We start from the raw sequence: 56,987 nt of genomic DNA on the forward strand, positions 1-56,987 counted from the left end.
GTAGCCGTAGCCGGGCAGGTCCACCAGATAGCGCTCGGGCTGGATCTGGAAGAACACCAGCTGCTGGGTGCGGCCGGGCGTCTTGGACACGCGCGCCAGTGCGTTCTGGCGGGTCAACGCATTGAGTGCGCTGGATTTTCCGGCGTTGGAGCGGCCGGCGAAGGCGACCTCGTAACCGCCATCGTCGGGCAATTGCCGGGCGTTGTGGGCGGACAGGTGGTAGCGGGCTTGTTCGATAAGAAGCGACATTACACAAGGATCGCACGTTGGCAGTTATCGGTCGGCGGGGACTTTAGTTTTTTCCCTATTTTTTGGAGAGCGACTCGTCCAACAAAGAGCGAATGGTGTCCAGGCTAAGCTCGTAATTGAGCACCGAAAGGCCCGGCGACACGCCCCGTAACCCATCAAGCTTCTCGCTGGCGGTGAAGTCCCGGCTGTAGGTGACGTGGTGTTCGTCGTCCAACTCGTGGCCGACCAACTGAGCCCGGAGCTCGGACACCACGCCGGCGCCTTGCAACTCCTGGATCAGGGTTTTGCGCAGCGAGTGAAAGCCTCGCTTGGCCGTGGGCCAGTTCTTGCCCACCTCGGCCAGGTGCCGGCTGAAGGCCTTGGAGATCCAGTTCCCTTGGCCGTTCTTGGCGTCGGCCTTGGCCGCCGGGAACAGGCGCTCCTGTCCCTCGGCGCGCGCCTGCTCCACCCAGGTCAGGAAGCCCAGGGCGAGGAGGTCGGGGTGAATCGGCACGGTCCTCAAGCTCTTGTCCGTCTTCACCTTCTGATGCTCGCCCTCGTCCGAAATCTGGAAGCAAGGGATACCGCCCTCTTCCACTACGTCGGCAGTCAGCAGCTGGCCGACCTCCGAAGCGCGGGCGCCGGTATACAAGCCAATGAGGGAAGCCCACCGCGCGGCCAGGGGCAGCGCCTCAAAAGCAGCCGGGGCAAACAGCGCTTGGACTTGGTGGGCGTCGTAAGCCTTGAACCCGAACTTCCGCCGAGCGCGCTTTTCCCGGGTCGAATAGCTCACGTGCCCGGACGCGGGGTTGTCGCCCCGAGGGTAGTGGCCAGAGGCTTGGGCCCACTCGAAGAAGCCGCCCTTTCCACCGATGTAGGACTGCTTGTTGGTGAGCGTGGGTGTAGAGGCGCCTTTGTCGCGCATGTCCTGATACCAACGCGCCAGGTCCGAGCGGGTAATCGTGTGTAGCTTGGTCTTCTCGCCCAAGAAGCTGGTCAGCAGTTCGACAGCGGTCCGCTTGATGGTCCAGGTCTTGGGCAGGGTGCTGCCCTTGAGGCTGTTCAGCCAGGCGTCTCGGGCCTTCCCGAGCGTTATTGATTCGAGGGAGGGTTTGGTTACCAGCCTCGGCGTGGGGAGAGGCGGCACATGCTGTTGAATCAGCTCCCCCAGCGCGCTGGGCTGCGGGGCTGTGAGCGCCATCAGTTGCTGGAAGAGCGTGACGTCCTCTGGGGTGTCGATCTGCCATTGCTCAGTGATCGACCCGTCCGCCGAGCGCGTCCGATTCAAGGTCAGCTCCTGCGGGCGTTGGGTGCCGGTCAGGCGCGCCAGAAGCGCGTCCAGGTCGTCGTCTTGGCTTTGCATGCGTCGGTCCCTCAACACAATGAAGACCTGAGCATAGCGGGCGGCCAGGGTCAGAGCGCGCAGTCTTGCCTCGCGCATGTCGTAAGTGTGCAGGGTGCGTTTGAAGGTCTGCCGACCCACGATGGGCTGCAAATCGACCGGGACACGCTGGCGATAGGACCAAAGTCCGGAGGGGGCTCGAACGAGATGATGAGGAATGCGCATGGGCGTCGTGTGTTCCGACTTGCGCAGCTGCAGCCAGTTTTTACGCTAACAAAAAACCCCTGATCTCTCAGGGGCTTGCGTATTCTGGCGGAGAGAGGGGGATTCGAACCCCCGAAGCGCGGTTTAGACGCTTACACACTTTCCAGGCGTGCTCCTTCAACCACTCGGACACCTCTCCGTGCCTGTCGGGCGGCCTGGCCGTCGACAGAAGCGGAATTCTAGCTGCCGCGCGCGGCTTTAACAAGGTGAGTCTTGGCGCGGCCCGCAGAGGGCGCGACAGAATTGCGGCGCCGCAGAGGAACCGACCCGTGCGGGCGCCTGTCGATTTCGAACACCAGCCGCGCTCGCCTGGCAAATGCACCGCAGGTGAGGCATTGCCTTACTGCGACTCCGGATGCAGCCAGCCGGCATCGCCTTCCAGGTAGTGCTCGTGCTTCCAGATCGGCACGCGCGCCTTGACCTCGTCGATGATGAAGCGGCACGCCTCGAATGCGGCGCCACGGTGCGCCGCGCTGACGCCAACCCACACCGCCATTTCGCCGATGCCCAGCTCGCCCACGCGATGCACGCACTGCGCCTGCAGGATGGAGAACCGCGTCATCGCCTCGTCGAGCACACGCTGCCCTTCGGCCTGTGCGAGCGCGGCATAGGCTTCGTAGCGCAGCCCGGCAACGCTGCGGCCATCGTTATGGTTGCGCACCCAACCCTCGAAGCTCGCAAACGCACCAGCGCGCGGGTGCTCCAGCGCCTGCCGCAACGCTTCCACCTGCAGGGGCGCGTCCGACAGCGCGAAGCTCGGCCTGATCTGCTCATGCATGCTCAACCTCCAGAGACCGGCGGAATGAAGACCACTTCGCTGCCATCGCGCAGCGGGTCGTCCCAGCGCGCGAATGCGCCGTCCACCGCCACGCGTAATTGCGCCGGCGTCCAGCGCAGCCCGTGCCGCGCATCCAGCTCCGCATACACGCCGCGCAAATCGGCTGCATCCGAGTGCACTTGCTCGCTGGCAATGCCGGCAGCCTCGCGCAAGCTGGCGAAATACAACACGGTGATGGTGGCGCTCATCGCGCAGCTCCGATATCGCGCTTGCCGCCGCGTTTGGACAACAATTTGGTTGGGCCGATCCGCATGCTGTGCGAGAGCGCCTTGCACATGTCGTAGACCGTCAACGCCGCCACGCTGGCACCGGTCAGTGATTCCATCTCCACGCCCGTGCGGTGTACGCAGCGCACCGTGCAGACGATCTGCAGCACCTGCGCGCCCGCCCAATCGATCTCGAAGCGGCAGCCATCGATGGGCAGCGGATGGCAGAACGGAATCAGCTCGTGTGTGCGCTTGACCGCCATGGTGCCGGCGATCACCGCCGTCTCCACGATGCCGCCCTTGGCGCTGCGCAAGCCGTTGGCGCGCAGTTGCGCTGCCACGGCAGCAGGAAAGTGCACCCGGCTCTCCGCGGTGGCACTGCGTGCGGTGACCTGCTTGTCCGAGACGTCCACCATGGTGGGCAGCCCGGCGTCGTCCAGGTGGGTGAGACGTGCGGAAGTGGTCTTTGCTGGCATGGGAAACGGCACGGGAACAGAACGTCAGGATGCGGGATTGTCGGTGAACGGGGTGGCTTGATGAAACAGCATCCGCCAGCGCGCACCATCCAGGCGCCATAGCGAACTGCGCAGAGCACACCGCACCACGCCGTCGGCGTGTACGCGGGTGCGATAGCGCAGCTGCGCAAGCTGTGGGGCCAGCAGCACGCAGCTGAAGTCGTCGGTCACGTAATCGGCAACCACCGCACTGGTGGTCAACGCGGCGATGACCTCCTCGCGTGTGTAGCACCGGCCCGACGCACCAAACTCGACGAACGCCGGATCCAGCAACGTCTCCAGTTCGGCCGCCGCGCCACGCACCTGTGGATCGAGCAGACGCAGCTCCAAGTCGCGCAACTGCGTCAGCAGCGCAGCGGTGCTCACCCGCCGATCAGGAACATCTCGACCGGCTTGCGACGCCGGGAGGTGGACGCGCGCACTTCGCTGTAGCGGTCCGCACGCACGCTCCAGCGCTGGCGCAGATGCGTGGCCAGGCCCTGCTCGCCCTCGGCCAGTGCCGGCTTGAGGTCATGCCCCTGGCTGGCAAACAGGCAGGTGTACAGGTGCCCATCGGCAGAGACGCGCGCACGCTGGCAATCGCCGCAAAACGGCACGCTGACCGAACTGACAAAGCCCACCTCGCCCAGCCCGTCGGCAAATGCGTGCCGCTGCGCCACTTCGCCGGTGTAGTTGGCATCCAGCGGCGCCAACGGCCACCGCGCATGGATCCGGTCGCGCAACTGCGCGGAGGTCACCACCGCCTCGGGCCGCCAGCCATTGCAGCTGCCCACATCCATGAATTCAATGAAACGCAACACATGCCCGGTGCCACGGAAGTGCTCGACCAACGGCAGCACCTGGTCTTCGTTGACGTCGCGCTGCACCACGCAATTGATCTTCAGGCGATCAAATCCGGCCTGCTCGGCCGCGGCGATGCCGGCCAGCACCTGGTCGATCTCGCCACGCCCGCCGCTCATCTGGCGGAACAGCGCAGGCTCCAGCGCATCCATGCTCACGGTGATGCGGCGCAGCCCGGCCTGGCGCAGGGCCACGGCCTGGCGCGCCAGCAGCGCCCCATTGGTGGTGAGCGCCAGATCCTCGATGCCCTCGATCGCCGCCAGGCGCTGGATCAGCACCGGCAGGTTCTTGCGCAACAACGGCTCGCCGCCGGTCAGGCGCAGCTTGGTCACGCCCACCGCCACGAAGGCGCGCACCAGGGTTTCCAACTGGTCAAAGCTCAGCCGCTGGTCGGCGTCCAGCCCGTAATCGTCCGGCACGCGGTCGGCGGGCATGCAGTAGCCACAGCGAAAATTGCAGGCCTCGATCACCGACAAGCGCAGGTCGCGCAGCGGCCGGCCGTAGCGGTCCTGCATCGGTGCGGCGCTCAGGTCGCGCAGCATCAGGGCACCCATCAGCGTGGCGCCATGGCGGCAGAGGGTGTTGCCAACTCAAGCACCTGGCCAGGCACAGCCACGCGATGGCCGCGTGCCCGCAGCACGTCGCCGTCGGCGTTGCTGGCGTAGTGATACAGCCACATGCGGCTCAACAGGTCCTGCGGGTATTCCCGCTCCAGGTCATCCACACCAGTATGCGACGGGTTGCCGTGAACGCCGCAGTCATGCGCGATGAGCTCGCTGTCATCGGCATAGCGCGCCAGCATCTCCGGGATCGGCCGGGTGTCGCCGGTCCAGACCAACGCACCCTGCAGGCGCAGCCCGTAGGCGGTCTCCGGCCAGTGGTGGCGCACCGGGAACACTTCCAGGCGCACACCGTCGTGCCAGAACGCCTCGCCCACCGGCACCAGCTGAAATGCATCCCAGAAGTTTGCACCGCCCTCGGCCAGCACGTTCGGGTAGTCGGCCAGCCGTCGCTGCAGCAGCGGCACCACCGGCGCCGGCACGTACAGGCGGGTGCGGCCGCGGCGTTCGGAGAAATAGCTGTCCACGAACAAGCGCTCCAGCCCGCCCACGTGGTCCAGATGCACGTGGGTGATGAAGACCGCCTGTGGCATCTGGCCGTAATGGGCCTGATAGCTGGTGAGCCCTTCGCTGCCGCAGTCGATGGTCAGCCACGGCGCACCGCCACGCTCCAGCGTGGCCATCGGCGACCCCAGCGCCACGGCCGACGCATTGCCGACCCCCTGCACCCGCAATGCCCACTCCATCAGTAGCCCCGGCCCCAGGCCAGCTCGTAGGCGCGGCGCAGGCGCTCGTAGTCCTTGTCCACGTCTTCGCGGGTGCGGTTGCCGCGCAGCTTCAGCAGCGAGCGATGCAGGCGGGCCAGGTTGCGCTCGCGCCAGCGAGTGGCCGGAATACGCAGCACGCCGCGGTCGAAATCGATCAGCCAGCCATGCCCGCCGGCATCGAACAGGATGTTGTGCGCATTGAGATCGGCGTGATCCAGGCCGGCGCGGTGGAAGCGCGCGATCAGCCGCCCGGTGTCTTCCCACGGCGCGCCGCGGCCGGCCACCTGTGCATGGTCGGCCAGCGACCGCACGTTCTCCAGCCGCTCCATCAACAACGCAGCGCGGTAGCCCAGACCTTCGCGCAGATAGCAGGCCGCCAACGGGCGCGGCACCGGCAGCTTGCGCTTGAGCAGCTCACGCATCAGCCGGAATTCGGCAAAGCTGCGCGTGCGCCCGGCGCCTTTCCAGAGATATTGGTCGCGGCTCACGCGTGCGGCCATGCCGCCGCGCCGGTATTGGCGCAGCACGCTGTGGCCAAACGGGGCATCCACGAACCACGCGCCACCGCGCCCGCCCTCGTCCACCGGACGCGCCCTGTCGCCCCAGCGCTGTGGCGAGAACAGCCCGGCATCGGCTTGCCGCAGCCGTTCGCGGTCGAACAGAATGGCGCCGTACCCGCGGCCTTCGCGGTACGGCGTCAGCGCTTCAGTGGCGTCGAAAGAAACCATCCATCGAGTCTAACAACACCATGGCTTCTACGCCTGCTTCGTTATGCCTGCTGCGCCTGTCCGCCCTGGGCGACGTCACCCACGTGGTGCCGCTGGTGCACACCTTGCAGGCGGGCTTTCCGCAGGCGCAGCTGCACTGGATCATCGACAAGGCCGGGCTGAAACTGCTCGACGGCCTGCCCGGTGTGCACTTCCATGCCTACGACAAACGCAGCGGCTTGGCCGGCATGCGCGCGTTGCGCCAGGCGCTGGCCGCGCATGGCCACTTCGATGCCTTGCTGCAGATGCAGGTCGCGTTTCGTGCCAACGCGCTGTCGGCGTTCGTGCCGGCGCGCCGGCGCATCGGCTACGACCGCAGCCGCTCGAAGGACCTGCACGGCCTGTTCGTCAACGAGCGCATCGCCGACCGCCCGGGCATCCATGTGCTGGACGCCATCGGCAGCTTCGCCGAACCACTGGGCCTGCGCCAGACCGAGGTGCGCTGGAACCTGCCGGTGCCCGCCGACGCACACGCGTGGGCACAGGCGCAATGGCAAGACGATGGGCGCCCGGTGTTGATGATCTCGCCATGTTCCAGCCACGTCCGGCGCAACTGGTACCCGGACCGGCACGCTGCGCTGGCCGACCATGCTGCCACGCAGGGCTGGCGGGTGGTGCTGTGCGGCGGCCGTAGCGAGCTGGAGCGCAGCACTGCCGACGCCATCATCGCGGCGGCGCGCACGCCGGTACTGGATCTGGTCGGCAAGGACACACTCAAGCAGCTGCCCGCCCTGCTCGCCCGCGCCGCGCTGGTGGTCACACCGGATTCGGGGCCGATGCATATCGCCAACGCGATGGGTACCAAAGTGCTCGGCCTGCATGCCGCCAGCAACCCGCGACGCAGCGGCCCGTATTCGGATGTGCGCTATTGCGTGGATCGCTACGACGCTGCCGCACGCAAGCACCTGGGCAAGCCGGCCGCGCAGCTCAAGTGGGGCACCAAGATCGAGTTCGACGACGTCATGACCTTGATCAGCGTCGACGATGCCATCGCCGCGTTCGAGCGCTATCGCGCAGATCACCACTGAGCTATTGATCAGCGTCAGCGCACCTGAAACACGCGCCGACGATCAGCCCGCATCAGGCGCCGCTGGCACGGTAGTCCTGGTAGGACTTCTCTTCCACGTACGAAGAACCCAACGCCAGGTTGATCTCCTTCTTGATGCGCGCGCGCTCGTCGTTCTCGATATAGACACTGCGCGCCAGCTGCACGAAGGCATCGTCGAAGGACTGCGCCTGTTCCTTGAGGCGAATGTCGTCCTCGATCACCCACAACCGCTCGTTGACCGCTTTCAGCTCCGCGCGCAGGCGAACGATGTCGTGGCCGGCGGCCGGATGCGCCATCCAGCTGGTTTCCAGCGCCGACAGCTCATTGCGCACGTTGGCCAACTTGGCCGCGTCCTGCATGCGCTCGGACTTGATCTGCAGAATCGCGATCTTGTCGAGCAGCTCACCAAAGGACACCGGCACCAGGATCTCGGACATGACAGACCTCCAACGAAGAATCGGCAATTGTAGGCATCGCGCCGGCGGGCTGCGACCCGAAAACAAAAAGCCCCCTTGCGGGGGCTGATGCAGCGATGACGCGGAATGCGCACGAACCAAAACGGTACTGGCACAACGCGTCACCACAATCTGGCGGAGAGGGGGGGATTCGAACCCCCGAGGCGCTATAAACGCCTGCCTGATTTCGAGTCAGGTACATTCAACCGCTCTGCCACCTCTCCAGATGGTCCCCGGTGTCCCGGGGCCGTGCATCATACGGGCACACGCGGTTTGCCACAAGCGGGCGCGGCTTGCCGCCGAGACCGCAGTGCCGGGGCCGGCGTGAACATCCGCCGCGGCCATTGCGCCCCATCGGTTGCCCGCCGCCTGCGGGGCCGCGATGATGGTGCGGCACCTCTCATCCTGGCGACCCCGCACCATGCTCGAATTCGGACACCTCACCCACGTGGGCCTGCGCCGTGACCTCAACGAGGATACGTACTACGGCGACAGCGAGCTGGGGCTGTGGCTGGTGGCAGACGGCATGGGCGGCCATGCCTGCGGCGAGGTGGCCAGTGCGTTGGCGCGCGAAACCATCGTGCGCGAAGTGCGTGCCGGTACACCGCTGGCCCAGGCAGTGCGCATCGCCGACGAGGAAATCATCAAGACCTCGCGCCGCTGCAACGACACCCTGCCGATGGGCACCACCGTGGTGGCCGCACGCGTGCTCGGGCAGCGTTTCGAAGTGGCCTGGGTGGGCGACAGCCGCGCCTACCTGTGGCGTGACGGCCGGTTGGCGCAACTGAGCCAGGACCACAGTTATGTGCAGGAACTGATCGCCCAGGGCACATTGACCAGCGAGCAGGCGCGCGCGCATCCGCATCGCAATGTCGTCACCCAGGCGCTCGGCGTCACCGACCCGGCCCATCTCAATGTCGCCACCATGCAGGGCGAGCTCAAGTCGGGCATGCAGCTGCTGTTATGCAGCGATGGGTTGACCGAAGAAGTGGACGACACCGCGATCGCCGCAACGCTGTCGCAGGCCGATTGCAGTGCCCAGGAATGCGTGGAATGCCTGGTCGCCGCCGCACTCGATGGCGGCGGCTCGGACAACATCACCGCCATCCTGGTGCGTAGTCACTGACTGCGCGGGCAGCGCGTCCTTCAGCGTCGCCTTAGCTGGCGACCGCGACCTCTTCCAACTCCGGCGCATCCCACAGCGCACGCCCGGCCTTCTTGCGCAGCCGCTCCAGACGCGCCTCGTGTGCCTGCAGCTCGGAGGGCGTTACCACCACGCGTGGGCGCGGCAGCAACAGCGACGGATCAAACGCGATCATGCCCTCACCGCCTTCGGCGTTCTGGCCGGCATCCATCGCGCCGAAGCCGATCTCTTCCTGCCCGGAGGTCAGCGCGATGTAGACATCGGCCAGGATCTGCGCATCGAGCAAGGCGCCATGCAACTGCCGGTGCGAGTTGTCCACGCGCAGCCGTTTGCACAACGCGTCCAGCGAGTTGCGCTGACCGGGATAACGCTCGCGTGCCATCATCAGGGTATCGACCACGGTGGCGCGGTCGACGATGCGGCCAAACTGATCGCCCAGCAGCGACAGTTCGTTGTCCAGGAAACCCAGGTCGAACGCGGCGTTGTGGATGATCAGTTCGGCGCCGTCGATGTAGGCCAGAAACTCCTCCACCACTTCAGCAAACACCGGCTTGTCCGCCAGAAATTCCAGGGTCAGCCCGGTGACTTCCTGCGCGCCGGGCTCGAAATCGCAGTCCGGCCGCAGATAGCGATGGAAGTTGTTGCCGCTCGGGCGGCGCTCCAGCAGTTCCACCGCGCCGATTTCGACGACGCGGTTGCCCTTGCGCCATTCCAGGCCGGTGGTTTCGGTATCGAGAATGATCTGACGCATGCGTCCTCTTACGATGTTGCGAGGCCACCGCGCTGGGCGATGGCCTGATTGCGGGCAAGCACGTCGACGCGCTCGTTGTCCGGGTCGCCATTGTGGCCTTTCACCCAGCGCCATTCGATGCTGTGGCGCTGGGTGGCCGCGTGCAGCCGCTCCCACAGCTCGCGGTTCTTGACCGGGTCGCCGCCGGAGGTCTTCCAGCCGCGCCGCACCCAGCCAGGCATCCACTCAGTGATGCCCTGGCGGACGTATTGCGAATCGGTATGCAGCAGGATCTGGCACGGCTCGGTGAGCGTTTCCAGCGCCATGATCGCCGCCATCAGCTCCATGCGGTTGTTGGTGGAATTGGCTTCGCCGCCCGCCAATTCCTTCTCGCGACCGTTGTAGCGCAGCAAGGCGGCCCAGCCGCCCGGCCCGGGATTGCCGAGGCAGGAGCCGTCGGTATGGACTTCAATGGATTTCATCAGGACCTAATTTGGATTGCGATGTCAGATCGTGGCCACAGGCTGCGGCCAACGCGACGGCAGGGCGATCGGCGTCGGACCGATCGGCGCTGCGGCACGCTTTTCCACTTCGAGGAGATACACCGCACGCCAGGGCGCACGGCTCGGATCGGTGGAGCCGCGGCCGGGGCCCCAGATCGGCCCCAGATACCGCTCTTTGTCCACGCATTGCAGCCCGGCCCGCTGCGCCAGCAGCCGCCACCGATCCGGGCGCAGCGCCACCGGGCCACGACGCGCCCAGCGGAACCGGTACGGGCTCAGCGGATTGAGCGTGAACAACCACAGCCGCCCGCCCGGCATCAGCACCCGCTCGCATTCGGCCAGGAACTCCGCCGCGCCGTTGACCACCGCATGCTGCACCACGATGGCCTGCAGGCTCTCGGCCGGCAGCGGGAACGGCAGCGCACAGCGCGCATCGCCGCCAAAGCGGCTACCGCTGCGATACAGCCGCAAGCCACGCCCCTGCAGGGCGTCGCGCGGTGGCAGATCGGTGGTCGGAGTGACCCACAGCCAAGGCTGCGACGGGCGCGTCTGCAGCGCCGCGAGCGCCAATTGGCGCTCCAGCTGGAGCAGGCTGCGGCCTCCACCCGTTTCAAACCAGGATGAGACACCAGCTTGACGGGAGAACGGCGCGGCAGGCATGGTCCCAATTCTATGCGACTCACCGCCCTGCCCGCATTCGACGACAACTACATCTGGGCGCTGGTCGCCGATGATGGCCGTGCAGTGATCGTCGACCCTGGCCAGGCAGCGCCGGTGCTGGAGGCCGCGCAGCGCGAGGTATTCACTCCGGTGGCCGCCCTGCTGACCCACCACCATGCCGACCATATCGGCGGAGTGGCGGAGCTGCAGCAGCATTTTCCGGCGCTGGAACTGTACGGGCCGGACGACGAACGCATGCCAGCGGCCACCCGCCACGTCGCCCACGGCGACACAGTGACGGCCCTGGGCATCGGCTTTGCGGTGCTGGAAGTCCCCGGCCACACCCGCAGCCATGTCGCCTATGTGGGTGACGGGCACCTGTTCAGTGGTGATACCCTGTTCAGCCTAGGCTGTGGGCGGATGTTCGAAGGTACGCCCCCACAGATGTTCGACGCCCTGCAGCGGCTGGCCTCCCTGCCAGGCGAGACGCTTGTGTGTTGCGGCCACGAGTACACCTTGGCCAATGCGGCCTTCGCGCTGCACGTCGATCCCACCAACGCTGCCTTGCAGCGCCGTCAACAGGAAGCCCAGGCAATGCGTCATGCAGCCCGTCCTACCCTGCCGATTTCGCTCAAGAGTGAACTGGCCACCAATCCGTTCCTGCGTCTGCATACTCCCGAAATTCGCGCCGCGGTCGCCGCGCACGCAAGTATTTCGATAACGAGCGATGTAGACGTATTTGCCGAACTTCGGCGCTGGAAAGACGTATTTCGCGCATGAGGCGCCTGCTTCTGGGTGTGTTGGCCGCGCTGTCGGCCGCCGCACCGGTCGCCGGCTCCGCCAGCGAGTCAAGCACCTCCGCCACCGTCAGTAGCCCAGCACCGGCCGTACGCAATGGCCGGGACATCTTTGCCTCCTTCCTGGAGGGACGCGCCGACCCGGGCTGCGATACCGAGCACAGCGATCGGCGTTGGGAGCAGCACTTCTCCCGTGCTCCGGCCCGCCTGGCCGATGATGGGCAGGACGTCCTCCCGCTGTTCGGCTACGTGGTCGACCAGCTGCGCGAAGCCGACATGCCTACCGAATTCGCGCTGATTCCCTTCGTGGAAAGCGGCTACCGGCCCGGCGCACGCAACGGCAGCGGCCCGGCAGGCCTGTGGCAGTTCATCGCCACTACCGCGCGCAATCACCACGTGCCGGTCAGCGCCCAGTACGACGGCCGCCTGTCGGCGGTGGATTCCACCACCGCGGCAGTGCGCTATCTCAAAACCCTGTACGGCATGTTCGGCGGCGACTGGCGACTGGCGCTCATGGCCTACAACGCTGGCGAATACCGAGTTTTGCAGGCCATGCGCAGCGCTGGCATGAATGCGCAGAACGCCCGGCCGGCCGAGTTGCCGGGCATGTCCAAGGTCACCTACGAATACGTGGAAAAGCTGCACGCGTTGGCGTGCGTGCTTGACCATGCGCAGGAGCAAGGGACCTTGATGACGTCGCTGGATCGCCCGGTACCGGTGCTGACCGAGCATGCATTGCCGGCCGGCACCAGCCTCACAACCTGGGCTGGGCAGCGCGCCCTGGAACCGCAACTGCTTGCCCGCCTCAATCCGGCAGTGGCCAGCGCCCGTGCAGCGCCCCGCGGCGTGCATGTGCTGGCGCCCATCGCGCCGGCACAACCGGGGTCCGCTGGCGCCGTTGTCGCCCTGGCCGATCGCGCCGCCCTTGCAGATACGGATGACGGCAGTGCCACCACTGCGGTGGCCAGCGTCCAGACCTCCAAGCGCAACAGCGCACGCACGCACACCGTGCGTAATGGCGAGTCCGCGTGGGCCATCGCCAAGCGCTACGGAATCACGGTCACCACGCTGCTTGCCAGCAATGGCCTGGACAAGCGCGCGGTGTTGAAGCCGGGCATGGTGCTGTCGTTCGAAGATTCGCCCTGAGCCATCAGCCGCGCTTGCGGTGACTCGTCGTCATTGCTCGGCGTGCACCGCGCGGCTGCATAGCTGCAGCACTTCGGGCATCGCATTTCAGAGCCTGCGTCGATAAAGTCGCTTTGCGCGGCCCTGCTGTCCTTGAACAACTCATTGCCTGCGGCCGAGCTTTCCTGAGCAGTGATCGGTCGTCGGGAGAACGCGGCCGAAGGGCCGATGCGTGCAAAGTTGCTCACCCTGGCTGGGGCGTGACGCTCGGCCTGGGTCGCCCACCCCAGCACATGGGGAACAAAGCACGGAGCACACCAAGTGCTAGGTTTTCGCTCATGCGTCGCGAAGCTCTTTGTCTAGGTAGCAGCCACCAAAGCTGCTTTCGCCGACGCACGTCGACACAGTGACGCTACGCTGGCGCGCTGTACGCGGCGTGCGCGTCTAACTCGCTCCGCTCATGCACGCATCCAGCTCCTTCCCGGGAGAGGCACAGGAGGCGGACGAGATTTCGGCGTCTGTACTTTTGAGTGGTGACGAGCGGTTGGGCACCCTCCACTGCAGCAGGAGTGCGAAGCGTGAAGCAGGCAAGTGCAGAGCTTTCGCGCCTGCGCCGCGAGTTCCTTTTGTCTTCGCAAAAGGAACCAAAACCGCTGTCGCCGACGCAATCCGGTGCAATGAAGCTGCACCGGTACCCTGTGCTCCTCGCCACACGCGGCACGGCGCCCAAACTCGCTACGCTCAGACAGGGCGCCTCTTCGGCCGCGCATGGCTGCGGTGCTCGGCTTGCTTTAAGGCGACTGGGTGAAGCAGGAGCAAGAGCGAACGGCAAGGCCGGAGCAGAGCCTGTGGTGTAGCGGCGGCAGATCGGCGTCGATTAGCAGAGCAAATGCATGCAAAACCAGATCTACAGCGACAGCAACAGCAACAGCAACAGCAACAGCAACAGCAACAGCAACAGCGAGAATCACACACGTCATGTGAGCCTTTGCAGATATATCCGATCAGCCGGTTTGTTTGAGCACGAGCATCTGTCGCCCGGAGTCAGCAATCACGTGTGGCTGCTCTCCACTTCGCGTACTCGGCGGATGCACATTAAACAACGGTCGTGGCCACTACGCAGGTGAATCGCCAAGCGGTGCTTTGCGCCACTCCATCGTCAGGCTAGACCCACGCATTACTGAAGAACTCATTTCGTCTGTACACCGCGCACAGGGCTAGCGACAGTTCGGCGACGCTGGTCCGCCACAATCGCGGTCACCCGTTGGCACACAAGCGGGCTCCGGTGCTCCGCCTAGCGCACCAGGAGTTGAGACCAATCGAGCAGCTTCTGCACGCTTGCTCATTACCACCTCCAGCAGATCGCTACAGCGCACGGTCGCACCACGCGCGCCTGCCCACACCCCTGTCCAAAACCCTCGCGCGCTCACCAAGCAACAGACCACCAAGCCACAGTGGGTCCGTATCTCGGCCAAAAAAAAGCCCGGTCATGCCGGGCTTCTCCAGTTCAGCGATGTCAGAACGCTTACAGCTGCGCTTCTTCGATCTGGATCTTGTAGCGCTTGCGCATTTCCTTGACGTAGGCCTGCGCCGCATTGCCGCCGTCGATCTGGCTCAGCTGCTCGCGCAGCATGGTCTGCTGCTCGGCCGGCATCTGCTTGAGATCACCCGGGGTCGACTTGCTCACCACGAACACCGCATACCGGCCGCCAGTGAGCTCAACCTTGCCAACCGACGGCTTGCCTTCGGTCGGGCGTGGGGCGCTGAAGATCGCCCGATTGGCGGCGGGCGTCGGCACTGGCGCGGTGCGCGGCAGCCCCGGAATCGGCGTGACCTGCAGCTTTTCGGCCGCCGCCAGCGATTGCAGGGTTTCACCCTTCTGTACACGCGCCAGCAGCGCGTCGGCCGCAGCCACCGCAGATTTCTTGGTGCGGTCCGCATGCACTGCGGCAATCACCTTCTCGCGCACCTTGTCCAGCGGCAGTGCCTGTTCGGCGGTGTGGTTGGCCACCCGCAACACCACGCTGTGATTGGGTGCGATGGTGATCGGGTCGCTTACCGTACCGTCCTGCACCAGCGTTTCGGAGAACGCCGAGCGCAGCACCGCCGGGTTGGCGGCAATGCCGCTGGCATCAGCGCGCGAGAACGGACCCAGCGTCTGCACCGGCAGGCCGACCTGCTTGGCCGCCGGCTCCAGCGCGGTGGGATTCTTGTAGACCTGGTCGACGAGCTTGCCGCTCAGGTCGGCAAACGCCTTGTCGGCGTCGGCCTTGAGCTGCTCGGCAGCCAATTGGTCACGCACCTGCTCGAAGGACTTGCCCTGCCCGCCCTTGACCTCACGCAACTGAATTACGTGGTAGCCAAACTCGGTCTTGATCGGGCCGACCACATCGCCTGCCTTCATCGCGAACAGCGCGTCTTCGAACGGCTTGACCATCGTACCCTTCTCGACCCAGCCCAGATCGCCACCGGCGTCCTTGGAACCCGGGTCCTGCGAATTGGCCTTGGCCAGCGCAGCAAAGTCCGCGCCCGGCTGCTTGGCCTGGGCAGCCAGCTTGGCCGCTTTTTCTTCGGCGGCCTTCTGCGCAGCGGCATCGCTGCCGGCACTGATCAGGATGTGCGATGCCAGACGCTGATCCGGATCGACAAACCGTGCCTTCTCTTCTTCATAGCGTTTACGCAGCGTTGCTTCGTCGGCCGCGGTGGCGGGCGGCAAGGTAGCTGCATTGAGCTCGACGTATTCGATCGTCACAGTTTCCGGCTGGCGGAAATCCTGCGTATGCCCGTCGTACCACTGCTTGATCTGTGCATCGCTGACCGGCGTGGTATCGGCGGTCGGCTCCGGCAGCATCGCCAACTCGACATCGCGCGTCTCGCCCATCAAGGTGAGCAGGCGCTCGAATTCACTCTTGGTCGCAAAGCCAGATTCGGCCACCGCCTGCGGAATCACCGACTGCTGCAAGCTATCGCGCACCAACGCGTCGAACTGCGCAGGCGTGCGCGGCGGGGTGCCCTGCGCAAGCGCTGCGCGGTATTGGTCGGGGCTGAACTTGCCATCGATCTGGAAGGCCGCAATATTGGCGATGTAATCGCGCACGGTGGCATCACCGATCACGATTCCCGCATCTTCCGCACCCAAACGCACGACCTGCTCGTCGACCAGCTGATCGAGCACCTGCAGTTTGTTCTCGCGCGATTCGAACTGACGCGGGTCGAAATTCTCGCCCTGGCGCTGACGTTCCTGCATACGCGCCTGTTCGAAGCGCGCACGGAAATCCTGCGTGCTGATCTCATGGTGCTGCCACAGCAGCGAGACCGGCCACCATGAAGGTGCGGACTTCCACCACGTCGGGGGCGCCTGCACCTTGGCCACGTTGTTGGCGCCAATGCCGCCAAGGTAGCTGTTGTCGATGACGAACAGGAACGGAATCATCAGCAACCCCAGGATGGCGGTAGCGATCCAGCCTGACGTCTTGTCGCGAAGTTTCTGCAGCATTGGCAAATCACGGCCTGTGGGCGAGCCGCGCAGTGTAACGCGCTTCGCAGCCGGGCACCCAGCCCAACACCACCGTAGCGCCAGCCGCTTGTCCGGTTGCCAACGGAACGCAGTGACCTCGGCCAAAAAAAAGCCCTCGACACAAGGCCGAGGGCTTGGAAAAACTGGCGGAGCGGACGGGACTCGAACCCGCGACCTCCGGCGTGACAGGCCAGCATTCTAACCAGCTGAACTACCGCTCCGCTTTAAACTTGGACGTCTTTTCTCCACGGCATCCGCGCAATGCAAATGCTGTGGAGAAAACGAAGCCCCCAATCGCTCAGGGGCTTCGGTGTAACTGGCGGAGCGGACGGGACTCGAACCCGCGACCTCCGGCGTGACAGGCCAGCATTCTAACCAGCTGAACTACCGCTCCGCGCTTGAAACTTTTGCTTGGTGCTTATCTGGTGGGTGCTGAGGGTTTCGAACCCCCGACCCTCTCCGTGTAAGGGAGACGCTCTACCGCTGAGCTAAGCACCCTAGCGAGTCGATTAGTTTACTGCATCCTTCAGGGCTTTGCCAGCCTTGAATGCAGGATTCTTCGAAGCAGCGATCTTGATGCTGTCGCCCGTCTTCGGATTGCGGCCGGTACGCTCAGCGCGCTCGCGGACCTGGAAGGTGCCGAAGCCAACGAGGGTGACAGCGTCGCCCTTCTTCAGCGCCTTGGTGATTTCGCTCACAACCGCGTCGACAGCACGGCCGGCTTCAGCCTTGGAGATGTCAGCAGCAGCGGCAACGCCATCGATCAATTCGGTTTTATTCATTCTTGAAACTCCCTTTGCGGCAGATGCCGCGGAATCGACAATCGGCGCTCTTGCCGTTAGCGAAGAACCCGACACAAGTGGTATCGCGTGACGCATCACATTTTGCCGCGCCCACGAGTCGTGCATTTATACCAGCGCACCCAAGCGCGCGCAAGCCAAAACCCAATAACGACGCGGGTTTTGGCCTGTTTTGCCTGGGTTTAAACAGCGCACTTTAATGCTTGACGCGGGTGCCCGGTGTGGTACGCGACTTGCCGCGCACCGCTACACGCGAGGCGGTCTTGCGTGCTTTTTCCTTGCCAGCTTTCTTCGGCGCCAACGGGCGCTCCAGGGCCAGATCCAGCACTTCGTCGATCCACTTCACCGGCACAATTTCCAGATCGCGCGTGACGTTGGCCGGGATGTCCGCCAGGTCCTTGCGGTTCTCATCGGGGATCAACACGGTACGGATACCGCCGCGCAATGCTGCCAGCAATTTCTCCTTCAAACCGCCGATCGCAGAGACGCGGCCGCGCAAGGTGATTTCACCGGTCATCGCCACGTCCGCACGGATGGGCACCTTGGTCAGGATCGACACCAGCGAGGTCACCATCGCGATACCTGCACTGGGGCCATCCTTTGGCGTGGCACCGTCGGGCACATGCACGTGCACGTCCTGCTTCTGCAGGAAATCCACATCGATGCCCAGCCGCTCGGCACGCGAGCGCACCACCGACAAGGCCGCCGATGCCGACTCCTTCATCACGTTGCCCAGCTGACCGGTAAGGATCAGGTTGCCCTTGCCCGGCACCAGCGTGGATTCGATCTGCAGCAGTTCGCCGCCGACCTCGGTCCATGCCAGGCCCGTCACCAAGCCAATCTCGTTCTCCTCTTCTGCACGGCCGAAATCGAAGCGACGCACGCCCAGATACTTGTCCAGGTTCTTGGAGGTCACTGTCACCAGCGCCTTGGGCTTGGCCTTCTTTGCGACCGCCTTCTTGGCCGCCGGCTGCGGGCCGGCCAATGCGATTTCCTTGACCACCTTGCGGCAGATCTTGGCCACTTCGCGCTCGAGGTTACGCACGCCCGACTCACGCGTGTAGTAACGCACCACGTCCTGGATGGCATCGCTGCCGATCTCGATCTCTCCCGGCTTCAAGCCGTTGGCCTTGAGCTGCTTGGGCACCAGATAGCGCATGGCGATATTGAGCTTTTCATCCTCGGTATAGCCGGGGATGCGTATCACTTCCATGCGGTCCAGCAGCGGGCCGGGGATATTGAGCGAGTTGGAGGTGGCAACGAACATCACCTCCGACAGGTCCAGATCCACTTCAAGATAGTGGTCGTTGAAGGTGTGGTTCTGCTCGGGGTCGAGCACTTCCAGCAACGCCGACGACGGGTCGCCACGGAAGTCCATCGACATCTTGTCGATCTCATCCAGCAGGAACAGCGGATTCTTGCTGCCGACCTTGTTGAGGTTCTGCACCAGGCGGCCCGGCATCGAACCGACATAGGTCCGGCGATGGCCACGGATCTCGGCCTCGTCGCGCACGCCGCCGAGGCTCATGCGCACGAACTTGCGGTTGGTCGCCTTGGCGATCGACTGACCCAGCGACGTCTTACCCACACCCGGCGGGCCGACCAGGCACAGGATCGGGCCCTTCATCTGCTTCACGCGCGACTGCACGGCCAAGTACTCAAGGATGCGTTCCTTGACCTTGTCCAGACCGTAGTGATCGGCATCCAGGGTGTCCTGCGCAACCTTGAGATCCTTGCGAACCTTGGTGCGCTTCTTCCACGGCACGCCGAGCAACCAATCCAGATAGTTGCGCACGACCGCAGCTTCGGCAGACATCGGCGACATCTGCTTGAGCTTGTTGAGTTCGGCCTTGGCCTTGGTCTCGACCGGCTTGGGCATGCCGGCCTCGGCGATCTTGCGGGCCAGTTCTTCCAGTTCGCCGGGCGCGTCGTCCAGGTCGCCCAGTTCCTTCTGGATCGCCTTCATCTGTTCGTTGAGGTAGTACTCGCGCTGGCTCTTTTCCATCTGCGACTTGACACGGCCGCGGATGCGCTTTTCCAGCTGCTGCACGTCGATCTCGCCATCGACCAGGCCAACCAGCAATTCAAGCCGGTCGCCGATCTCGGTGATTTCGAGCAGGCGTTGCTTATCTGCCAAACGCACGCCGATGTGCGCGGCGATGGTGTCGGCCAGACGTCCGGGCTCATCGATGCCGGCCAGGGTCTGCAGCAATTCCGGCGGCAGCTTGCGGTTGGTCTTGACGTACTGTTCAAACAGCGACATCAGCGAACGCGCAATCGCCTCCAGCTCACGCGGCTCGCGTGCATCGCTGGCTTCCACTTCGGTGCCGCGGCCCTGCAAGGCGCCATCCTGCTCCGCCACCTTGTCGACGGTGACGCGCGACAGCCCTTCGACCAGCACCTTGATCGTGCCATCGGGCAGCTTGAGCAGTTGCAGCACCTGGGCGAGCGTGCCGACCGTGTACAGGTCGCCCGCTGCCGGGTCGTCGGTCTCGGCCGACTTCTGCGCAACCAGCAGGATGCGCTTGTCCGCCTCCATGGCTTTTTCCAGCGCGCGCATCGACTTGTCACGGCCGACGAACAGCGGAATCACCATGTGCGGAAACACCACCACGTCGCGCAGCGGCAACACTGGCAGATCGAGAATTTCTGGTTGGGACTGGGCCATGGGGCGCTCCGCGGGATCGAGGAATTGGGGCGTAAAAAAAGCCGATGGCCCCGTTATGGGGCCATCGGCGAGGTGTTGCAAGTAGCGGTCGGAAACCCTTTCGCCGCCAGCGAGGCCACGGCCTGTCGGCATCGCCGCGAGGCATCAGTCGCCGGACGCGGCCTTGGCCGGTGCCGGCTGTGCCTGGTAGATCAGATACGGCTCGGACTTGTGTTCGATCACCGATTCGTCCACCACCACCTTGCTCACGTTTTCCTGTGACGGCAGCTCGTACATCGTGTCCAGCAGCACCGATTCCACGATGGTGCGCAGGCCACGTGCGCCGGTCTTGCGCTTGAGCGCCTTCTTGGCGATCGCCGACAGTGCGTCTGGGCGGAACTCCAGCTCCACGCTTTCCATCTCGAACAGCTTCTTGAACTGCTTGGTGATGGCGTTCTTCGGCTCGGTCAGGATCTTGATCAGCGCCGGCTCATCGAGTTCCTCGAGCGTGGCGACCACCGGCAGGCGGCCGACGAACTCGGGGATCAAGCCGAACTTGATCAGGTCTTCCGGCTCGACTTCGGCCAGGATCTTGCCGACTTCCTGCTTGCGCTCGCTGCTCTTGACCTTGGCGCCGAAGCCAATCCCACCGGCATCGTTGGAACGCGCCTGGATCACCTTGTCCAGCCCGGCAAACGCGCCGCCACAGATGAACAGGATGTTCTTGGTATCGACCTGCAGGAATTCCTGCTGCGGATGCTTACGCCCACCCTGCGGCGGCACCGAAGCCACCGTGCCCTCGATCAGCTTCAGCAATGCCTGCTGCACGCCTTCGCCAGACACGTCGCGGGTGATCGACGGGTTTTCGCTCTTGCGCGAAATCTTGTCGATTTCGTCGATGTAGACGATGCCCTGCTGCGCTTTCTCGACGTCGTAGTCGCACTTCTGCAGCAGCTTCTGGATGATGTTTTCCACGTCCTCGCCGACATAGCCGGCCTCGGTCAGCGTGGTGGCATCGGCAATCGTGAACGGCACATTGAGCAGGCGCGCCAGCGTTTCGGCCAGCAGCGTCTTGCCCGATCCGGTCGGGCCGACCAGCAGGATGTTGGACTTGGCAAGTTCGACCTCGTCGTTCTTGCTCCGGCTCTCGATCCGCTTGTAGTGGTTGTACACCGCAACCGCGAGCGTGCGCTTGGCGCGCAGCTGACCGATCACGTACTGGTCCAGCACCTCAAGGATCTCGCGCGGCTTGGGCAGGCTGGAACGTGCCGACTGCGCCTTCTCTTCGAGTTCCTCGCGAATGATGTCGTTGCACAGCTCCACGCACTCATCGCAAATGAATACGCTGGGACCGGCAATCAGCTTGCGGACCTCATGCTGACTCTTACCGCAGAACGAGCAGTAGAGAATCTTGTTGCTGTCGCCGGAACGACCTTGGCGGTCTTCGCTCATGCTTCTGTTACCCAGTTACCCCACCCGATGCACGGGGGTTCGATTTCGAGAATAGCACAGGGTCGGGAGGACATTCGTCCAGCCCGACCCTGCCAGTTTTTCCAGCAATTTCAGGCGTCTGCGACTCAAGACGGCTGGATCGACTCTTCCGGACGACGTTCCAGCACCTGATCCACCAGGCCATAAGCCTGCGCATCGACCGCGCTCTTGAAGTTGTCGCGCTCGGTGTCGCGCGCGATGGTCTCCAGCGACTGGCCGGTGTGCTTGGCGAGGATCTCGTTCAAGCGCGAACGCAAGGTCAGGATCTCGCGCGCATGAATGTCGATATCGGTCGCCTGGCCCTGGAAGCCGCCCAGCGGCTGATGGATCATCACGCGCGAATTCGGCAGCGCATAGCGCTTGCCGGCCGCACCGGATGCCAGCAGCAGCGCGCCCATCGAGGCCGCCTGGCCCACGCAGATCGTGCTCACGTCCGGCTTGATGTACTGCATGGTGTCGTAGATCGCCATGCCGGCGGTGACCACGCCACCGGGCGAATTGATGTAGATGCTGATGTCCTTTTCCGGGTTGTCCGCTTCCAGGAACAGCAGCTGCGCCACGATCACGTTGGCCATATGGTCGTCGATCGGACCGACCAGGAAGATCAGACGCTCCTTCAGCAGACGCGAGTAGATGTCATACGCACGCTCGCCACGGCTGGTCTGCTCGACCACCATGGGCACCAGGTTCAGGGCTTTAGTCACAATGCTCATCAGTCTTCCTGTTGTGGCAGCGGCCTGTGCCGATGCCCGTGTGTGAGATCCGCACCCTAGCGAACCGGGTGCGGGCTCGTACCACGCGGTCGCGTTAAACGCGAATCGCGTCCTGGAACGAAAGCGACTGCTCGGTGTGCTTGGCGCGCTCGGCGATCCAGTCGATCACCTGCTCCTCCATCACACGGCTCTGCAGCCCACTCATCAGTTGGGGGTCGTTGCGGTACATCTCAATGACCTGTTCCGGCTCTTCGTAGGTCGAGGCGATCAGACGCAGCGTTTCGCTGACACGCTTGGATTCCAGGCGCAGCTCGTTGCGACGTGCGACTTCGCCCACCAGCAGGCCTACCAGCACGCGCTTGGCAGCGGCATCCATGAATCCCTGGTGCGCATCGGCCGGGATCTCGCCCGGGTTGCGGCCGCTGCGACGCATCTGGTCGACCTGTTGCGCCAGCATCGAACGTGCTTCGTTTTCGACCAGACGCGGCGGCATTTCCACATGCGCGTAGGCGGCGATCAGCTGCTCGCCCACTTCACGGCGCAGACGGTTCATCAACGCACCCTTGAGCTCGCGCTCCAGATTGGTGCGGATGTCGGCGCGGAACTGCTCGGCATCGCCACTCTTCACGCCGAAGCTCTTGATGAACTCCTTGTTGACTTCCGGCAGCACCGGCTCGGACACCTCGACCGCCTTGACGTGCACCTGCACGGTTTTGCCAGCCAGCTGCGGCACGCGCCAGTCCGCCGGGAAATCGATGCTCAGGGTCTTGTCATCGCCCTTGGACAGGCCTTCCAGGCCCTTTTCGATCTGGTCGAACATCACGCCCGAGCCCAGCACGCTGCTGCCGGTCTCCACGCCTTCGGCGGGCAGACGCTCGTCGCCGGCCTGCGACCAGGTCTCCAGCGAGACCAGATCACCGACCTGCGCGCCGCGCTCGACCGGGTTCCAGGTGCGGCGCTGCAGACGCAGGTTCTCGATCATCTGGTCGATGTCGGCATCGGTGACTTCAGCGGTGTGACGCACCACCGACAGGTTGGTCACGTCGATGTCGCCGAAATCCGGCACCACTTCGAAGGTGGCGACGAAATCGAAATCGCTCTCGCCCTGGTCGATGCGCGGGTTGCCGGCCAGACGCAGCGAGTGCTCGCGCACCGCCGAATCGAAGGTCTCACGCAACAGGCCTTCCATCGCCTCGGCACGCACCTGCTGACCGAAGCGCTGCTCGATGACCTTGGTCGGCACCTTGCCGGGCCGGAAGCCCTTGATGCGCGTGGTCCGCGCCAGTTCGCGCAGGCGACCACCAACATGCGTCTCCAGGCGCTCCTGCGGCAGGGTGAAGGTCAGACGGCGTTCCAGATTGCCGGTGGATTCGATCGATGCTTGCATGTTGACTCCTGCCACCGACAGCACACGGCGTCGGCACGAGATGGAAGAGACGGGTTGACGGATGGCGAGAAAGCCGCCGAGCCTTGTAGTTTCGCCGATAACGGCGGCCGCTGCCAGCGGCATGCGAAGAACGGGCTGCGCTGCGGGGATACGCCTGCCGCGGGGCGCGTAAAACGACCGGAACATTCACGGCCGCGCTGCACTGGTGCGAAAGGGGGGACTCGAACCCCCACGCCTTGCGGCGTCAGAACCTAAATCTGGTGCGTCTACCAATTCCGCCACTTTCGCGAGGCTGCACGTGCAGGTGCATTGTTGCAGGGATGCCTGCAAAGAAAAAGGCACCCGCACTGCGGATGCCTTTTAATTGGTGGGCCGTCAAGGATTCGAACCTTGGACCTATTGATTAAGAGTCAACTGCTCTACCAACTGAGCTAACGGCCCTGAAACTGGTCGCACATTGTATGTGCGTTTTTGCTTCGTTGCAACACCCCGCGATGCATCGGGTCTAACTTTCCTGCAATCAGTGGGGTGGCTGAGGGGACTCGAACCCCCGACATCTGGAATCACAATCCAGTACTCTAACCAGCTGAGCTACAGCCACCACTGAAACCTACTTCCTACCGCACCGCCGATGGCGCGCCCGACAGGACTCGAACCTGTAACCGCCGGCTTAGAAGGCCGGTGCTCTATCCGGTTGAGCTACGGGCGCCCGGACCGAACTTCGCATTCCCACGCCGCCAAAGAGCTCAGAGTGGTCGGGGTAGAGGGATTCGAACCCCCGACATCCTGCTCCCAAAGCAGGCGCGCTACCAGACTGCGCTATACCCCGGCGGGACCTTTCAATCCCGAAGGCTCGAAAGCTCGGCTATTTTGGGAACGATTGACGCTGCTGTCAATCACCACGCGCAAAATCGATCATCCGGTATCCTGACGCCTGCAGTCATTCACCTCGCACGCCGGCTCGGCGGGCACAACCTTCATGGAGAACATCATGCGTAGCGGCAACCCTGCCCTTCGGGAATCCACGTTCCTCGACCTCGGCTCCGGCTCGGTGGTCACCCGCGACGGTCAGGCAATGACCCTCAACGGCACCGTCAACAAGACCGGCCTGTTGTTGTTGATGGCGGTAGTGACCGCCGCGTTTGCATGGTCGCAGTCAGTGGGTGCCGACGGCATGCCGCTGCCGGCCGCCAAGCTGTACATGATCGCCGGTGCCATCGGCGGGCTGGTGTTCGCACTGGCGACCTCGTTCAAGCCGACCTGGGCACCGGTCACCGCGCCGCTGTATGCGCTGGTGGAAGGCTTCTTCCTCGGTTCGATTTCCGCCGTGTACGAGGCACGCTTCAACGGCATCGTGTTCCAGGCCGTGCTGCTGACCTTCGGCACCATGTTTGCGCTGCTATTCGCCTATCGCAGCGGCTTGATCAAGGCCACCGAGAACTTCAAGCTGGGCGTGGTCGCGGCGACCGGCGGTATCGCGCTGGTGTACCTGGCGACGATCGTGCTGGGCCTGTTCGGCGTGCGCATCCCTTTCATCCACGACTCGGGCCTGATCGGTATCGGCTTCAGCCTGTTCGTGGTGGTGGTGGCGGCACTGAACCTGGTGCTGGACTTCGACTTCATCGAAAGCGGCGTGGAGCACGGTGCGCCCAAGCACATGGAGTGGTACGGCGCGTTCGGCCTGATGGTGACGCTGGTGTGGCTGTACATCGAGTTCCTGCGCCTGCTGTCGAAATTGCAGTCGCGCAACTGAGGCGGGAATTGGGAATCGGGATTGGGGAATCGCAACAGCGATCCCTTGGTCTGATGGCTTGACACTGGCTTCAAGCAACCCACTTCCAAAAAGAAAGGGCGCCGTCGGCGCACTTTCTTTTTGTGCGATCTACCCGCGCGCTCAGAGGCGGCTGGCGATGGCCTTGGCAAAGCCCATGGTGTTGCCGGTGCCACCCAGGTCGGGGGTCAGCGAGTCCTTGGCTTCCAGCGTGGCGACGATCGCTTCGCGCAGGCGTTCGGCGTTCTGCGGCTGGCCGATGTGGTCCAGCATCTGTGCCGCGCCCAGCAGCAGCGCGCACGGGTTGGCCTTGCCCTGCCCTGCGATATCCGGCGCCGAGCCGTGCACGGCTTCGAAGATCGCCGCGTCCACACCGATGTTGGCGCCCGGAGCCAGGCCCAGGCCGCCGACCAGACCGGCACACAGGTCGGAGATGATGTCGCCGAACAGGTTGGTGGTCACGATGATGTCGAACTGCTCCGGACGCATCACCAGCTGCATGCAGGTGTTGTCGACGATCATTTCCTGGAATTCGATTTCCGGGTACTGCGTGGCGACATCGCGGGCGACTTTCAGGAACAGGCCCGAGGTCGACTTGATGATGTTGGCCTTGTGCACCGCGGTGACCTTCTTGCGGCCGGTGGCGCGCGCCAGGTCGAAGGCGTAGCGCACGATGCGCTCGGAGCCCTTGCGGGTGACGCGGGCGCCGGAAACGGCCACTTCGCCGTCGGCCGAGACTTCCTGGCCTTCGCTCAGGTAGGCGCCTTCGGTGTTCTCACGCACCGTGATCAGGTCCACGCCATCGGCGAAACGCGACTTGGTATTGGGGAACGACTTGGCCGGACGCACGTTGGCGTACAGGTCGAACTTGCGACGCATGGCGACGTTGATCGAGCTGAAACCCTCACCGACCGGCGTGGTCAGCGGGCTCTTCAGCGCCACCTTGTTCTTGGTGATCGAGGCCAGGGTGGACTCAGGCAGCAGATCGCCGTGCTTTTCCAGCGCGACCAGGCCGGCATCGGCGTACTCGTAGGTCAGGCCAGCTTGCAGCGCGTCGAGCACGAACAGCGTGGCATCCATGATCTCCGGGCCAATACCGTCGCCGCGGATGACCGTGATTGTCTGCGTCATAACGTTGGGTTTCCGAACTTGAAGGGGGGGAGCGCCAGCCGGAAGCCCGGCTCACCGGCGCAAGGAGGTTTCACCGGCAATTATGCCCGATGCCGGTGAAGGCGCCCAAACCGACCTTGGTCTAAGAGCCGGGTGTGGCGTGGGGCTGTCGCGCAGGAGCGCGGCTGCACAGCGAAAGCGGCCCGGCGACGCGGCAGGCCTCCCACGATTTTGGCACGCGCCCCAAAAACGCAACACGCGCCTCACAGGACGGCGCGTTGGGCGTGCGGGGCGACGCTGATCAGCCGTGGCTGTGTTCGGCCGGCGCGGGTGCACCGCCTTCGAGCTGGTCGAGGAAGTCCACCGCGCGGCGCAGGTGCGGGATGACGATCGAACCGCCCACCACCAGCCCCACCGAGAAGGTTTCGAAGAACTCTTCGCGGGTGACACCGGCCTCCTTGCACTGCGCGACGTGGTAGCTGATGCAGTCGTCGCAGCGCAGCACCATGGAGGCGACCAGGCCCAGCAGCTCCTTGGTCTTCACGTCCAGCGCGCCGGCCTGGTAGGTCTGGGTGTCCAGCGCAAAGAAGCGCCGCACGACCTGATTGGGCTCGGCCAGGATGCGCTGGTTCATGCGCTGGCGGAAGTCGGTGAACTCGCGCAGGCGATCGGCGCTGCCGTCGTCGGAACCACTCATGCCTGACCGCCTGCGGCGGCGAACAGCGGTTCGAGCTTGCCGGCGCGGTGCATGGCCATCATGTCGTCGTAGCCACCCACATGGATGTCGCCAACGAAGATCTGCGGCACGCTGGTGCGCTTGGCCAGGGCGACCATCTTGTCGCGCTCGGCCGGGTCCAGGTCGATCCGTACCTCGGTCCAGGTCTGGCCCTTGCTCTTGAGGAAGTTCTTGGCCGCCACGCAGTACGGGCAAATTGCGGTGGAATACAGGGTGATCTGCGGACCGGTGGCCGCCTGCTGCCCGGTGTGGTCTTGGCTCACGGGAAACTCCGTGGTTGGGTCTGTGGTCTGACATATGGTAACGGGCGACTGGAATTTCGAGGTCGTCACCGCAACACTGTGGATTAACTGCCGATTCACGCCAACGCGCCGCGCTGCCCGCATGCTCCGCGCACCACCTGGGAGTTCCTCTTGCGCCTGCCACCGCTCGCCACCGCCCTCACGTTGGCCATCGCCATGGGCGTGGCGCCCGCGCAGGAGAATCGCCTGCCCGACATCGGCTCGTCGGCCGGCGAGCTGCTGACCCCGGCGCGGCAGGCCGAGTACGGCAAGATGATGCTGGCCGAGCTGCGCAACTACGACTACGTACTGGACGACCCGCTGGTCACCGACTGGCTGCAGACCATGGGCACGCGGCTGGGCGCCAACAGCGACCAGCCGCAGCAGCCGTTTACGTTTTTCATGCTGCGCGACCGCCAGATCAACGCCTTCGCCACGCTGGGCGGCTATATCGCCGTCAATGCCGGCCTGGTGCTGACCGCCGAGCGCGAGGACGAAGTGGCGGCGGTGCTGTCGCATGAAATCGCCCACGTCACGCAGCAGCACGTGCTGCGCGGGGTGGAACGCGCCCAGCGCGACCAGATCCCGATCCTGCTCGGCATGCTGGCCGCCGTGGTGGCTGCGCAACAGGCCGGCGGCAATTCCAGCGGCGACGCCACCATGGCCACGATCACAAGTGCCATGGGGCTGATGCAGCAGCGCCAGATCGACTACACCCGCTCCAACGAGTCCGAAGCCGACCGGCTAGGCATCCGCACGCTGGTGCGCAGCGGCTACGACGTGGACGCGATGGCCGGCTTTTTCGAGCGCATGTCGGTGGCGATGCGCGCCAACGAGGGCGGCTACAGCGCGCCGGACTTCCTGCAGACCCACCCGGTGACCACCACCCGCATCAGCGAGGCGAAGGCGCGCGCGGAGCAGATGAAGAAGAACACCGTGGTGCTGACCACCTCGGTGCCGGGCGGCACGCGCCAGGAGCGCGTGGACCCGTCCGACCCGTCGCTGTCCGAGCCGCTGAGCCGCAACGGCAATGCGTTGCTGCCGTATGCGCTGCGCCTGCCGGTGGATGCATTGAGCCGCAGCAGCGACCAGCAGGGCTTCGACTGGGCCAAGGAACGCCTGCGCGTGCTCAGCGCCAGCACGCCCGATAGCGCCATTCGCGAATACGAGAACCTGCGTCGCAGCGCCAAGCAGGGACTCACCGACGCGCAGCGCTACGGGCTGGCGCTGGCGCGGCTGCGCAACAGTGGCAGCCGTCCGGCCGAGCCGGTGGCCGAACTGACCAGCCTGCTTGAGGCGCATCCGGACAACCTGTGGCTGGCGCTGGGCCTGAGCGAGGCACAGGCACGCGTGGGCCCGCGCGAACAGGCCAACGCGCGCTTCGATGCGCTGCTGAAGCGGCTGCCCAACAACCGCGCAGTGGTGCTGACCTACGCCGGCGCGCTCAACGAGCAGGCCAGCAAGGAGGCCGGCCAGCGCGCGCGTCAGGTGCTGGAGCCGCTGCTGTACCGCAGTGGCGAGGATCCGCTGCTGCAGCAGACCTATGCGCGCGCCTGCGAGCTGTCCGGCGACCATGTGCGCGCCAGCGAGGCGTATGCGGAGTCGGCCTACCTCAATGGGCGCGCGGAACAGGCGCTGATCCAGCTGGAAGCGCTGAAAAAGAAGGATCTCGATTATGTGACACGGGCCCGCGTGGATGCGCGCATTGCCGCGATCACGCCCACCGTGCTGGAGCTGCGCCGGCAAGGAATTCGCGACCCCGACCTGTCACAGCGCTAGGGGTGTCACATGAGAGTCACAAAACCGTAGTCTACTGGCGACCATCCGAAGCCAGACGGTAAGCCCCGCGTGCAGAAACGCATCCTGATCGTCGATGACGAACCCGCAATCCGCGACATGGTCGCGTTCGCACTGCGCAAAGGCGAGTTCGAGCCCATCCACGCCGGTGACGCCCGCGAGGCGCAGACCGCCATCGCCGACCGCGTTCCCGATCTCATCCTGCTCGACTGGATGCTGCCCGGCACCAGCGGCCTGGACCTGGCGCGGCGCTGGCGCAAGGAATCGCTGACCCGCGAGATCCCGATCATCATGCTGACCGCGCGCGGCGAAGAGAACGATCGCGTCGGCGGCCTGGAGGCCGGCGTCGACGATTACGTGGTCAAGCCGTTCTCGGCCCGCGAATTGCTGGCACGCATCCGTGCGGTCATGCGGCGCACCCGTGAGGACGACGAAGACGGCAGCGTGGCCGTGGGCCGCCTGCGCATCGACGGTGCCGCGCACCGCGTGTTCGCCGGCGATGCGCCGGTGCCGATCGGCCCGACCGAATACCGGCTGCTGCACTTCTTCATGACCCATCCTGAGCGCGTCTACACCCGCACCCAGCTGCTGGACCATGTGTGGGGCGGCAGTGTGTATGTGGAAGAGCGCACGATCGATGTGCACATCCGTCGCCTGCGCAAGACGCTGGAACCGTTCGGCCTGGAAAACATGGTGCAGACCGTGCGCGGATCGGGCTACCGTTTCTCTTCGGCCACCTGATGCCGGCCGCGCAGGCCGGCCCGGTCGCATGCCTACCTGACGTTCCGTGGTAACGCCTTCCATGCCCCAACATATCCGTTCCGCCTGGCTGAAGACGCTCGGCACCCTTGCGCTGTTGTTGGGCGCTGCCGTGCTGGCCGGCGTGCTGATCGGGCATGTCTGGATGGCGCTGACGCTCACGGCGCTGAGCGTGCTGGCCTGGCACTACTGGCGGTTGCGCCAGGTGCTGCGCCGCCTGACCGCGCGCCAGCGTGCCGAACCGGCCGCCGGTGTGGGCGCCTGGAACGAACTCGACCGGCTACTGTATCGCAGCCAGGCCGAAATGCGCGCACGCAAGCGTCGCCTGATCGACATGTTGCGCACCTACCGCGCCGCCGCACAGGCACTGCCCGATGCGGTGGTGGTGGTGGACCGCAACAGCCAGCGGGTGCAGTGGTTCAACAAGGCCGCCGCCGGCCTGCTCGGCCTGCATCATCCCGGCGATATGGGCGTGTCGGTGGTGGAGCGCCTGCAGCCGTTGCCATTGGCCCACTGGCTGGCAGCCGGGCGCAATGCCGAGCCGATGCTCGATGCCGCCTCGCCGGTGGACCCGGACCTGCGCCTCAACCTGCGGCTGATCCCGTATTCGGACGACTACTGGCTGTTGGTGGCGCGCGACGTCAGCAAGCTGCTGCGGCTGGAACAGGTGCGCCGCGACTTCGTGGCCAACGTCTCGCACGAACTGCGCACCCCGCTCACCGTGGTGCACGGCTATCTGGACATGCTCGACCCGGAAGACTTTCCGGATTCGGGCCCGATGCTGGCGGAGATGCGCAAGCAATCGCAGCGCATGGCGCAGCTGGTGGAAGATCTGCTGACGCTATCGCGCCTGGAATCGCAGGAAGAACTCGGCGAGGAACACGTGGCGATGGCACCGATGCTGTCCACGCTGCGCCGCGAAGCCGAAGCGCACAGCCAGGGCCGCCACACCGTGGAAGTGTTCGATGAAGCCGGCGTGGATCTGCTCGGTTCCAATAAAGAACTGCACAGCGCGTTTTCCAATCTGGTGACCAACGCGGTGCGCTACACGCCCGGCGGTGGCACGGTGACGATTCGCTTCGTGCGCGAGGGCGATGGCGCGGCACTGGCAGTGCGCGACACCGGCTACGGCATTCCCGCCTCGCACCTGCCGCGCATCACCGAACGTTTCTATCGTGTGTCCAGCAGCCGCTCGCGCGAGAGCGGCGGCACCGGGCTGGGTCTGTCGATCGTCAAACACATTCTGGGCCTGCACCAGGCGCGCCTGGATATCGAAAGCGAAGTGGGACGCGGCAGCGAATTCTCGTGCCATTTCGGTGCGGCACGTGTTGTGCAACGCGAACAGTCCCTGCCCTTGTCACGCTCGGCGTGATATGAAGGATGCGCGCGCCACGGCGCTGCGCACTGCACCGACGCAGCGCTGGATGTGGCGCATGTTGCGCATGGCGCGCACCGCATCGCCGCCGCCTGCCTTACCTTGATGACCGCCTCGAAGACCGACTCCATGGGCCACGCCAAGCACTCCAAAGACCCCGCACCTTCCGAGGACATCGGCAGCGATCCGCTGCGTGACCCGGCGCTGTATCTCAACCGGGAACTGTCGCAGCTGGATTTCAATTTCCGCGTGCTGGCGCAGGCGCTGGACGAACAGGTTCCGCTGCTGGAGCGGCTGCGCTTTTTGTGCATCTCCTGCACCAACCTGGACGAGTTCTTCGAGATCCGCGCGGCCACCGTGCGGCATGCGCAGGAGTTCGGCCTGCCGCCCGCACCCGATGGCATGAGCCCCACCGCCATCCTCAACGCGGTGCACGACCGCGCCGCCAAGCTGGTGGATCAGCAGTACCACGTGTGGAACGACGTGCTGCGCCCGGCGATGGAACAGGCCGGGGTTGCGGTGCTGAGCCGCACCACCTGGAATTCGCGCCAGAAACGCTGGCTGCGCGCCTACTTCCGCAACGAGATCATGCCGGTGCTGTCGCCGCTGGGCCTGGACCCGGCGCATCCGTTCCCGAAGATCCTCAACAAGACCTTGAACATCGTGGTAGTGCTCGAAGGCCAGGACGCGTTCGGGCGCGCCGGTCATCTGGCGATCGTGCGCGCGCCGCGCTCGCTGCCGCGCATCATCCAGCTGCCGGCCAGCCTGTCGCCGGACGGCGAGCAGAGCTTCGTGTTCCTGTCCTCGGTGCTGTCGGAGTTCGTGGATGAACTGTTCCCCGGCATGCAGGTCAAGGGCTCCTACCAATTCCGCGTCACCCGCAATTCCGAGCTGGTGGTAGACGAAGAAGAAGTGGAAAACCTGGCGCTGGCGTTGCGCGACGAACTGGTCACGCGCGGCTACCGGCCGGCGGTGCGGCTGGAGATTGCGCACGATTGCCCGCCGGCGATCATGCGCACCCTGCTGCAGAATTTCGGCCTCAACGAAAACGCGGTGTATCGCATTGCCGGTCCAGTGAACCTGAGCCGCGTGACCCAGGTCTACGACCTGGTGCAACGGCCCGAGCTCAAGTACCCGGCGTTCAATCCGCGCACCCTGCGCGACAACGTGGGCATCTTCGAGATCGTCAACAAGGGCGATGTGCTGCTGCATCATCCCTTCGATGCATTCACTGCGGTGCTGGACGTGATCCGCCAGGCGGCGGTCGACCCGAACGTGCTGGCGATCAAGCAGACGCTGTACCGCACAGGCAAGGATTCGCTGATTGTAGATGCATTGATCCTGGCCGCGCGCAACGGCAAGGACGTCACCGTGGTGGTGGAGCTGCGCGCGCGCTTCGACGAAGAAGCCAACCTGGGCCTGGCCGACAAGTTGCAGGAAGCCGGCGTGCAGGTGGTCTACGGCGTGGTCGGTTACAAGACCCACGCCAAGATGCTGCTGATCGTGCGCCGCGAAGGACGCAAGCTCAAACGCTACGTGCATCTGGGCACCGGCAACTACCACAGCGGCACCGCGCGCCTGTACACCGACCTGAGCCTGATCACCGCCGATGTGGAGATCGGCAACGATGTGCACATGCTGTTCCAGCAGCTCTCCGGCCTGGCGCCGCGCATGAAGCTGGAACAACTGCTGCAGTCGCCCTTCACCCTGCATACCGGCGTGCTGCAGCGGATCGAACGCGAGACGCGGCTGGCGCGCAACGGCCGGCCCGGGCGCATCATCGCCAAGATGAACGCGCTCAACGAACCGCAGGTGGTGCGCGCGTTGTACACGGCCTCGCAGGCGGGCGTGCAGATCGACCTGATCGTGCGTGGGGCCTGCACCTTGCGCCCGGGCGTGCCGGGCGTGTCGGACAACATCCGCGTGCGCTCGATCGTGGGGCGTTTTCTGGAACATAGCCGCGTGTACTGGTTCGGCAACGACGGCGCGGCGGAGTTGTATTGCGCCAGCGCCGACTGGCTGGAGCGCAATCTGCTGCGCCGGGTGGAGACCTGCTTCCCGATCCTGGATCCGGACCTGGCCAAGCGCGTGTACCGCGAAGTGCTGCAGAACTACCTGGACGACAACGTCAACGCGTGGGAGCTGGATGCCGAAGGCATCTATCACAAGCGCACGCCCGGGCCTGGCGAGCCGGCGCATTCGGCCCAGATGACCTTGCTCGATCGGGTCTGAGGCCAGACGGGCCGCCGCCTCTCACGGGGCTGGCGGCCCATCGGCTACCATGCGGCCATGCCAATGCCCTCCCCCACGATCCCGCCCCTGCGCGATGGCGATTTTCTCGCCGCCATCGACTTAGGATCCAACAGTTTCCACATGGTCATTGCGCGCTACCTGATGGGTCAGTTGCGCGTTGTCGACCGCCTGCGCGAAACCGTGCGCATGGCCGACGGCCTGGATGGCAAGGGCGGCATTTCCAACGAGGCGCGCCAGCGCGCGCTCGAGTGCCTGGCACGCTTCGGCCAACGCATCCGCGAAGTGCCATCGCTGCGCGTGCGCGCGCTGGCCACCAACACCGTGCGCCAGCTGCGCTCGCCGCAGGCGTTCCTGATGCCGGCCGAAACTGCGCTGGGCCATGCCATCGAAGTGGTCAGCGGGCGGGAGGAAGCGCGCCTGATCTATCTGGGCGTGGCGCATGCGCAACCACCCAAGCCCGATCAACGCCGGCTAGTGATCGACATCGGCGGTGGCTCCACGGAGTTCATCATCGGCCGCGGCTTCCAGACGCTGGAACGCGAAAGCCTGCAGGCCGGCTGTATTGCCAGTACACGGCGGTTCTTTCCTGGCGGAAAGCTCTCCAAGAAAAAGTGGAAAGACGCGCTGACCGAGATCGGCGCCGAGTTCCAGCAGTTCGCTGGCCAATACAAGGCGCTGGGCTGGCATGAAGCGATTGGCTCGTCCGGTACGCACAAGGCCATCGGCGAAATGTGCGCGGCGATGAAACTCACCAAGGGCGCGATCACCGCCGAGGCGCTGCCGGCGCTGCGCGATGAGTTGCTCAAGGCCAAGCGCATCGAGGACATCCAACTGCCCGGCCTGGCGGCCGAGCGGCGGCCGATCATCGCCGGCGGCATCCTGGTGCTCGAAGCGGCCTTCCAGGCGCTGGGCCTGGAGAAGCTGATGGTCAGCAAGGCGGCGATGCGCGAAGGCATCCTGTACGACATGCTCGGCCGCGGCGGCGAGAACGACCCGCGCGACAGTTCGGTGGCGTCGTTGGTGCAGCGCTATGGCATCGACGAGGCGCAGGCACGGCGCGTGGAAGCCACTGCGTGTCGCCTGTTCGACCAGGTGTGCGAATCCTGGCAGCTCGATGGCGACGACGCCCAAGTGCTGCGCCGTGCCGCACGCCTGCACGAGCTGGGCCTGATGATCGCGCACAGCCAGTACCACGTGCACGGCAGCTACATCCTGGAACACTCGGATATCGCCGGGTTCTCGCGGCAGGAACAGCAGGTGCTGGCCGCGCTGGTGCGCACGCATCGCCGCAATGTGCCCAAGACCGCCTTCGACGCGTTGCCCGACCGCCTGCTGCTGCCAACCCGGCGCAAGGCCGCGCTGCTGCGGTTGGCCGTGCTGCTGCACCGCGCCCACGAAACCGATCCGATCCCGACCCTGGAACTCACCGCCGACGACAACCGGCTGTCGCTGATCCTGTCGCAGGCCTGGATCGACTCGCGCCCGTTGCTGCGCGCCGACCTGATCGGCGAAGTGGAAGGGATGGCGGGTCTGGGCATCATGTTCCGGCCGTTTGTTACGTAGGCCAGCGGCCGTTGGCCTCTGGCGGGAATGGGGAATCGGGAATTGGGAATTATCGGCTGTGGGACGCCGGCGTTCCCATCGCAGTTGCGTTAAGCGCCACAGCACCACGCTTTTACGATTCCCGATTCCCCATTCCCAATTCCCAACCGCTGTCACCCCCGCGACTTCTTCGCGCAATACCGCTGCCATCGCGTTCCCGGAAGCTAGATCAAACGGGAGAACGACCATGCGCTACGCGATCGTTACCGAAACCTATCCACCCGAAGTCAACGGCGTTGCGCTCACCGTGCATGGCCTGGAAACCGGTCTGCGTGCGCGCGGCCACCAGGTCGATGTGGTGCGCCCGCGGCAAGCGGCCGACAACGCACCGGCCGACACCGTGCTGGTGCGTGGCGCGTCGCTGCCACGCTACCCCGGGCTGAAGTTCGGGCTGCCGGCCACCCGGCGGCTCACCCGACATTGGGCAACCACGCAACCGGATGCGATCTACGTGGCCACGGAAGGCCCGTTGGGATGGTCGGCCATGCGCGCGGCGCGGCGGCTTGGCATTCCGGTCGCCACCGGCTTCCACACCCGCTTCGACGAATACCTGCCCGATTACGGCGCGGCCTGGCTGCAAGGCACCGCGCTGCGCTGGATGCGGCGCTTCCACAACCAGGCCGAAGCCACGCTGGTTCCCACCCGCGAGCTGCAGCAGTTCCTGCGCGGCAGCGGTTTCGAGCGGGTGCAGTTGCTGGCGCGTGCGGTGGACAGCCTGCAGTTCGATCCGTCCCGCCGCGACCCCGCGTTGCGCGCCGAATGGGGGATCGAGGGCGAAGGCTTTGCAGCGATCTACGTAGGCCGGATTGCCAACGAGAAAAACCTGCCACTGGCGATTCGCGCGTTTCGCAAGCTGCAGCAGCTCCGCCCGAAAGCGCGCTTTGTGTGGGTGGGCGATGGCCCGGCGCGCGAGAAGATCGCTCACGAGAATCCGGACTTCATCTTTTGCGGCATCCAGCGCGGCGACGCGCTGGCGCGGCACTTCGCCAGCGGCGATCTGTTCCTGTTTCCCAGCCGCAGCGAGACCTTCGGTAACGTCACGTTGGAAGCGATGGCCAGCGGCGTGGCGACGGTGGCCTTCGATTACGGTGCGGCGCGCGAATACCTGCGCAATGGCCAGACCGGCGCTGCAGTGGAGGACGACGCTGCATTCGTGCAGGCCGCATTGACACTGACCGAAAACGACGACGTGCGCCAACGCATGGGCCATGCCGCCGCGCAGGCGATGAAGAAACTGCACCCGGAAAACGTGGTGTCCGATTTCGAAGCACTGCTGCTGGGGATCACGGCGGCACGGGGGGCGGTATGTCGTCGACGCGGCTTGAACTCCTGCACGGTCACGAAGCGCGCTGGTGCCGGCGGGCCAACCACTGGTGCCGCCGGCACCCGGTGCGGCGCAGCTTCGCGGCGATCAGCCGGCTGGGCGACGGGGTGTTCTGGTACAGCCTGATGGGCCTGCTGGTGCTGCTGGACGGAATGGACGGTGTGCGCGCCTCTGCGCATATGGCCGCCACCGGCGTGCTGGCGCTGACCCTCTACAAGACTCTCAAACGCTGGACGCGCCGGCCGCGTCCGTATGCGGCGGATGTGCGCATCCGCGCCTGGGTGGCGCCTCTGGATGAATTCAGCTTTCCCTCCGGGCACACCCTGCACGCGGTGTCCTTCAGCATCGTCGGGCTGGCCTATTACCCCTGGCTGGCCCCGCTGCTGGTGCCGTTCTCTGCCGGCGTGGCGCTCTCGCGTGTGGTGCTTGGGCTGCACTATCCCAGCGACGTACTCGCCGCCACCGCGATCGGCATTGCGCTGGCCAGTCTCTCGTTGTGGTGGTTGCCGGTTCCCGCCTTGTTCGTCTGATGCGCGCCTTCCCGATCAGGGAACACCACACCGCATGCAAGCATCGTCAGACCCGCAGCCAGCGATGCGTGAGGCGCTGATGCATCCGGGACGCTCCCGTACAATGGCGCGATGACGACCCTGTTCATCTCCGACCTGCATCTGGACCCGGCCCGGCCGGCGATCACCGAGCTGTTCCTGGATTTCCTGCGCACGCAGGTACCCGGCAGCGACGCGCTCTACATCCTTGGCGATCTGTTCGAGGCGTGGATCGGCGACGACACCCCGTCGACCGCCGCGGATGCGGTGGCCGAGGCCTTGCACGCGGTGGCCGCCACCGGTGTGCCGGTGTTCTTCATGCCCGGCAATCGCGACTTCCTGGTCGGTGCCGCCTACGCGCAACGCGCCGGCTTCCGCATCCTGCCCGACCCCACCGTCATCGATCTGTACGGGCAGCCGACGCTGCTGATGCACGGCGACCTGCTGTGCACCGACGACACTGCTTACCAGGCCTTCCGCGCGCAAACGCGCGACCCGGCTTTCCAGGCACAGTTCCTGTCGCAGCCGCTGGCCGCACGCGTGGCGTTCGCACAGCAGGCACGCGCCGCCAGCCAGGCGCGCCAGTCAGAGCTCAAGCAAGGCGACCAGGCACAGTTCGAAACCGTCACCGACGTGGCGCCGGCCGAGGTGGACGCCACCTTCGTGCGCTACGGCCTGGACCGCATCATCCACGGCCACACCCACCGCCCGGCCATCCACACCGTGCAGGCCGGTGGCCGCACCTGCACACGCGTGGTGCTGGGCGATTGGTACGAACAAGGCTCGGTGTTGCGCGTGGACGCCGACGGCCTGGCGCTGGAACAGCTGACGCTGTGATCTAGCGCGTCCGTGCGACGGCGAAGGCATGGCGCGGTGGCCGCGGTGCCTGCACGCTGCGCAGTGGGCTTCAATACGTCTGCGCTGCTGATCGGCGCCGCATCACTGCGTGCTGCGCTGATGCTCGGCGTAGTCGACAAAATCCCCGTTGACCACGTCGTACCAGAGCAGGCGGCCATCGGCCTGCACGCGGAAGCGGTCGCGCACCGGACTGGTCTGCGGATCGCCCGGGCAGCCATCGCCGTGGCGTTCGTGCACGGCGAATTCGAAGGCACCCAATGCAGATGTTTGGTCGTCCTGCTCGGTCATGATGCTGATGCAGTCATCAGGATAAAAACGGTCGCGCTGCAGTTGTGTTTGCAGGCGTTGCAGCGCGCGTTCTTCCGCTGCGTTGCCCGCGCTGGCCGCAGCTGCGGGGGTGGTGACTGCAGGTTTGGCCGGGGATGCGGCAGGCTCGGCAGGTTGCTGACGACAGCCGGCAACCGCCAGCACGGCCAGGCACAACACGCTGCAGGTCAGGGACTTGGACATGATCGCTCCGCTGGACATCACATGGCCGGCAACCACCGGCGGTGTGCCTAGTCTGCGCGATCGGCGTGCGCGGATATAGCGGCACTGCCCGGCACGCGTGGTGCCGGGCAGGCTGGGCAGTGATCAGCGGAACGCGGCGATGTTGGCCTTGGTGTTTACCAACACGCGTTGGTTGTCCGCGGTGCTGGCGTTGCCCATGGGCACGCCGTTGTAGCTGATGTTGGGATTGGACCAGTAGTTCAGACGCGGGCAGCCGCTGGGACAGGCGTAGGCCATGATGGTGCGCCAGCTGTTGCCGTAGCGGTAGCCGTGGCCATACGCAAACGGCGAGGTGCTCGGGTCGGTGGCCGCATCGTGACGTGCACTCTGCAGGTGGCCGATTTCATGCGCAAAACTGTAGTAGCCGGTGGCGCAGTTCCAGTACACCGATGCAAACGCCGTGGCCGCGGTGGAGCCGATACCCGACGCCAGGCCGCAGTAGCTGCTGTTGTTCAACACGATCACGCCCACATCGGCGGTATAGGTGTTGCGGCTGGTGTGGATGCTGTCCATGTAGCCGTCGTTGGTGACGCGGAAGCGCTGCAGATCGGTGGTGAAGTTACCGGTTTCCGCATAGCTGGTGGTTTCATAGCGCGCCAGCTGCAAGGTGATGCCCACATTGCTGTTGACGTAGCCCTGGTTGGCCTCGGCCACCGCCAGTTGCACCAGCGACTGCATGTTGCCGCCGTACGCAGTCACCGCCTGGTTGGTGGCCACCACCAGCACGCGGATGGTGGCCGGGCTGCCGGACGAAGCCTGTGCAGCAGTCACGCGGCCGTCGCTGGGCATGTCGAACTTGGGCAGCAGGCTGTATTCGGCCGGATGCTCCTGCGGCATGCGCTGCTCGTCCACCTGCACCAGCACATGGCGGCCATCGGCAAGCGGCCGCAGGCGATAGAGCTTGCCGGCGTAGCGGATGGTGCCGGTGACGGTGTCGCCGCTCCGCACCAGGATCGCCGAGTTGAGCGGGTCCACGCCGGACAAGGTGCGTGCACGGGTGCCGGCACGCGGGCCGAGATTGCCGTACCAGATGCTGTCGCCACCTTCCAACGCGTCGACCTTGGCCTGGGTGGCGGTGATGGTCTGGCCATCCAGCTGCAGCTCGAGCAGTTTTTCCGCCGGCGCCACCGCGCCCGCATCGATCTGCACCACCTGTGCGTTTGCGGTGGATGGCGAGCTCAGTACGCGCTGTAACGAGGGTTCTGCCGTGGCGGTGGCTGCAGCGCTGCGGCTCAATGCCGGGCCGGTCTGGTACAGCGGCTTGCCTGCTGCTGCCGCCGAGCCAGCCAGACACATGGCGATCAGACCGACCGTGGTGCACATCGACTTCGACTTCATCGTCTCTCTCTCCTAGACATGGAAGCAACGGGATGTGAAACACCGGGCCCCTGTCCCCGGGACGCCATTAGGGCGCGCCGATCAGGATGGAATGCAAGTTGTTACAACAGAAAATTACCGTTCTGTGATGTTTGACGTTGACTGGATGCGATTCCAGCACCGGTGTGGCGCGACGGAGTGCACAGTCCGGTGGACGGCGACGTCTTCCACTAGGTCTTGACCCGGTGCTGCGAGGTTGGCGATGACTGCTCTTGGGACTTGATGAGGCCTCGTTTGGGTTGGCAGTGCTCACGCACGCGGACGTCCAAGCAACGTTGGGACACGCGTGAAGGGAGTGACCGGCACGGCCTTGGTGCTGCACCGCATGCAGATTGTCGGGATCCAGGAGCATGCTGGCTTACAGAGCCTGCTTTCCGTCGGATGATGTTGCTTGGGCGCACACGCTGGCCAACCGACAAAGCGCTCATCGAAGCACCCTAATCAAATAGCGTGCTTCACTGCACGCACGACAAGCAGCGTCGGCAACGCGCTGCTTGTCGGCCTGCGCGGAAGGATGCAAACCAATGGTTCTCCAAGCTGACCACCGCGCGGGCCTCAGCCAGCCTGCTCCACCAGGCTCGCCAATTCGTCTTCATCGAAGCCGGCCAGCAGACGCGCTTCGATATTGAACGGGCCGTGCAGGTAGCCGCCGGCGTAGTCGCGCAACAGTTCCTTGAAGCGCGCGCGCGGCTCGATGCCGGCCTGCTCGCAATACCAGCGATACCAACGCGAACCCGCGGCGACGTGCGCCACTTCTTCGCGCAGGATGATCTCCAGCACCTGCGCAGTGGCGGTATCGCCCAGCGAGCGCAGTTTGTGGATCATGGCCGGCGTGACATCCAGCCCGCGCGCTTCCAGCACCCGCGGCACCAGCGCCATGCGTGCCAGGCCGTCGTGCGCGGTTTTCTCGCACATCTCCCACAGCCCGTTGTGCGCGGCAAAATCGCCGTAGTCGTGGCCGTGCGCGTGCAACCGTTCGCGCAGCAACATGAAGTGACGCGACTCGTCATCGGCCACCGCCACCCAGTCGGCATAGAACCCGTCCGGCACACCACGGAACCGGTACACCGCATCCCAGGCCAGATCGATGGCGTTGAGCTCGATGTGCGCAATGGCATGGATGAAGGCTGCACGTCCCTCCGGCGTGCCCAGGCCGCGCCGTGGCAGCTCGCGCGGATGGACCAGCAACGGGCGCGGCGGGCGGCCCGGCATACAAATGGGTTCAGGCGCAGCGGCCTGGGCCGGCAGCGGCAAGCTGCCCGCGCGAAACGCTGCGGCGTACTGCTGGGTCAGCGCGACCTTTTCGACCGGATCACACGCCTGCAGGCAGGCGTGCGCGGCTTGCAACAGATCCATCGTCACTCCCTGCGGCGCGCAACCTTGCACTGGCTGCGGCGCGCGCACTCACACTGCCGCGTCACAGCGCCCTGAGTGATCAGGCGCGCCGGCGCTTCTTGGCATCGTCCGAACGCAGCTGCTGGATGCGCTCGAAATACCCTGGCTCGATACCGGTGATGTACTCGCCGTTGAAGCACGACGAGTCGAACTGCTTGATGTCCGGATTGCCTTCGCGCACCGCCACTTCCAGGTCTTCCAGATCCTGGTAGATCAGCCAGTCGCAGCCCAGGAATTCCTGGATTTCCTGCTCGCTGCGGCCATGCGCAATCAGTTCTTCGGCCGCCGGCATGTCGATGCCGTAAATGTTCGGGTAGCGCACCGGCGGCGCGGCCGAGGCCAGATAGACCTTGCGTGCACCGGCGTCGCGCGCCATCTGCACGATCTGCCGGCTGGTGGTGCCGCGCACGATCGAATCGTCGACCAGCAGCACCACGCGGTTGCGGAATTCCAGATGGATCGGGTTGAGCTTGCGGCGTACCGATTTCTGCCGTTCGCCCTGCCCCGGCATGATGAAGGTGCGGCCCACGTAACGGTTTTTGACGAAGCCTTCGCGGTACTTCACGCCGAGCACGTTGGACATCTCCAGCGCCACATCGCGCGAGGTGTCCGGGATCGGAATGATGGTGTCGATGTCATGGTCCGGGCGCAGGCGCAGGATCTTCTCGCCCAGCTTCAGGCCCATACGCATGCGCGCCTTGTGCACCGAGATGTTGTCGATCATCGAATCGGGACGCGCGAAATACACGTACTCGAAGATGCACGGCGCATGGTCGGTCGGCGCGGCACAGATTTCGGAGAACAGCTCGCCACGCGCAGTGATCACCAGCGCTTCGCCCGGGCGCACGTCGCGCACGCGCTGGTAGCCGAGGATGTCCAAGGCCGCCGATTCGGACGACACGATGTATTCGGTGCCTTCGGCGTGTTCGCGCTTGCCCAGTACCAGCGGACGAATGCCATGCGGGTCGCGGAACGCCACCAGCCCCAGGCCCAGCACCACGCTGACCACCGCGTAGCCGCCCTTGCAGCGGCGGTGCACGCCGGCCACCGCGCGGATCGCCGCTTCGGGAGTGAGCATGCGTTGCGCGTCCAGCTCGTAGGCGAACACGTTCAACAGCACTTCGCTGTCCGAATCGGTGTTGATATTGCGGCGGTCGGCCTCGAACACCTGCTGGCGCAAGGCCTCGGTGTTGATCAGGTTGCCGTTGTGCGCCAACGCGATGCCGTACGGCGAATTGACGTAGAACGGCTGTGCTTCGTCCATGCCTTCCGAGCCGGCGGTCGGGTAGCGGCAGTGCGCGATGCCGACGCGGCCTTCCAGCACCGCCATCTTCTTTTCGTCGAAGACGTCGCGGACCAGGCCGTTGGCTTTTTGCACGCGCAACCGCGTGCCATCGGCCGTGGCGATGCCCGCGGCATCCTGCCCGCGATGCTGCAGGACGGTCAGGCCGTCATAGAGCTGCCCGGCGACGTTCTGGTTGCCGACAATACCGACGATGCCACACATGGTGCGCGTTCTCCGCTTCGGCTTGCGCCGTTACTGTGAAGGTGGCCGTGCCTGGCCTTGGGACTCGACCCGAGCCGGGTCGCTTTCTCCGCCGCGAACCTGCGCCGGATCGATATTGGCCGGCATTGCCTGCGTCGGATCGCGTCCGTCGCTGGCAGCTGTGCCGGGTTTGCCGAGCGCCTTGTTGATCGTGTCGCTCAGGCCAGACCCGGAGAGCGCCTTGCCCAGGTCCGTATTATCGCCTGCCGAAGGCAACTTCCCCAACTCCGCTGACACGTTGCCGAGTTCCATCGATGGAAGCTCCATCGAGGGCATTCGCCAGGCCGGCAGTTGCGCGCGCATCCAGCCAGCGCCCGGCGACAGCACCGGCAGCAGGACCGATTGCCGCCAGGCCGGTTCGCGCGGCAGCGGCGTGAAGCCCATCAGCAGCACCAGCACGCAAGCCAGGAACGCCCCGCGCACCACGCCCAGACCGAACCCGAGCATGCGGTCGGTCCCACCGAGCTTGACCGCGTCCACGCCGGCGCGGATCACCATGCCGATCACCGCCACGCTGATCAGTACGCCCACGAACACCATGGCGTAGCCACCGAACGACTCGGTGGCCGAGGGGTGCTTGCCATCGGCCAGCCAGCGCGCGGCCGGGCCGCCGAACAGGAACGTGGCCCAGCCGGCCAGCAGCCACGACAGCGTGCCGACCACGATCGCCACAAATCCACGCAGCAGACCCAACAGCGCCGACACCAGGATGATGACGCCCAACACCATGTCGATCATGGCCAACCTCGTGACGCGGGGTGCGCGCCGCTTGCCTGGCAGGATGCAGTCATCATCGCCCTCCCCTCCATGGGTGTGAGGCTATCGAGAATCAAGGATGTGGACGCACCATGCCGGAGATGCCGACCTTGGCCGCCACCTGGGCACGCAATTGCTCGGCATCGCCACGGTTGGCCACCGGCCCGACGCGCACGCGGTTGAGCGCGCCCTTGTCGGTGCGCACCTGTTCCACGAACGCGCTGAATCCGGCGGCACGCACGCGGTCGCGCAGCGCATTGGCGTCTTCGGCACGGCCGAAGGCGCCCAGCTGGACCGCAAACCCAACCCCACTGGCGGCCGGCGCGGCCGGCGCGGTCGGCGCTGCCGCGACCGGCTTGGCCGGCTCGGGCTTGCTGGGTTCGGGCTTGGGCGCTTCCGGCTTGGCCGGCGCAGGCCTGGGTGCCTCGGCCGGCTTGGGCACTGCGGCGACCGGCTTGTCCGGCTCCGGCGGCAGGCTCTCGGTCTTGGTCGGTGCCGTGGCGGCCGCCGCGGTGGTGCTGCCGGCCGGCTTGGGCGCAGCGGTGCTCGGGGTGGGAGCGGTCACCGGTGCAGGCGCATTGGCACCGGCATCCAGCGTCACCACCTGCGCGTTGACGTCGCTGCGCACCTTGACCGCCTGCAGACGGGCCGCTTCGGCCTGCGCCTGCTCGGCATACGGGCCCACCCGCACGCGCCAGGCAGGGCGACCATTGATCTGGGTCTTTTCGCTGAAGCCCGGCAACTGCGCCTGCTTGAGCCGCGCGATCACTGCATCGGCGTCGGCACTGCTGGCGTAGGCGCCGAAGTTGACCGCGTAATTACCCGCAGCCACCTCCGGTGCGGACGGCGTGCTCGACGGGGCGGCCAGATCGGCCGCATCGGGGTTGTCCTGCACTGCGGCCGGTGCGGTGGCAGCGCCCCGCATGCCGAGCGCGCCGCCGGCCGGTGTGGCACCGGGCGTGACCAGCGGCAATTCGCGGGTTTCGAACTCGCCAGTGCCGGGTGCGGCAGGCGCGTCGAGCGGAACATCAGCCACGCCGCTGGAGGGCGCAGGGCCCTTGACCAGCATCGGCAGGAAGATCACGGCGAGCGCCACCAGAACGATGGCGCCAATCAGTCGCTGTTTCAGAACAGTATCCACGGAAGAGACAAGAGGCGGCGTGGCGGGGTGCCGCGGCGATTATAAGGCCGGCGCCCGGCAACCGACCTCAATGGCCTGAATGAAGTGCCTGCAACGCATCGGCCACGGTGTGGAAGGAGCCGAACACCAGCACGCGGTCGCCTGGCTGCGCCTCCGCCAGCACCGCATGCAGCGCACCGGCCACATCGCCATGGCAGGCCGCCTGTGCGGCGGCGGTGCCCTGCAGGCGGGCGCGCAAGGCCTCGGCCGACTGCCCACGCGCGCCCTCCAGCCCGGCCAGTGCCCATTGGTCCACACACCCGGTCAACGCCTCGACCACACCGCGCACATCCTTGTCCGCCAGCGCCGCATACAGCGCAACGGTGGTGCCGGCCGGCGTGGCGGTGCCCAGCGCCTGGGCCAGGGCACGCGCGGCCTGCGGGTTGTGGCCGACATCCAGCATCAGCTCCACCCCATCGCGCGCGACCCGCTGCAGGCGGCCAGGCAGCTGAGCGGCGGCCACACCCTGGGCCCAGGCGGTTGCAGGCACCTCGACCGGCAACGCCTGCAATGCGGCGATCGCCGCCGCTGCATTGGCCAGCTGCACCGGCGCCTGCAGGGCTGGCATCGGCAGCTCCAGGGTCTGCGCAACATCGCGCCAACGCCAGTGCTGCGCATCGATGGGCTCATGGAAATAATCGCTGCCGGCGCGGATGGCGTTGGCGCCCAATTGGTAGGCGCGCCCCAACACACTGGATGGCGGGTCGATTTCGCCCAGCACCACCGGCTTCCAGCCGCGGATGATGCCGGCCTTTTCCGCACCAATCGCCTCGCGGTCCTCGCCCAGCCAATCGGTATGGTCGATGTCCACGGTGGTGATCACCGCCACATCGGCATCGATGATGTTGACCGCATCCAGACGCCCGCCCAGGCCGATTTCCAGCACCGCCAACTCTAGCGCGGACTGCTGCAACAGCCACAGCGCGGCCAGCGTGCCGAACTCGAAATAGGTCAACGCGGTGTCCCCGCGCGCCGCCTCCACCGCAGCGAACGCGGCCACCAATTGCGCATCGCTCGCCTCGACCCCGTCGATACGCACGCGCTCGTTGTAGCGCAGCAGATGCGGCGAAGTGTAGGCGCCCACCTTCCAGCCGGCTGCGCGCCCGATCGCTTCGATGAAGGCCACCGTGGAGCCCTTGCCGTTGGTCCCGCCGACCACGATCACGTGCGCGGCCGGCGCTGCGATCTGCAGACGCGTAGCAACTTCGCGCACACGTTCCAGGCCCATGGCGATGACGCTGGGATGCTGTTGCTCGATGTAGGCAAGCCAGTCGGAGAGTGTGTTGGGGGTGGTCACTGTGCTACCTGAGGTCTTGCGGGCAGCGCGCATTATCGCGGTTGCCCGGGCCCTGGACTACCAGCAGCAGCTTTTCATCCTTGACCCCCAGACGCCTGCTGTCTGCCATCCGTGAGCAGGCGGCAACGCGCTGAACCTGAGGCGACACCTATCCGGCCAACATGACGACCACACCGTGGCGCGTCATTGTGGACCGTAGATTTCCACAATGTGTGTCCCCAATCGTGAGCGCTGCCCTTTCAATATCACCGCGACCTGCTGCTGTGGATAGCGGTGATACAGGTCTTCGTGGATGCAGAGGTAATCTGGAAACCCATGTTCCATTGGCCCACCCCGCAGCCGATATTCACAGGTGCTTCGACTCGATTGATGGTCCGTCTGCATGACGTACGCTTCTTCGAATGAACCGCCAATGGCCCAGGTCAGCAACCAGGGTGCCGTTTTTGCCAGCAACAACCACGACACAAAGCCCAGCATCACCGGTGTTGCGAAGAACATGAAGGCACTGAAAATACGCCCGTGTCCGTCCAGGTCCGTTGGTCGACCAAGACGCCGGTTGTGCCTGCGCAGCCACACCGTCAGCACGATGCCAACCGCTAAACATGGCCATTTCAAAGTGCGTCCTTGCAAAAATTGTGCAGGAACGAAATCGGCAAACAGGCCCAAGACAAGCAGACCCATCACGGCGAAGAACGTTCCGATCTTCATCCATGCAAACAGTTTCGATGTCACTTGATCATCCTGACGAGGTACGTTGGAGCGTGCGCCGAATTACGGCAGGGCCGACGCGATGCGCATGCCCAGCACCGACCGCTGGCCACGCACCCGCATCGCAACCGGCTGGTCCGGATGCCGCCGATACAACTGCTCACTGATGCACAGATGGCTCGGGAAACGATCTTCGAGCGGACCGCCGCTCAACCGGTATTTGCAGGTCCGCGCATTGCGCACGTATTCGGTTTGCATGAGGTGGGTTTCTTCAAAACCCACGCCCGCGATACGCGTGTAGATCCACGGCGCGCCTCTGGCCAGCACGATCCAGCACAGCAGCCCCAACAACGGCGGCGCCAGGCAGATCGCAAGCACGGTGGTGATCAGCTGCTTGCCGACGACCACCTTCCATCCACCGAAGCGATAGCCCTGCACGACGATAAACGCCGTCATTGCCGCGCCCAGCAGCCACATCGGCGCAATCCAGTTCCGCCCGGACATGAAGGGTGCGGGGATGAAATCGGAGAAGCTCCCCAGCGCCAACAGGCCGGCTACTCCCGCGAGCGCCGTCATACGGAACGCTTTTGGCCAGCGGGGCGGTGTTACGGTCGAACGCGCCATGGCGTCTTCCAGCGTCCTTGCTGCACGTGGCCTTACAACGCCCGATGCTTGGCTTCACCAAAGAACGGCGTGTGGTGCGCGCAGTCGTTGAGGCGGACCACTTCCAGGTGATCGACGTCGTCGCCTTCGAGCAGGTTGAGCGTGGTGGGGGCCTGGCGGAAGCTCCACAGCTTGGACAGCGGCAGGCCCAGGATCTTGCACAGGATCACGCGGTTGACCGCATCGTGCGCGACCACCAGCAAGGTGTCGTCTGCACCCAGGCCGTCGGCGGCGCGCGCCAGACCGCGCCAGCTGCGATCGAGCACCTGACGCAGCGATTCGCCGCCGGGCATCAGCACGGTGTCGGGTTCTTCGCGCCATGCGCGCAGGCGTGCCGGATCCTTGTCATTGATTTCGCTTGCAAGCAACCCTTCCCATTCGCCATGGGCGATTTCCTGCAGGTCCGCATCGGTCTGCAGCAAGCCTGCGCGTGCACTGCCAAGCGCCAACGTTGCGGTGGCCTGTGCACGCGAGAGTGGCGATGCCACCGCGCGGGTGATCTGCAAGGCCTGCAGACGCGCGCCCAGCGCGGCGGCCTGCCCTTCGCCGACCGGTGACAGCGGGATATCGATCTGGCCCTGGTAACGGCCTTCGGCGTTCCACCGCGTCTCGCCGTGACGGGCAAGCAGGATGCGCATGCGCGAGAGATTCCTTGGGGAGGGGCCGGCTCGCCTTGCGGCCAGACGGGAGCGGCATGATACCGCCCTCGCCGCCTCCCCGGGCCGCGAATCAGCCAGACGGTGATCTGGTCGGCGCACCGTCCCGCACGCTGCATGTCACCCGCACGACAGCCAGCACCCGCGGCTGGCTCAGGCGCGACCGAGCGCCGGGTCGCTGCGACTGGGCTTGCCGGTTTCCAGGTGCCCGGCCAGCCGGCGGCGGAACGCGCTGCCCGGCTGGTCCACCACAATGTCATACCAGTGATCGCTCGCCGCCAATGCCAGGCGCAGGGTGTGGCGCTGCCCTGCGGCCAACTGCAGCGGCTGTGTGGCCGGCTCGGCGTACTCCAGCGCGCGCACCTGCAGCGTGCACGGCTGGCGCCCAGCATTGCCGATCTCCAGCACCAGCAGCTCGCCATCCTGACGCGCCTGCACCCACGGCGCAGCCAACGCCGGCTGCTCGGCACCTAAATTCCCTGCGAACTCGCGCAGGAACCCATTCGGGCCGTGCACGCGCAATGCATACGCGCCGTCGTGCACCGCGCCCATCGGCACGTCGTCCAGCTGAGTGCCGGGCAAGACGGTGTAATACCAGGGGCCGCCTGTCGCCGCGGACGTGTACACGTTGAAGGCAGCTGCAGCGGCGCCGGTGTTGACGAACTGCAACTGCACGCCGCTGTCATCGTGGACACGCGCATGCACCTGCAACGCATACGGCAGCGCGCGCGCGGGCCGCTGCCCTGGTTCCTGCCGCGGCATCTGCGCGGTGGTTGGCGGCACCGGCAGCGGTTTGTCGCGCACCGCGGCCGTGCGTGCGCGGTAGTCGCCGATCGCTGGCAGCGCGCTCAGCGCGGAATGGTCCGGCTGGCGGAAGTCGAACACGCTGGTGAGATCGCCACTCACCGCGCGTCGCCACGGGCTGATGTTGGGTTCGGCCACACCGAAACGGCGCTCGAGCAAACGCAGCACAGAGGTGTGGTCGAACACCTGCGAGTTGACCCAGCCGCCGCGCGTCCAGGGCGAGATCACCAGCATCGGCACGCGAATGCCCAGCCCCACCGGAACGCCCTCGTGCACTTCGCCGCGCGCGTCCACGTTACTGCGGCCCATGCGCGCATCCAGCGCCGGCAGCGGTGCAGGCACGTGATCGAAGAAGCCGTCGTTCTCGTCGTAGTTGATGATCAGCGCGGTCTTGGACCACATCTCGGGATTGGCGGTGAGCGCATCGATCAGCCGCGCCACCAGCGATTCGCCATATGCCGGCGGCGCTTCGGGATGTTCGCAATAGGCGGTGGGCGGGATCACCCACGACACCTGCGGCAGTCGGTTGGCTTGTACATCGGAGGCGATGGCTGCGACCAGATGATCGGCCTGCGTGGTGGCGGCATTGTCGGCAGTGGACCCCGGGACGCACGCACGTGCGCGTCGATAGCGCTCATCGTTGCGATCCAGATCGCGATAGTGCGCAAAGTACGCCAGCGAATTGCAGCCGAAGTTGTCGTACTCCTGATACACCCGCCAATCGACACCGGCCGCCTGCAGCCGCTGCGCGTAGGTGGTCCATTGCATCGCGGCGTAACCGGGTTTGTCGCGCGCCATGTCGGCGGTCCAGTTGCCGTCGTCGGCATTGGTGACCGTCTGCGCACCGGTGTTGCCCACGCTCAAGCCGCTGGTACCGGTGAACAGATACATGCGATTGGGATTGGTGGGCCCGTGCAGCGAGCAGAAATAACCATCGCAAATGGTGAACGCATCGGCGAGCGCGTGGTAGTACGGAATATCGCTGCGCTGGAAATAGCCCATCGTCAGCTCGCCCTTGTACGGCACCCAGGCGTCGTATTCCTGCCAGCGCAACGGGTCTTGCCCATGGCCGGCTTTCCAGGAGTGATCCAGGCTCTTGATCAGCGGCGCGCAGGTGTTGCGCGCATCGAAGGCGAACGGCAACACACGTCGCCCGTCGCTGGCGGCCTGGCTCCACACCGGGTTGCCGTCGCGCAACTGCAGCGCACGCGGGTCGCCGAAGCCGCGCACACCGCGCATGGTGCCGAAGTAATGATCGAAAGAGCGGTTTTCCTGCATCAGGATCACCACGTGTTCGATGTCGCGCAAGGTACCGGTGCGTGCGTTTGCCGGCAGTGCGAGCGCGCGTCCGATCGAGGCGGGTAGCGCACCGGCAGCCGTCAGTGCTGCCACACGTTTGAGAAAGTCGCGACGCGAGGGGGAAGCCGTCATGGAAGAAAAACCTTTGGAAAACACTGAAAAAGACGGCGTGCCGCAGCGGCGCGCGACGCCAGTGCACACGTATAGCCCCCGCACGCGACAGTTTTGCGACAGCCACCGTCATCAATGTTTCATGAGCCGTTGACACCCTGCGTCGCGAAACGCCGGTCTTGCACCGTGCGTCCGCCCTCAGCCGTGCTCGAACAGGATTCCCCCATGACTTCCGCCCGTCGTTTCCATGTCACGCCACTGGCACTCGCCCTCGCCGTGCTGCTTCCCGTCATCGCACACGCCGCCGACCCTATCCCCGCCAGCGCGGCGGACGCGCCGGTAACGCCCGCCGATGCGGCTGGCAACGCGACCCAGCTGGATGCGATCAACGTGGTCTCGCAAGGCAGCACGCGGCAGGTGCAACGCATCAGCCGGCAGGACATCGAGCAGCTGACACCGGGTAGCAGCGCCTTCAAGGCGGTGGAAAAGCTGCCCGGCGTGCAGTTCCAGTCCGCCGATCCCTTCGGCACCTATGAGTGGTCCACGCAGGTCACCTTGCATGGCTTCGACCAGAGCCGCCTGGGCTACACGCTCGACGGCATCCCGCTGGGCAACATGAGCTACGGCGTCACCAACGGCCTGCACATCACCCGCGCCATCATTTCCGAAAACCTCGGTTCGGTAGAGATCGCACAAGGCGCCGGCGCGCTCGGCACTGCGTCCAACACCAATCTGGGCGGCACCATGCAGTTCTACTCCGCCGACCCGCAGACCACGCCCGGCGCGCGGCTGGTGCAGACGGTGGGCAGCGATGCAACGCGACGCACCTTCGTGCGCGCCGATACCGGCGATCGCAATGGCCTGTCGGCGTATCTGTCCTACGCCAACGCCAGCACCGACAAGTGGAAGGGTTTCGGCGATCAGCAATCCGAGCAGGCCAACCTCAAGACCGTGTACCAGTGGGGCGATGGCAATCGTCTGAGCCTGTTCCTGGATACCTCGCGGCGCAAGGAATACGACTACATGGACTTGTCGTTGACCAGTCAGCGCGCGCTGGGTTGGGACTACGACTACCTGCAACCGGATTGGGCCACCGCGGTGCAGATGGCGCGTGCGTATCAAAACACCGGTGCGACCAGCGGCGTGGCCAACGGCTATCCGCAGTCGCTGGCCGGATTGCCGGACGACTACAGCTGGCTCGATGCCAGCTACTACGCTGGCGGTGGCCTGCGCCGCGACAATCTTGCCGGCCTGTCGGGCACGTTCGTGTTTGGCGGTGCAACCCTGGATGCCGCCGGCTACTACCACGCCAATCGCGGCGAGGGGCAGTGGGTGACGCCGTATGTCGTCACCTCGGCGCAGATCCCAGTCTCGATGCGCACCACCGACTATGGCCTGGACCGTTTCGGTGGTACCAGCGCATTGAAGTGGTCGTGGGGCAATCACGATCTGGAAGCCGGCGTGTGGGCCGAGAATGCACGCACCACGCAAGGGCGCAATTACTTCGCGCTGGGCAACGAGGGCTACACCTCGCTGTACAACGTGTACGAAGCGCAGACCCCGTTCCGCCGCGATTTCCAGCAGCGCTACACCACCCAGACCCGCATGCTGTACCTGCAGGACACCGTGCGCCTGCTCGATGACCGCCTGACCGTGAACTACGGCGCAAAGGCGCTCAGCACCACTACGCGCGCGCAATCGCTGGTGCCGACCACCGCGCTGGCGCAAGGCCGCATCCGTGCCGAAGACAACTTCCTGCCGCAAGTCGGCGTGAACTACAAACTCGACGAACGCCAGGACATCTACGCCTCCTACAGCAAGAACATCGCCGCGTTCGGCTTTACGCCGTTCGCCACCTCGCAGGCCGCGTTCGACCGCAGCCGCTCCACGCTGGAGCCGGAAGAATCGCAGACGGTGCAGGTGGGCTACCGCGTGCAGGACGCGCAATTCCAGCTCTCGGCCGACGCCTACTTCACCAAGTTCTCCAACCGCCTGCTGACCACCTCGCCGTGTACGGCCGTGCAGACCTGCGCATCGATCCTGAGCAACGTGGGCGCTGTGCACAGCGCCGGCGCCGACCTGGCGTTGATGTGGCGCCCGATCGAGGGCCTGAGCTGGTTGAACTCGCTGTCGTGGAATCGCTCGCGCTACCAGGACGATTACCTCAACAACGGCGTGGTCGCCACCGCGGGCAAGGACGTGGTCGGCATTCCGGCGTTGATGTTCTCTTCCAGCGCGAGCTACCAGATTGGCAACCTGCGGCTGGATCTGGACGGCAAGTATGCCGACAAGCGCTACATCACCTTCCTCAACGATTCGCAGGTGCCCTCGTACTGGCTGTTCAATGCCGGCGCGCGCTATGACTTCGGCCGCCTTGGCGGCGTAGCCGATGTCGCGCTGGCCTTGAACATCACCAACCTCACCGACAAGCGCTACTTCGCCAGCACCGGCACCAATGGCTATGTCGCCTCCGATCCGAATGGCTACAACCAGACCATGGTGGTGGGCGCGCCGCGGCAGACCTTCCTGAGCCTGGATGTGAAGTTCTGACGCAGGCGAATGAACAGTGCGGTGTTGGATGCGCGTTGCTTCCGCGAGTGAAATGCGGTGCAACGCCAGCGCATTGAGGAGTCCACCGTAGTGGCGCCTTCTCCGGCGCCAGCAGGTTCTCGACCCAAGCCCCTCGCCGTCGGGAGAGGGGTTGGAGACAGCGGATGCCGGCAGCGGCGCTGGATGGCACGGCCATCAAGCGCCGCACGTTGCGTCATCCGTTCCTGCCAGGCACTTTTCTTCAGGGGCAAGCTCTGGCGGGCTGATCCACCGCGCCACCAGTCGATCGCAAGCATCAGTCCGCTAGGGCGGCTCTGCGAGGCTCACATGCGTCTGTCTCGCACGCCTCCGGATCTCTCCATCAGGCACGGGCATTGCCCATTCCGCGACATGATCGACCGCAACACGCTCAACGCCACACGCTTGACGCGCCTCCTGCTCCACCCCGTCGCCTACCAGGCCGAGTCCCACCGCAATCGTGCACCGCCGCATGGCGCCGACGCCCGGCCGCATATAATTGCCGGCTTATCTTTCACTGAGCAGGTCCCGCCAGATGGCGCAGACGATGAAGGCGCTGGTCAAGCGCGAAGCGAGCAAGGGCATCTGGCTGGAACAGGTCCCTGTGCCCACCCCGGGCCCGAATGAGGTCCTGATCAAGCTGGAAAAGACCGCCATCTGCGGCACCGACCTGCATATCTACCTGTGGGACGAGTGGAGCCAACGCACCATTACGCCGGGCCTGACCATCGGCCACGAGTTCGTCGGCCGCGTGGCCGAGCTCGGTTCGGCGGTGACCGGCTACCAGGTCGGCCAGCGCGTGTCGGCCGAAGGCCACATCGTCTGCGGGCATTGCCGCAACTGCCGTGGCGGCCGCCCGCATCTGTGCCCCAACACGGTGGGCATCGGCGTCAACGTCAACGGCGCCTTTGCCCAATACATGGTGATGCCGGCCAGCAACCTGTGGCCGATCCCAGACCAGATCCCCTCCGAGCTGGCCGCCTTCTTCGACCCCTACGGCAACGCCGCGCATTGCGCGCTGGAATTCGATGTCATCGGCGAAGACGTCCTGATCACCGGCGCCGGCCCGATCGGCATCATTGCCGCCGGCATCTGCAAGCACATCGGTGCGCGCAACGTGGTGGTCACCGACGTCAACGACTTCCGCCTCAAGCTGGCCGCCGACATGGGCGCCACGCGCGTGGTCAACGTGTCCAAGACCTCGCTCAAGGACGTCATGGCCGACCTGCACATGGAAGGCTTTGACGTGGGCCTTGAAATGAGCGGCAACCCACGCGCGTTCAACGACATGCTCGATTGCATGTACCACGGCGGCAAGATCGCGATGCTCGGCATCATGCCGCGCGGCGCTGGTTGCGATTGGGACAAGATCATCTTCAAGGGCCTCACCGTGCAGGGCATCTACGGCCGCAAGATGTACGAGACCTGGTACAAGATGACCCAGTTGGTGCTGTCGGGTTTTCCGCTGCAGAAAGTGCTGACCCACCAGTTGTCGATCGACGAGTTCCAGAAGGGATTCGACCTGATGGAAGAAGGCAAGGCCGGCAAGGTCGTGTTGAGCTGGAACTGAGTAACCGCTCCACCGCTGTGAAACACAAAAGGCGCCGGAAGGCGCCTTTTGCATGTCAGCCTCAGTGATTATCTCGACACGCATCACCGGCGCTGTCGCTTCGCTGCCTGCTGCACCAATAACTGATTGCCCTACCCCCGCCCTCATGCCCGCAGCACGCTCCAGTGTTCCGGCAAATGCCCTGTGCGCAGCGCCTTGCTTACGGCCAGGTCACCGTCGCCGTGGCGACCAGATGGTTCTGCGAATTCTGCCGGCCAAATCCGAACTCCGCCGCTTCGCTGGTGTCGTAGTAGCCCACGCTCAAACCGAGCGGGCCGAACGCCTTGCCCACGTTCACCCCGAAATCGTTGTAGTCGTGGTCCACCTGGCTAAGCGAAGAGGTATAGATGCTGTGGCCCGCGTGCGCGCCAAAGGTGAAGTCGTACGGCAGCGTCCAGTTGGCGTCCAGCGCGTAGTAGTAACCATCGGTCTTGGTGCCGTACAGATCGTTGGTATAGGCAACCGTGACGCTGTAGGTTTTCAGGAACGTGGTCTTGGTGATCAGTTCGGCGTAATTCGACGCGCCCGCTCCCAGATACTGGTAACGGTTGACCATGACATCGACATTCCAGTTGGCCCCTAGGTCCTTGTTGTAGCCGACAAAACCATCCACTTCCCAATCCGGATCGCCCGCGCCGTAATCGACGTTGGAAGTCCAGGTGCCGATGTACAGGCCAAACGGTGTCTTGTAGGTCAGCCCGGCCTGAAACGCAGCCTCTTCGTTGGTCTGCGAAATGCCGCGGAACAGGTAATCGCTGGTCACCGCGAAGGTGCCGGTGAACGGTGAGGCGGGTGCGTCTTCGTCCTGTGCCTGTGCCAACGGCGCGGCACCCAGGAGCAACAGCGACAGGCAACAAGCAAGCGAGGATGGCTTCATCGGGCATCTCCTGGAGCGGTGGGCGGTCGGATTGCATGAAGCGAGACTGCACAGACTTATTAGTCCAACTGCCATTGCAGTGCAACATAAATGTCGCGCTCGCTTGACCTGGCGCACATCCTTCGACGGCAGGCCGTGCGACTCAGCCTCCCTTTCATCGACCGCCGACGCACAATCTTGATGCGCGCACTGCAGGATGAAGACGCGTCACAGCCCACGACCGACGCCACTCTTACGACTCCTCAGTCACCGCTAACCACTCACACATTCGAGCTCAACAGCCCAGCGCCAACCGGTGATGCATCAGGCCGGAAACACCCCGTAATGCCGCGCAGCCAGCCGCAGTTGCTGGCCTGCCGTGATGGTGCCCGCTGATGCCGGCAGTTCTACTTCCACTTCATTGCCCGCCGCGTCCAGGATCGCGCGCACCCGCAGGCGGGCGCCGCTGCGTTGTGCCCAGGCCACGGTGGCCGGCCAGCCATCGGCGTCCGGCACCAGATCCTCGGGGCGCACGTAGACTTCCACCGGGCCCGCAGCCAGTGCCGGGTTGGCCGACGGCAGCGCATGACCGGCCACCTGGATCTGGCCGTGCGCAAGCACGCCCGGAATCCGGTTCACCGCACCGACGAACGAGTACACGAACGGCGACGCTGGCGTGTCGTAGACGCGCGCCGGCGTATCGAGCTGTTCGATCCGGCCGCGGTTGAGGATGGCCACGCGGTCGGCCAGTTCCAGCGCTTCTTCCTGATCGTGGGTCACGAACACCGTGGTCAGGCCGGTTTGCTCGTGCAATTCGCGCAACCAGCGGCGCAGGTCGCGGCGCACCTGTGCATCCAGGGCACCAAAGGGCTCGTCCAGCAGCAGCACGCGCGGCTCAATGGCCAGTGCGCGCGCCAGCGCCACACGCTGACGCTGCCCACCAGACAACTGGGTCGGGTAACGCTGCTCCAGACCCTGCAACTGCACCAGCGCCAGCAGCTCTTCCACGCGTGCGCGGATGCGCGCTTCGGCCCAGCGCTCCTTGCCGCGCCGCACGCGCAGCCCGAACGCGATGTTCTCGAACACATCCATGTGCTTGAACAGGGCGTAGTGCTGAAACACGAAACCCACCCGCCGCGACTGCACGCTCATGCGGGTGGCGTCTTCGTCGCCGAACAGCACCTGCCCACCGTCGGCATGCTCCAGCCCGGCCATGATGCGCAACAACGTGGTCTTGCCCGAGCCGGACGGCCCCAGCAGCGCCAGCAACTCGCCCTGGCGCACGTCCAGGGTGATGTCGTCCAGTGCGGTGAAGCTCGCGAACTGCTTGCGCAGATGGCTGATACGGATGCCCATGGTCACCTCAGTGGCGGTGGTTGGCGGCGAGCGCATCGCCATGCCGCCATTCCAGATATGTCTTCACCGCCAGGGTCAGCAGCGCGGTCAATGCCAGCAGCGAGGCGCATGCAAACGCAGCGCTGTAGGCGTATTCGTTGTAGAGAATTTCCACGTGCAGCGGCAGCGTATTGGTGCGCCCACGGATATGCCCGGACACCACCGACACCGCGCCGAATTCGCCCATCGCCCGCGCCGCGCACAGCAGCACGCCATACAACAGGCCCCAGCGAATATTGGGCACGGTCACGCGCCAGAACATTTGCCAGCCGTTGGCGCCCAGGCTCAGTGCCGCCAGTTCCTCATCACTGCCCTGCTGCTCCATCAGCGGCATCAGCTCGCGCGCGATGAAGGGAAAGGTCACAAAGGTTGTCGCCAGCACGATGCCCGGCAGCGCAAACACAATGCGCGGCAGCTGGATCAGCACCACGCCCAGTGCCGGCAATTCCACCCGCCAGCC

The 56,987-nt window shown here is 65.2% G+C and carries 51 protein-coding genes and 10 tRNA genes (1 of these 61 running past the window's edge); 15 read left to right on the top strand and 46 right to left on the bottom strand.

Translation table 11 applies throughout. The features are described 5' to 3' along the window. From ACD584_RS08965 to ACD584_RS09010, 10 genes are all read right to left on the bottom strand, one after another. The coding region (locus tag ACD584_RS08965) for a GTP-binding protein (protein ID WP_372357281.1) at nt 1-249 on the bottom strand (249 nt) is incomplete at its 3' end. 55 nt (nt 250-304) lie between these two features. After that, nucleotides 305-1,795 (bottom strand): site-specific integrase, encoded by a 1,491-nt coding sequence (locus tag ACD584_RS08970; protein ID WP_175611564.1) that lies wholly within the window; start codon nt 1,793-1,795, stop codon nt 305-307. Nucleotides 1,796-1,880: 85 nt separating this feature from the next. Next, nucleotides 1,881-1,973: transfer RNA gene (locus tag ACD584_RS08975), tRNA-Ser, on the bottom strand. A 201-nt stretch (nt 1,974-2,174) separates the two neighbouring features. Then, the gene (locus tag ACD584_RS08980; RefSeq protein ID WP_011036203.1) at nt 2,175-2,612 is read right to left on the bottom strand and encodes a molybdenum cofactor biosynthesis protein MoaE; all 438 of its coding nucleotides are present in this window, start codon (nt 2,610-2,612) and stop codon (nt 2,175-2,177) included. A 2-nt stretch (nt 2,613-2,614) separates the two neighbouring features. After that, nucleotides 2,615-2,860 carry a MoaD/ThiS family protein gene (locus ACD584_RS08985; protein WP_012439072.1) on the bottom strand — a complete coding sequence of 82 codons (246 nt, stop codon included), beginning with the start codon at nt 2,858-2,860 and terminating at the stop codon, nt 2,615-2,617. Then, on the bottom strand, nt 2,857-3,354 hold the full coding sequence (gene moaC, locus ACD584_RS08990) for a cyclic pyranopterin monophosphate synthase MoaC (protein WP_076036282.1): 498 nt from the start codon (nt 3,352-3,354) through the stop codon (nt 2,857-2,859). The genes ACD584_RS08985 and moaC overlap by 4 nt, the downstream gene beginning before the upstream one ends. Nucleotides 3,355-3,378: 24 nt before the next feature. After that, complete coding sequence (locus ACD584_RS08995) at nt 3,379-3,759, bottom strand: DUF4440 domain-containing protein (RefSeq protein WP_175611565.1); 381 nt, start codon at nt 3,757-3,759, stop codon at nt 3,379-3,381. Continuing rightward, entirely contained in the window at nt 3,756-4,787 is a 1,032-nt protein-coding gene (moaA, locus tag ACD584_RS09000) for a GTP 3',8-cyclase MoaA (protein ID WP_175611566.1), read from the bottom strand. The genes ACD584_RS08995 and moaA overlap by 4 nt, the downstream gene beginning before the upstream one ends. Further along, nucleotides 4,787-5,539 (bottom strand): MBL fold metallo-hydrolase, encoded by a 753-nt coding sequence (locus tag ACD584_RS09005; protein ID WP_076036283.1) that lies wholly within the window; start codon nt 5,537-5,539, stop codon nt 4,787-4,789. The genes moaA and ACD584_RS09005 overlap by 1 nt, the downstream gene beginning before the upstream one ends. Further along, on the bottom strand, nt 5,539-6,288 hold the full coding sequence (locus tag ACD584_RS09010) for a 3-deoxy-D-manno-octulosonic acid kinase (RefSeq protein WP_076036284.1): 750 nt from the start codon (nt 6,286-6,288) through the stop codon (nt 5,539-5,541). The genes ACD584_RS09005 and ACD584_RS09010 overlap by 1 nt, the downstream gene beginning before the upstream one ends. Nucleotides 6,289-6,308: 20 nt before the next feature. Between ACD584_RS09010 and ACD584_RS09015 the strand changes: the two genes are divergently transcribed. Beyond that, nucleotides 6,309-7,355: a glycosyltransferase family 9 protein gene (locus tag ACD584_RS09015; RefSeq protein ID WP_076036285.1), complete on the top strand. Its 1,047-nt coding sequence runs from the start codon at nt 6,309-6,311 to the stop codon at nt 7,353-7,355. 52 nt (nt 7,356-7,407) lie between these two features. Here the strand turns inward: ACD584_RS09015 and ACD584_RS09020 are convergent, their stop codons facing one another. Both ACD584_RS09020 and ACD584_RS09025 read right to left on the bottom strand, forming a co-directional pair. After that, nucleotides 7,408-7,812 carry a DUF6165 family protein gene (locus tag ACD584_RS09020; RefSeq protein WP_011036195.1) on the bottom strand — a complete coding sequence of 135 codons (405 nt, stop codon included), beginning with the start codon at nt 7,810-7,812 and terminating at the stop codon, nt 7,408-7,410. A gap of 151 nt (nt 7,813-7,963) precedes the next feature. Then, nucleotides 7,964-8,054: transfer RNA gene (locus ACD584_RS09025), tRNA-Ser, on the bottom strand. 197 nt (nt 8,055-8,251) lie between these two features. On the opposite strand from ACD584_RS09025, the gene ACD584_RS09030 reads away from it, so the two are divergent. Beyond that, nucleotides 8,252-8,956 carry a PP2C family serine/threonine-protein phosphatase gene (locus ACD584_RS09030; RefSeq protein ID WP_014506874.1) on the top strand — a complete coding sequence of 235 codons (705 nt, stop codon included), beginning with the start codon at nt 8,252-8,254 and terminating at the stop codon, nt 8,954-8,956. A gap of 31 nt (nt 8,957-8,987) precedes the next feature. On the opposite strand, the gene dnaQ is transcribed toward ACD584_RS09030, so the two are convergent. From dnaQ to ACD584_RS09045, 3 genes are read right to left on the bottom strand one after another with little or no spacing between them, the layout of a single operon-like run. After that, nucleotides 8,988-9,725, bottom strand: coding sequence for a DNA polymerase III subunit epsilon (gene dnaQ, locus ACD584_RS09035; protein ID WP_076036286.1), 738 nt, complete (start codon nt 9,723-9,725; stop codon nt 8,988-8,990). 8 nt (nt 9,726-9,733) lie between these two features. Beyond that, nucleotides 9,734-10,186, bottom strand: coding sequence for a ribonuclease HI (gene rnhA / locus ACD584_RS09040; RefSeq protein WP_011036192.1), 453 nt, complete (start codon nt 10,184-10,186; stop codon nt 9,734-9,736). A 24-nt stretch (nt 10,187-10,210) separates the two neighbouring features. Then, complete coding sequence (locus tag ACD584_RS09045; RefSeq protein WP_042595024.1) at nt 10,211-10,867, bottom strand: hypothetical protein; 657 nt, start codon at nt 10,865-10,867, stop codon at nt 10,211-10,213. Between the two features lie 12 nt (nt 10,868-10,879). Between ACD584_RS09045 and gloB the strand changes: the two genes are divergently transcribed. Next, nucleotides 10,880-11,647 carry a hydroxyacylglutathione hydrolase gene (gene gloB, locus ACD584_RS09050; RefSeq protein ID WP_076036287.1) on the top strand — a complete coding sequence of 256 codons (768 nt, stop codon included), beginning with the start codon at nt 10,880-10,882 and terminating at the stop codon, nt 11,645-11,647. Beyond that, complete coding sequence (locus tag ACD584_RS09055; RefSeq protein WP_076036288.1) at nt 11,644-12,810, top strand: lytic transglycosylase domain-containing protein; 1,167 nt, start codon at nt 11,644-11,646, stop codon at nt 12,808-12,810. Before gloB ends, ACD584_RS09055 begins: the two co-directional genes overlap by 4 nt. A 1,504-nt stretch (nt 12,811-14,314) precedes the next feature. On the opposite strand, the gene ACD584_RS09060 is transcribed toward ACD584_RS09055, so the two are convergent. The 14 genes from ACD584_RS09060 to ACD584_RS09125 form a co-directional block, all read right to left on the bottom strand. Further along, nucleotides 14,315-16,285: a peptidyl-prolyl cis-trans isomerase gene (locus tag ACD584_RS09060; protein ID WP_076036289.1), complete on the bottom strand. Its 1,971-nt coding sequence runs from the start codon at nt 16,283-16,285 to the stop codon at nt 14,315-14,317. A gap of 165 nt (nt 16,286-16,450) precedes the next feature. Continuing rightward, nucleotides 16,451-16,527 (bottom strand) — tRNA-Asp (locus ACD584_RS09065). A 96-nt stretch (nt 16,528-16,623) separates the two neighbouring features. Continuing rightward, a tRNA-Asp gene (locus tag ACD584_RS09070) sits at nt 16,624-16,700 on the bottom strand. 29 nt (nt 16,701-16,729) lie between these two features. After that, nucleotides 16,730-16,804, bottom strand: a tRNA-Val gene (locus tag ACD584_RS09075). 11 nt (nt 16,805-16,815) lie between these two features. After that, nucleotides 16,816-17,088, bottom strand: coding sequence for an HU family DNA-binding protein (locus tag ACD584_RS09080; protein ID WP_002806049.1), 273 nt, complete (start codon nt 17,086-17,088; stop codon nt 16,816-16,818). Between the two features lie 214 nt (nt 17,089-17,302). Beyond that, a complete protein-coding gene (gene lon, locus ACD584_RS09085) occupies nt 17,303-19,774 on the bottom strand; it encodes an endopeptidase La (protein ID WP_076036290.1) in 2,472 nt (823 codons plus the stop codon). Between the two features lie 144 nt (nt 19,775-19,918). Continuing rightward, on the bottom strand, nt 19,919-21,205 hold the full coding sequence (clpX, locus tag ACD584_RS09090; protein ID WP_011036185.1) for an ATP-dependent Clp protease ATP-binding subunit ClpX: 1,287 nt from the start codon (nt 21,203-21,205) through the stop codon (nt 19,919-19,921). Between the two features lie 125 nt (nt 21,206-21,330). Next, the gene (gene clpP, locus ACD584_RS09095; RefSeq protein ID WP_002806026.1) at nt 21,331-21,957 is read right to left on the bottom strand and encodes an ATP-dependent Clp endopeptidase proteolytic subunit ClpP; all 627 of its coding nucleotides are present in this window, start codon (nt 21,955-21,957) and stop codon (nt 21,331-21,333) included. Between the two features lie 94 nt (nt 21,958-22,051). Beyond that, nucleotides 22,052-23,344: a trigger factor gene (gene tig, locus ACD584_RS09100; protein WP_076036291.1), complete on the bottom strand. Its 1,293-nt coding sequence runs from the start codon at nt 23,342-23,344 to the stop codon at nt 22,052-22,054. A gap of 203 nt (nt 23,345-23,547) precedes the next feature. Beyond that, nucleotides 23,548-23,632 (bottom strand) — tRNA-Leu (locus ACD584_RS09105). 77 nt (nt 23,633-23,709) lie between these two features. Further along, nucleotides 23,710-23,785, bottom strand: a tRNA-Lys gene (locus ACD584_RS09110). 83 nt (nt 23,786-23,868) lie between these two features. Then, nucleotides 23,869-23,945 (bottom strand) — tRNA-His (locus tag ACD584_RS09115). Between the two features lie 31 nt (nt 23,946-23,976). Next, nucleotides 23,977-24,053 (bottom strand) — tRNA-Arg (locus ACD584_RS09120). 43 nt (nt 24,054-24,096) lie between these two features. Then, nucleotides 24,097-24,173 (bottom strand) — tRNA-Pro (locus ACD584_RS09125). Between the two features lie 162 nt (nt 24,174-24,335). Between ACD584_RS09125 and ACD584_RS09130 the strand changes: the two genes are divergently transcribed. Next, the gene (locus tag ACD584_RS09130; protein ID WP_011269974.1) at nt 24,336-25,097 is read left to right on the top strand and encodes a Bax inhibitor-1/YccA family protein; all 762 of its coding nucleotides are present in this window, start codon (nt 24,336-24,338) and stop codon (nt 25,095-25,097) included. Between the two features lie 141 nt (nt 25,098-25,238). On the opposite strand, the gene ACD584_RS09135 is transcribed toward ACD584_RS09130, so the two are convergent. The 3 genes from ACD584_RS09135 to grxC form a co-directional block, all read right to left on the bottom strand. Continuing rightward, nucleotides 25,239-26,246 (bottom strand): isocitrate dehydrogenase, encoded by a 1,008-nt coding sequence (locus ACD584_RS09135; RefSeq protein WP_011036181.1) that lies wholly within the window; start codon nt 26,244-26,246, stop codon nt 25,239-25,241. A gap of 280 nt (nt 26,247-26,526) precedes the next feature. Then, entirely contained in the window at nt 26,527-26,922 is a 396-nt protein-coding gene (locus ACD584_RS09140; RefSeq protein ID WP_011036180.1) for a carboxymuconolactone decarboxylase family protein, read from the bottom strand. Continuing rightward, nucleotides 26,919-27,224 (bottom strand): glutaredoxin 3, encoded by a 306-nt coding sequence (gene grxC / locus ACD584_RS09145; protein WP_014506861.1) that lies wholly within the window; start codon nt 27,222-27,224, stop codon nt 26,919-26,921. Before grxC ends, ACD584_RS09140 begins: the two co-directional genes overlap by 4 nt. A 150-nt stretch (nt 27,225-27,374) precedes the next feature. On the opposite strand from grxC, the gene ACD584_RS09150 reads away from it, so the two are divergent. From ACD584_RS09150 to lpxH, 8 genes are all read left to right on the top strand, one after another. After that, a complete protein-coding gene (locus ACD584_RS09150) occupies nt 27,375-29,021 on the top strand; it encodes a M48 family metalloprotease (RefSeq protein ID WP_076036292.1) in 1,647 nt (548 codons plus the stop codon). 69 nt (nt 29,022-29,090) lie between these two features. Next, on the top strand, nt 29,091-29,780 hold the full coding sequence (gene phoB, locus ACD584_RS09155) for a phosphate regulon transcriptional regulator PhoB (RefSeq protein ID WP_011036177.1): 690 nt from the start codon (nt 29,091-29,093) through the stop codon (nt 29,778-29,780). A gap of 61 nt (nt 29,781-29,841) precedes the next feature. Next, complete coding sequence (gene phoR, locus ACD584_RS09160) at nt 29,842-31,170, top strand: phosphate regulon sensor histidine kinase PhoR (protein WP_014506859.1); 1,329 nt, start codon at nt 29,842-29,844, stop codon at nt 31,168-31,170. Between the two features lie 132 nt (nt 31,171-31,302). Further along, complete coding sequence (gene ppk1 / locus ACD584_RS09165) at nt 31,303-33,405, top strand: polyphosphate kinase 1 (RefSeq protein WP_011036175.1); 2,103 nt, start codon at nt 31,303-31,305, stop codon at nt 33,403-33,405. A gap of 63 nt (nt 33,406-33,468) precedes the next feature. Next, complete coding sequence (gene ppx, locus ACD584_RS09170) at nt 33,469-34,989, top strand: exopolyphosphatase (protein WP_172666277.1); 1,521 nt, start codon at nt 33,469-33,471, stop codon at nt 34,987-34,989. A 226-nt stretch (nt 34,990-35,215) separates the two neighbouring features. After that, nucleotides 35,216-36,478, top strand: coding sequence for a glycosyltransferase family 4 protein (locus tag ACD584_RS09175; protein WP_372357282.1), 1,263 nt, complete (start codon nt 35,216-35,218; stop codon nt 36,476-36,478). Beyond that, nucleotides 36,418-36,882, top strand: a complete 465-nt coding sequence (locus tag ACD584_RS09180; RefSeq protein WP_372357283.1) for a phosphatase PAP2 family protein — start codon at nt 36,418-36,420, stop codon at nt 36,880-36,882. Before ACD584_RS09175 ends, ACD584_RS09180 begins: the two co-directional genes overlap by 61 nt. 111 nt (nt 36,883-36,993) lie before the next feature. Continuing rightward, on the top strand, nt 36,994-37,737 hold the full coding sequence (gene lpxH, locus ACD584_RS09185) for a UDP-2,3-diacylglucosamine diphosphatase (protein WP_076036295.1): 744 nt from the start codon (nt 36,994-36,996) through the stop codon (nt 37,735-37,737). A gap of 102 nt (nt 37,738-37,839) precedes the next feature. Here lpxH and ACD584_RS09190 read toward each other — a convergent pair whose 3' ends face one another. The 11 genes from ACD584_RS09190 to ACD584_RS09240 form a co-directional block, all read right to left on the bottom strand. Next, a complete protein-coding gene (locus ACD584_RS09190) occupies nt 37,840-38,268 on the bottom strand; it encodes a hypothetical protein (protein ID WP_070694466.1) in 429 nt (142 codons plus the stop codon). 123 nt (nt 38,269-38,391) lie between these two features. After that, on the bottom strand, nt 38,392-39,645 hold the full coding sequence (locus tag ACD584_RS09195; RefSeq protein ID WP_076036296.1) for a zinc-dependent metalloprotease: 1,254 nt from the start codon (nt 39,643-39,645) through the stop codon (nt 38,392-38,394). Nucleotides 39,646-40,239: 594 nt separating this feature from the next. Beyond that, complete coding sequence (locus tag ACD584_RS09200; protein WP_175611567.1) at nt 40,240-41,040, bottom strand: ferritin-like domain-containing protein; 801 nt, start codon at nt 41,038-41,040, stop codon at nt 40,240-40,242. Nucleotides 41,041-41,119: 79 nt separating this feature from the next. Further along, nucleotides 41,120-42,586: an amidophosphoribosyltransferase gene (purF, locus tag ACD584_RS09205; protein ID WP_011036167.1), complete on the bottom strand. Its 1,467-nt coding sequence runs from the start codon at nt 42,584-42,586 to the stop codon at nt 41,120-41,122. Between the two features lie 30 nt (nt 42,587-42,616). Continuing rightward, nucleotides 42,617-43,363: a CvpA family protein gene (locus ACD584_RS09210; RefSeq protein ID WP_076037776.1), complete on the bottom strand. Its 747-nt coding sequence runs from the start codon at nt 43,361-43,363 to the stop codon at nt 42,617-42,619. Nucleotides 43,364-43,454: 91 nt separating this feature from the next. After that, complete coding sequence (locus ACD584_RS09215; RefSeq protein WP_076036298.1) at nt 43,455-44,522, bottom strand: SPOR domain-containing protein; 1,068 nt, start codon at nt 44,520-44,522, stop codon at nt 43,455-43,457. Between the two features lie 67 nt (nt 44,523-44,589). Then, entirely contained in the window at nt 44,590-45,858 is a 1,269-nt protein-coding gene (gene folC, locus ACD584_RS09220) for a bifunctional tetrahydrofolate synthase/dihydrofolate synthase (protein WP_076036299.1), read from the bottom strand. A gap of 183 nt (nt 45,859-46,041) precedes the next feature. Further along, nucleotides 46,042-46,566 carry a hypothetical protein gene (locus ACD584_RS09225; RefSeq protein WP_019237909.1) on the bottom strand — a complete coding sequence of 175 codons (525 nt, stop codon included), beginning with the start codon at nt 46,564-46,566 and terminating at the stop codon, nt 46,042-46,044. A gap of 63 nt (nt 46,567-46,629) precedes the next feature. Continuing rightward, nucleotides 46,630-47,142, bottom strand: coding sequence for a hypothetical protein (locus ACD584_RS09230; RefSeq protein WP_175611816.1), 513 nt, complete (start codon nt 47,140-47,142; stop codon nt 46,630-46,632). Nucleotides 47,143-47,222: 80 nt separating this feature from the next. Beyond that, nucleotides 47,223-47,867 (bottom strand): histidine phosphatase family protein, encoded by a 645-nt coding sequence (locus ACD584_RS09235; protein ID WP_372357284.1) that lies wholly within the window; start codon nt 47,865-47,867, stop codon nt 47,223-47,225. A 171-nt stretch (nt 47,868-48,038) separates the two neighbouring features. Then, nucleotides 48,039-50,120 carry a phosphocholine-specific phospholipase C gene (locus ACD584_RS09240; protein ID WP_076036302.1) on the bottom strand — a complete coding sequence of 694 codons (2,082 nt, stop codon included), beginning with the start codon at nt 50,118-50,120 and terminating at the stop codon, nt 48,039-48,041. 114 nt (nt 50,121-50,234) lie between these two features. On the opposite strand from ACD584_RS09240, the gene ACD584_RS09245 reads away from it, so the two are divergent. Continuing rightward, entirely contained in the window at nt 50,235-52,649 is a 2,415-nt protein-coding gene (locus ACD584_RS09245; protein WP_076036303.1) for a TonB-dependent receptor, read from the top strand. Between the two features lie 553 nt (nt 52,650-53,202). Beyond that, nucleotides 53,203-54,237 carry an L-threonine 3-dehydrogenase gene (gene tdh, locus ACD584_RS09250; RefSeq protein WP_014506840.1) on the top strand — a complete coding sequence of 345 codons (1,035 nt, stop codon included), beginning with the start codon at nt 53,203-53,205 and terminating at the stop codon, nt 54,235-54,237. A 199-nt stretch (nt 54,238-54,436) separates the two neighbouring features. On the opposite strand, the gene ACD584_RS09255 is transcribed toward tdh, so the two are convergent. The 3 genes from ACD584_RS09255 to cysW all read right to left on the bottom strand — a co-directional run. Next, entirely contained in the window at nt 54,437-55,153 is a 717-nt protein-coding gene (locus ACD584_RS09255) for a TorF family putative porin (protein WP_011036158.1), read from the bottom strand. Between the two features lie 303 nt (nt 55,154-55,456). After that, on the bottom strand, nt 55,457-56,488 hold the full coding sequence (locus ACD584_RS09260; protein WP_011036157.1) for a sulfate/molybdate ABC transporter ATP-binding protein: 1,032 nt from the start codon (nt 56,486-56,488) through the stop codon (nt 55,457-55,459). A gap of 7 nt (nt 56,489-56,495) precedes the next feature. Continuing rightward, nucleotides 56,496-56,987, bottom strand: partial view of a sulfate ABC transporter permease subunit CysW gene (gene cysW / locus ACD584_RS09265; RefSeq protein ID WP_070692074.1) — the 3' portion only. The gene runs 462 nt beyond the window's last position; only the last 492 of its 954 coding nucleotides appear in the window; its start codon lies off the right edge, out of view — the gene reads right to left on this strand; it ends in the stop codon at nt 56,496-56,498.

The sequence above is a fragment of the Xanthomonas sp. NCPPB 2922 genome, assembly GCF_041520885.1.
Classification (GTDB): Bacteria; Pseudomonadota; Gammaproteobacteria; order Xanthomonadales; family Xanthomonadaceae; genus Xanthomonas; species Xanthomonas campestris.

Bases quoted from the DNA above. Each gene is read 5' to 3' on its own strand.
- ACD584_RS08970 (WP_175611564.1), bottom strand. From the start codon at position 1,795: ATGCGCATTCCTCATCATCTCGTTCGAGCCCCCTCCGGACTTTGGTCC.
- ACD584_RS09200 (WP_175611567.1), bottom strand. From the start codon at position 41,040: ATGGATCTGTTGCAAGCCGCGCACGCCTGCCTGCAGGCGTGTGATCCG.
- ACD584_RS09010 (WP_076036284.1), bottom strand. From the start codon at position 6,288: ATGGTTTCTTTCGACGCCACTGAAGCGCTGACGCCGTACCGCGAAGGC.
- tig (WP_076036291.1), bottom strand. From the start codon at position 23,344: ATGCAAGCATCGATCGAATCCACCGGCAATCTGGAACGCCGTCTGACC.
- ACD584_RS09045 (WP_042595024.1), bottom strand. From the start codon at position 10,867: ATGCCTGCCGCGCCGTTCTCCCGTCAAGCTGGTGTCTCATCCTGGTTT.
- clpP (WP_002806026.1), bottom strand. From the start codon at position 21,957: ATGAGCATTGTGACTAAAGCCCTGAACCTGGTGCCCATGGTGGTCGAG.
- lon (WP_076036290.1), bottom strand. From the start codon at position 19,774: ATGGCCCAGTCCCAACCAGAAATTCTCGATCTGCCAGTGTTGCCGCTG.
- ACD584_RS09245 (WP_076036303.1), top strand. From the start codon at position 50,235: ATGTTTCATGAGCCGTTGACACCCTGCGTCGCGAAACGCCGGTCTTGC.
- phoR (WP_014506859.1), top strand. From the start codon at position 29,842: ATGCCCCAACATATCCGTTCCGCCTGGCTGAAGACGCTCGGCACCCTT.
- ACD584_RS09255 (WP_011036158.1), bottom strand. From the start codon at position 55,153: ATGAAGCCATCCTCGCTTGCTTGTTGCCTGTCGCTGTTGCTCCTGGGT.
- ACD584_RS09015 (WP_076036285.1), top strand. From the start codon at position 6,309: ATGGCTTCTACGCCTGCTTCGTTATGCCTGCTGCGCCTGTCCGCCCTG.
- ppx (WP_172666277.1), top strand. From the start codon at position 33,469: ATGCCCTCCCCCACGATCCCGCCCCTGCGCGATGGCGATTTTCTCGCC.
- gloB (WP_076036287.1), top strand. From the start codon at position 10,880: ATGCGACTCACCGCCCTGCCCGCATTCGACGACAACTACATCTGGGCG.
- ACD584_RS09080 (WP_002806049.1), bottom strand. From the start codon at position 17,088: ATGAATAAAACCGAATTGATCGATGGCGTTGCCGCTGCTGCTGACATC.
- purF (WP_011036167.1), bottom strand. From the start codon at position 42,586: ATGTGTGGCATCGTCGGTATTGTCGGCAACCAGAACGTCGCCGGGCAG.
- dnaQ (WP_076036286.1), bottom strand. From the start codon at position 9,725: ATGCGTCAGATCATTCTCGATACCGAAACCACCGGCCTGGAATGGCGC.
- ppk1 (WP_011036175.1), top strand. From the start codon at position 31,303: ATGGGCCACGCCAAGCACTCCAAAGACCCCGCACCTTCCGAGGACATC.
- ACD584_RS09055 (WP_076036288.1), top strand. From the start codon at position 11,644: ATGAGGCGCCTGCTTCTGGGTGTGTTGGCCGCGCTGTCGGCCGCCGCA.
- moaA (WP_175611566.1), bottom strand. From the start codon at position 4,787: ATGGGTGCCCTGATGCTGCGCGACCTGAGCGCCGCACCGATGCAGGAC.
- ACD584_RS09190 (WP_070694466.1), bottom strand. From the start codon at position 38,268: ATGTCCAAGTCCCTGACCTGCAGCGTGTTGTGCCTGGCCGTGCTGGCG.
- ACD584_RS09005 (WP_076036283.1), bottom strand. From the start codon at position 5,539: ATGGAGTGGGCATTGCGGGTGCAGGGGGTCGGCAATGCGTCGGCCGTG.
- ACD584_RS09260 (WP_011036157.1), bottom strand. From the start codon at position 56,488: ATGGGCATCCGTATCAGCCATCTGCGCAAGCAGTTCGCGAGCTTCACC.
- ACD584_RS08985 (WP_012439072.1), bottom strand. From the start codon at position 2,860: ATGAGCGCCACCATCACCGTGTTGTATTTCGCCAGCTTGCGCGAGGCT.
- ACD584_RS09060 (WP_076036289.1), bottom strand. From the start codon at position 16,285: ATGCTGCAGAAACTTCGCGACAAGACGTCAGGCTGGATCGCTACCGCC.
- lpxH (WP_076036295.1), top strand. From the start codon at position 36,994: ATGACGACCCTGTTCATCTCCGACCTGCATCTGGACCCGGCCCGGCCG.
- ACD584_RS09240 (WP_076036302.1), bottom strand. From the start codon at position 50,120: ATGACGGCTTCCCCCTCGCGTCGCGACTTTCTCAAACGTGTGGCAGCA.
- ACD584_RS08980 (WP_011036203.1), bottom strand. From the start codon at position 2,612: ATGCATGAGCAGATCAGGCCGAGCTTCGCGCTGTCGGACGCGCCCCTG.
- ACD584_RS09210 (WP_076037776.1), bottom strand. From the start codon at position 43,363: ATGATCGACATGGTGTTGGGCGTCATCATCCTGGTGTCGGCGCTGTTG.
- ACD584_RS09225 (WP_019237909.1), bottom strand. From the start codon at position 46,566: ATGAAGATCGGAACGTTCTTCGCCGTGATGGGTCTGCTTGTCTTGGGC.
- ACD584_RS09130 (WP_011269974.1), top strand. From the start codon at position 24,336: ATGCGTAGCGGCAACCCTGCCCTTCGGGAATCCACGTTCCTCGACCTC.
- clpX (WP_011036185.1), bottom strand. From the start codon at position 21,205: ATGAGCGAAGACCGCCAAGGTCGTTCCGGCGACAGCAACAAGATTCTC.
- ACD584_RS09135 (WP_011036181.1), bottom strand. From the start codon at position 26,246: ATGACGCAGACAATCACGGTCATCCGCGGCGACGGTATTGGCCCGGAG.
- ACD584_RS09235 (WP_372357284.1), bottom strand. From the start codon at position 47,867: ATGCGCATCCTGCTTGCCCGTCACGGCGAGACGCGGTGGAACGCCGAA.
- ACD584_RS09030 (WP_014506874.1), top strand. From the start codon at position 8,252: ATGCTCGAATTCGGACACCTCACCCACGTGGGCCTGCGCCGTGACCTC.
- ACD584_RS09140 (WP_011036180.1), bottom strand. From the start codon at position 26,922: ATGAGTGGTTCCGACGACGGCAGCGCCGATCGCCTGCGCGAGTTCACC.
- moaC (WP_076036282.1), bottom strand. From the start codon at position 3,354: ATGCCAGCAAAGACCACTTCCGCACGTCTCACCCACCTGGACGACGCC.
- ACD584_RS09020 (WP_011036195.1), bottom strand. From the start codon at position 7,812: ATGTCCGAGATCCTGGTGCCGGTGTCCTTTGGTGAGCTGCTCGACAAG.
- ACD584_RS09195 (WP_076036296.1), bottom strand. From the start codon at position 39,645: ATGAAGTCGAAGTCGATGTGCACCACGGTCGGTCTGATCGCCATGTGT.
- ACD584_RS09175 (WP_372357282.1), top strand. From the start codon at position 35,216: ATGCGCTACGCGATCGTTACCGAAACCTATCCACCCGAAGTCAACGGC.
- ACD584_RS09230 (WP_175611816.1), bottom strand. From the start codon at position 47,142: ATGACGGCGCTCGCGGGAGTAGCCGGCCTGTTGGCGCTGGGGAGCTTC.
- tdh (WP_014506840.1), top strand. From the start codon at position 53,203: ATGGCGCAGACGATGAAGGCGCTGGTCAAGCGCGAAGCGAGCAAGGGC.
- rnhA (WP_011036192.1), bottom strand. From the start codon at position 10,186: ATGAAATCCATTGAAGTCCATACCGACGGCTCCTGCCTCGGCAATCCC.